The organism is Eubacteriaceae bacterium ES3, from assembly GCA_030586155.1.
In the GTDB taxonomy this organism is placed as follows: Bacteria; Bacillota; Clostridia; order Eubacteriales; family Eubacteriaceae; genus Acetobacterium.
Genome location: CP130741.1, coordinates 1,266,868 through 1,324,538, shown reverse-complemented (window position 1 = coordinate 1,324,538; position 57,671 = coordinate 1,266,868). Strand labels below are relative to the sequence as shown.

Below are 57,671 nucleotides of genomic sequence, written 5' to 3'. Positions count from 1 at the left end.
CAGTGATAGTATCGTTTATATGATTGGTCGTTTCAAGGTTAAGGTGAAATATTGATCCCATCGACCCCCGTACAACCTTCTCATTATAGAAATCTGCAGTCTTTAGGGTCGCAATAATTGAATCAAACCCGGCAGCATCTGCTGTACGGATAATCGTTCCGACATTATTGGGATCCTGAACATCTTCAAGAATAATATATCTCTTTCCTGGATTTGCTCCCGGCTTAAGTTTTTTAACCAGTGCCAATACCCCTTCAGGATTTTTCATTTCAGAAAAACTGTCAAAAAGTGAATGTTTAACCCAAACCACTTCACTATTTAGGCCTGCTTGACTTAGGTTCTTTATAATCTCGGTATCTTTAAGTCGCTCTGATAAAAAAACTTTCTCTATAACTGCTTTACTCTTTAAAGCTTCTAAAATAAGTTTTTTACCTTCGATAATGAAAAGATCCAACTCATCACGAACTCTTTTTTGTCTCAGTTTACCAATCAGTTTAAGTTGCTCATTCTGTCTGGAAGTTATTATATCATATTCTGTCAATTTTGGTTATCTTTCTTTGATAGTTTATTGAGTTCATTAATGGATTTACTCTCACCCATAACTATAATCTTATCCCCTGGCTTTATCATATCAGATGCTAAAGGGCTAGCGTTCAGAACATCAAAGGAGCGAATGGCTATAACATTTATTCCATATACAGCTCGTAAATCAAGTTGCTCTAAAGTTTTTCCTTCCCAAATGTGTAAAACATCTACTTCAACAATCATATGGTCAGTATCTAACTCCAGGATATCGATAAAACCGCCTGTAACCAGAGTATGGGCTACTCGTTCACCCATGTCGCGCTCTGGAGAAAAAACTTTCTTGACCCCAAGTTTCAGCAGAACTTTTTCATGCTGAGCATTATTTGCTTTTCCATAAATTTCCTGAATTCCCAGTTCCTGTGCATTAACAATACCCATTATGCTGCTATTAATATCTGAGGTAATAGAAACAACAACAGCGTCGACATTTTTTAAACCAATTGCTTTAAGGGCGTTAATGTCTGTTACGTCAGCTGTAACAGCATAAGTCACTTTATTGGCAATATTTTGGATCTTCTCCTCATCATTGTCCACTACAACAACGTTACATCCAAGTTCACTTAACGTTATGGCCAAAGCCTCGCCAAAGCGACCCAAACCCAGAACCGCAAACTGCTTCTCTTTCAATTAACCCTTCCTCCTCTAGCCAATCATGATGTTACCTTCTGGTAATTTAAATGATCCGACGTTTTCTCTAAGACGCTTTTCATTTCTAGAAATTGCATATGCCACTGTAAGCGGCCCTAATCTGCCAACAAACATCGTTACGATTAGTGCTAATTTCCCACTAATTGACAGATGCGGGGTGATTCCCATTGACAAACCGACTGTTCCTGATGCTGAAAGTACTTCAAAAATAATACTTTCAAATGATAATTCCGGCTCAGAGCATAATAACACAAATATCATCACAATGACAATAGCCAATGCTATTACAACCACTGATATAGCTCGCCTGATTGCAGGACCAGTAATTGTTCGTTTAAACGCCACCACATCTTTTTTACCATTAAGCACCGAAACCACTGTTAAAATTATAATTCCAATGGTGGTTGTCTTTACCCCACCACCAGTCGAACCTGGAGAAGCCCCGATAAACATCAACAGCATAGTTAAAAATAATGACGGCTTTGTTAAATTTGACATATCAATTGTATTAAATCCAGCAGTTCTCGGAGAAACTGATTGGAAAAATGAAGCAAGTATTTTTCCGCTAATCGATAGATTGCCCATTGTTCTGGGATTATTGAATTCAAATATAAAAAAGAATACAAAACCAATTAAAAATAGTATTCCAGTTATTACTAGAACGAGTTTGGCCTGCATCGTCATTTTACTAAATTTTCTAATATAGAACACATCACTGGTCACTGCAAAACCCAGACCCCCAAAGATAATCAGACCACCGATCACAAAATTTACAAGGGCATTATCTACATATTGTGTTAAACTTCTGAAATGTCCTATAAGATCAAATCCAGCATTACAAAATGCTGAAATTGCATGAAAAATACTGTAGGCTACTCCTTTAACTAATCCAAACTCTGGAATAAAAACCAGACTTAAAAATAAAGCTCCTATTAATTCAATGACAATTGAAGAAAAGAAAATATATTTTGTAAATTTAACAATCCCAGAAATTGAGTCCATGTTAATTGATGATTGGATTAATAAGCGGTCTTTGATCGTGATCCTTTTACCTGCAAGTACAAAAAACATTGTTGTCAGGGACATGAAACCCAATCCGCCAATCTGAATCAATGTTATAATTACAAATTTGCCAAAAACAGACCAGAATGTTCCCGTATCAACGACCACAAGACCGGTAACACAAACTGCTGAAGTTGCAGTGAATAAAGCATTTAAAAAACCGGGACTATGACCGCTGGCACTTGAAACAGGGAGAGCTAAAAGTATTGCTCCGATCAAAATAACTGCTGCAAAACCAAATATCAGGATTTCAGCAGGAGAGCGGTGCGTTAGGTAATTCTTTATTTGCAAAATCGTTTTATCATTCACAATAGTCTCCACATTCCAAATTTAAATATCATTCATATTTTATCACGCATAAAGAAAAATGCAACAGCTAATCTTAAAGCAAAAATATTCAACCAGCACACAGTTCCCTCACATGGAAAAAGACAACCGCTATAATATCAGTTTTACCTGACTAGATGCTGATTGCCTGTTTGTTTCGATTTCTTAATTCCTCATAAAAAAACTTCTCATAAAAAAGACTTCTACGAGAAGTTATAATGTAACTAATTAATATTTAAACCTTTTTTGGAAACATCAACCAGTGATTTAAATGCATCCATATCGTTCATTGCCAGATCAGCAAGAATCTTTCGATCGATCTCGACACCAGATTCTTTAAGTCCATACATAAATTTACTATAACTTAAACCATGCATTCTAGCCCCAGCATTAATACGGGTAATCCAGAGACGTCTAAAATTACGTTTCTTTTCTTTTCGTCCGACATAAGAAGATCGGAGTGCTCGCATAACTGCTTCATTGGCAGGTCTGTAAAGCTTACTTTTTGCACCATAATATCCCTTAGCAAGCTTCAGTATTTTTTTATGTTTTTTCTTGGCATTAACGCCTTTTTTAATTCTAGCCATTATAAATTCCTCCTATCTTCAAATTTATCGTTTAATCATCAATTTGACGACTTTTGCATCGCCTTTAGTTAAGTATGCTGCTTTTCTTAAATTTCGTTTGGTCTTACGTGATTTCTTATTAAGAATATGACGTTTATAAGCTTTCGCGCGTTTAATAACACCTGATTTCTTTATTTTAAAACGCTTTGCTGCACCGCGGTGTGTTTTCATTTTTGGCATAGTACTTCCTCCTCTCGCTCGCATAAATTTATAATAACCTACATCTAAAATTCACAGATATCATCCGATATTCCAGACGGTCAATTATCTATTTGTCTTTTTTGGGTGACAAAAACATAACCATGCTTCGTCCTTCCATCTTAGGGGCTTTTTCAATCACGCCAAATTCTGAGGCGCGTTCAGCAAAGTCCAATAACACATCTTTACCCCGATCTGTATATGCCATTTCTCTTCCTCTGAATCTAATTGATACTTTAACACGATTGCCTTGTTCCAGAAATTTCAAACAATTCTTTACTTTTACGTTAATATCATGTTCTTCCACTCGAACAGACATACGAATCTCTTTAATGACAACCGCCTTCTGATTCTTTTTCGCCTCTTTAGCTCGCTGTATCTCTTCATATCGGAATTTTCCATAATCAAGAATCTTGCAAACCGGAGGTTTGGCATTAGGGGAAACTTTAACTAAATCCAGATTTTTGTCATCTGAGAGACGCAACGCATCTTTAGTTGCCATCACACCGAGCATTTCACCGTTCTCATCGATAACACGAACTTCACGATCGCGGATTTCGTTATTAATTTCATGTTGAATTTCTTTGCTAATTGTAATTTACCTCCATAAAAAAATTGCAGATGGCGCACCCCATCTGCAATTGAAAATTTTGCTTCAATCAGATATTAACCTATTCCCAGAAGAAATCAGGTGAGAAGTGCACTTCTACTTTATTACTGATTTATTATAATACACTACTAGAGCGCTGTCAAGTCTTTAAGTTTAAATTTGATTAATCCAATTCAATTTCTTTTGTTTTAATTTTATCCAATAACTTTTCTTTTAAATCTTCAAGACTGATTTGAGTTACATCACTTGAATCTCTTACTCGCAGGGCTAGGTCCCCGCCTTCCATTTCTTTATCTCCAACTACCAGCATATACGGTGTTTTATGAATTTGAGCTTCACGGATACGATAACCTAATTTCTCACCACGATTGTCAATAGATGCCCTAATTCCCAATTGTATTAACTGGTCTGCAATATTTTGAGCAAAATCACTATGGGCATCGGCTACTGGAATAATCATAATCTGCACAGGCGAAAGCCAAACAGGGAATTTACCGGCAAAGTGTTCCACCAGAATGCCAAAGAATCTCTCGATACTTCCCAAAATTGTACGATGAACAATAACCGGTCGATGTTTTTCACCATCAGATCCGATATAGGTCAGATCAAACCGTTCAGGCATCTGAAAATCCAACTGAATCGTTCCGCACTGCCAGGTTCGTCCCAGGCTATCTTCAAGATGAAAGTCGATTTTTGGTCCATAGAATGCTCCATCCCCAGGATTAATCCGATAATCTATATTTTTTTTCTCAAGCGCATTACGTAGAGCATTTGTTGCTTTCTCCCAAACTTCATCAGAACCGATTGCTTTTTCAGGTTTTGTAGATAATTCAACTTTATAGCTAAAACCAAAGACATTATAAATATCATCTGCCAGCTCAATTACTTTAATGACTTCTGCCTCAATCTGATCTGGCATCATATAAATATGTGCATCATCCTGGGTGAAATTTCTTACTCGCATCAAACCATGAAGTGCCCCTGAGAGTTCATGACGATGCACCAATCCCAGCTCTGCCATTTTAATCGGCAATTCTCTATAGGAATGACCTGTTCGTTTATAGACAAGCATTGCTCCTGGACAATTCATAGGTTTGACTGCATACGAACTTTCATCAATTTCTGTAAAATACATATTTTCACGATAGTGATCCCAATGTCCGGATCTTTTCCACAATTCTGCATTTAAAATAATTGGGGTCCTTATCTCCTGATAGCCACGTTTCTGGTGTTCCTGACGCCAAAAATTTTCCAGCTCGTTTCTGATAATCATTCCCTTTGGATGAAAAAACGGAAATCCTGGTCCTTCATCCTGCAAAGAAAATAAATCCAGCTCTTTCCCAAGTTTTCGGTGGTCGCGTTTTTTAGCTTCTTCCAGCTTAGTCAAATAATCATCAAGCTCTGACTTTTTAGGGAATGTAATCCCATAAATTCGTTGAAGCATCTTATTTTTTTCATCTCCTCGCCAGTAAGCACCAGCGAGACTAAGCAGCTTAATCGCCTTAATTCCTTTTAGATCTTTAAGGTGAGGACCAGCGCAGAGATCTGTGAACTCACCTTGCTGATAAAAACTGATAACTGCATCTTCCGGCAGTTTTTCAATGAGTTCTTCCTTGTAAATCTCGCCTTCTTCTCTGACTTTCTTTAGCGCCTCATTACGAGGTAGTTCAAACCGTGTAATTTCAAGCCCTTCCTTGACTATTTCTTTCATTTTCTTTTCAATTTTTTCCATGATTTCAGGTGTGATAATTACATCTACATCGATATCATAATAAAAACCATTATCAATCGCTGGCCCGATAGCCAGTTTGGCTTCTGGATATAATCTTTTTACAGCTTGCGCCAATAAATGTGACCCAGTATGCCAAAATGCGTGTTTTCCGCCCTCATCTTCAAACTTCAGCAAATTCAAGTCTGAATCTTTACAAATTTTCTGACGTATATCTACCAATTCGCCATTTAATTCACCGGCTAAAGTATTCTTTGCCAGCCCCGGACTGATGTCATTAGCAACATCATATACTGAAACACCTTCATCATAGGATTTAACCGATCCATCTTTTAATGTAACATTAATCATTTTATACTCCTTAACGATTTAAAATAGTATTATTGGGACGTATAAAAGCAAAAAAACCCTTTGCAATTATGCAAAGGGACGATTTAACGCGGTTCCACCCAACTTGAATTGAAAAAATATTCCAATTCCACTTTAAACTGTATAACGGTCAGTGCCGGAAAACCTTATTTCATATTAGAATTCAGGTCTCTGCTCCAAGGTGGTTTTCGATCAGTGTATCAGGTAATTTCAGCTATTTTACCTGTCTCTGTCATATTTCTCTAATTTACTTATCCTTATCATTGCATTTATTTCACAGTAATTATAGACGATTATTTTGAAACAATCAATAGCTTTAAGCTCTTTTTATTATTTTATGCAATGGAAATTATCAGGTGTAAAAAGAATCATCACACTTTGCTCGGCTGAAACATCGTAAAGACTTTTATCCTTAAATAATTGCGCACAAAATAATGGTTCAAATTCCAGAATTTTAATCTGATTAAATATTTTTTTAGTCGCTAATCCTAAGAAAGATTTTAAATAATTTTGATTTTCCTCAGCCCTAATAAAATCAAAGACTTTTTGTTTTTCTAATTGTTTAACTTCTAAAAAATCAGGACACTTCATTTGATTGTTCCTCACAAAATCAAAAATCAACGCATTTTCAAATATTAGGAAGTCTTCAAACTCCTGTTCCCGAATAAATTCATAAATTAAACCATACAGTTTTTCCTTTGAAACTCCAATCTCAAAGAAACCATTCACTTTCCACCATTTAGAAAAATCATAAAAAAATATGAACGGGTCAAAGCGCTTGAAATTACTCAGAATAATCTTAAAGGTCGTTTCAAAATTGCCTGAATTATAATATCGATCAAGAAGGCTTTCCATATTTCTTAGCAAATATAATTCTTCTGCTTCTATATAGTCATTTTTTATAATTTCATAGGGAGGGAAGTCAGAAAAAATATAACCATGCTTAGCCGCGCTCTGTCTTATATTTGTCCCTTTTAGACCTTTCAAAAAACCAAGTTGTAGCATGTCTGGCTCCAGCTCAAAAACATCATTAAATGATTGCCGAAACTGAACAAATGATTCATGTGGCAATCCAGCAATAAGATCAAGATGTATGTGTATGTTTGAGCTATTTAAAAGTGCAGTAACTTGATCTTTAATTTGCTCTAACTTGATGGGACGGCCAATCGCATCCAAAGTTTTTTCATTGGTTGACTGCACACCTATTTCAAACTGGATTAATCCAGGAGGGGCTTTTTTTAGAATCTCTATCATTTCAAATGTTATAAGATTGCCTGTTACTTCAAAATGAAAATTTGGAAATAGTTTTTTTTCGTTCTGTAACTCATAGGCTCTTTCGATAATATATCTGAATATTTCTATCGAACGTTCAGGCTGACAATTAAATGTCCTGTCTACCAGTTTAACCTGCTTGACCTCAGCTGCAAAAAAAAGATCAATTTCTTTAAATACAAACGCCAAGTTTTTGATTCTTAACTTCTTATCTGCTGATGATAAGCAATAGGAGCAATTATATGGGCAGCCTCTCATTGTTTCATAGTATATAATACGATTCTTTAGAGATTCAAGCTCATTTGACGTGTACGGGAAAATAATCTCTTCGAAATTTTGTTTTTCACAGTCGTTTTCACAATGCTTTTGATTGCTTTTTGAAAAACAAAAACTCTTTTGATAAAATATCCTATCAGATATTATTTTTGTTCCTGAACGTAAACTAACTAGTAAATTCCTTAAAGCTGCTTCTGCTTCTCCTGCAATAATAATATCTAAATAACCGTATGTATCAAGTAGTTTAGCAGAATCAAAACTGACTTCTGGACCGCCAAGTAGGATTATTGCATCAGGTTTAGCTTTTTTTAGCACTTCAGCAACTTTATAAACTATTTCTATATTCCAGATATAACATGAAAAACCATAAATATATGTATCGATTTGCAGCAAACGTTCGATTATTCCGTGTAAAGAATCATTAATAGAAACTTCCATAGTTTCAATCTGAAAACCCATTACCGCTTCTCTTAAACATCGAACAGCAAGGTTAGTGTGCGGATATTTTGCATTGATTGCAATTAACGTTAAATCTTTCATTTCACCCCCAAAAAAGGTTGACAATAATTGCCAACCTTAAACTGTAAACAAGTTTCAAAATTTTCTCAACACGTGAAAGTTGCCGCTCCGCTGAGTAAAAAATATACTCTTAATCAATCAGACATTGAAACGGAAATATGTTACATCCCCATCTTTCATAATGTAGTCTTTTCCTTCAATTCTTGTAATTCCTAACTCTTTAGCTTTTACTTCCGAACCAGCTGCTACAAGTTGATCGAAATCCGTAATTTCTGCTCGAATGAAACCTCTTTCGATATCTGTGTGAATTTTACCTGCAGCTTGCGGCGCTTTTGTGCCATTAATTACCGTCCAGGCTCTAATTTCCTGGGGGCCAGCAGTTAAAAACGTAATCAGCCCCAACAGTTTATAACCCGCCGAAATAACCTTATCCAGACCTGATGCCTCAAGTCCCATATCAGCAAGAAATTCTTTCTTCTCTTCCTCGTCAAACTGTGCAATCTCTTCCTCAATTTTAGCAGAAATTTTAATTATTTCCTTGTGTTCACCTGAGTGGTTATCAAGTACTGTCGTTCTTAACCTCTTGACCATATCATTATCTTCGAGTAAATTGTCTTCAGCCACGTTTGCGATATACAATACCGGTTTAGTAGAGATCAACTGCAGACTTTCAATATACCCCCATTCTTCAGATGAATAATCTGATTCATTAGGCATTTTTCCTGCTTCCAGAACATGATGTAATTTTTCCATTAATACCATATTTGCTTTTTCTGTTGGATTTGCTTTAGCTAGTTTTTTTGTTTTTTCCATTCGACGTTCAAGCATTTCCATATCAGCAAATATCAGTTCAAGATTGATGGTTTCCAAATCGTCAATGGGGTCAATTTTTCCTTCAACATGAACGACATTATCATCTTCAAAACATCTAACGACATGAGCAATTGCATCCACTTCCCTAATATGCGATAAAAACTTGTTTCCAAGCCCTTCACCCTTACTGGCACCACGTACAAGTCCAGCGATGTCTACAAATTCAATAGATGTCGGGATAACTTTCTTCGAATTATACATTTTTTCTAGCACAGCAAGCCTAGAATCTGGCACTGCTACAATTCCTACATTAGGATCGATAGTGCAAAACGGATAATTGGCTGATTCTGCCCCTGCTTTTGTTAAAGCATTAAAAATCGTACTTTTACCAACGTTGGGCAAGCCAACAATTCCTATTTTCATGTTATACCTCTGTATTAATAATATTTTTTTCTATACGCTTTCTTATTCAAGGCTGCTTAAACCAGAAAGCGAATTTAATGACACCAGTGAAATCACTAAACTAACTGCCGCTGTTATAAGTTTTAAACCGATTACTGGAATAGCTGTTTTTTTATAAGATAAACCGTAAAACACACTGAGACCAATAATAGTCAAAATCATTTCCCAAATTGAAAAAACATTAAATATTCCACTTAAAAAATTAATCCAATCGAATTCATAAGCAGCTTCCAAACTGACCGGACCTTGGAAAATCAGATTAAAAACGGCGTGAATAACCATTGGAAAGCTAGAAATTCCTATCACATAAGTCGCCTTTTTAAAATCGCCTTCTCCATTCATTTTTTTCAAAACAAAATTAAGTATAGCACTTTTAAGCAGCCATCCTCCCGTCAACGAGAACACTGAGCCAATTATTCCAGAAGCAACAGAAATCATTTTGACCATCGATACCTGATCTTCTGGAAGATTTAACTGAGACACAGTATTTCCCGCAATTATTCCTGTTATAATACTAACAGAAATAATAATCAACACTGGAATCCAATATGTCAGTTTTTCTTTTTCCAACTGATTTCTAAAAAAACGAACCGGATGAATCAGTAAATTTAAATAGTTCATGGTTTCCCCTCTCATTCACTTCGTATTGCATCTAAGGAGCTTAAATTTGCCGCCTTAATTGCCGGGCGTACCCCTGATAACATGCCTACCAGAGCCGAAAATATCAGTGCGAAAATTACAAGTCCTGGCGTTATATAGGATATCGTAACTGATTCTCCAGCTAAAAACAAACCTGCAATCAGGTTAATTAAAACAGAAATTACAATACTAATAATCACGCCAATTCCGCCACCAATAAAACCAATCATTGTCGACTCCGCTATAAACATATCTCTAATATCATTGATTGATGCGCCTATTACTTTCATAATACCAATTTCACGGGTTCTTTCATAGATTGACATGGTCATCGTATTAACAATTCCAATGCAAGCTACCAGTAACGACACTCCACCAATTCCACCCAGTAAAATCTGTAGCATACCAAATACACTGCCCATCGAATCTAGAATCTGCTGCATTGAAAAAACGGTAAAATCCATCGTCTCAATTTCAGCTGTAACACCAGTTACTGCGTTTGAATCCTCTACTGTTACCAATACCTCTGAATAACCGCTCTTATCAAAATTTGTACGAATTCCAGTTTTCCATTCATTCATATCATTAACAAGCTGATCACTGGCAATAATAGAGTAATCCTCTGAGCCGCCAGTTGCTTCCAAAACGCCAGTTACCTTGACTTTTTCAGTCCTAACCTCTTCTTCGCCGATATCATTGATACGAGTAATTACCAGGTTAATTCTCTTTCCAATTAGGTCAGCAGGTTTTATTTCTGATGTTTCAATTGTAGTTGCTCCTGAAGAATAGGAGTAGGTGGATAAAACTTCCTGACCTAAAATAACTGATGTTTCGTCATTACTGTTAGGTTTTTTTCCTTCAATCGTGTTATAACGCATATCATCAAGTGCCTTATAATCTAGACCCATTAGTGAAACCGAATATTCCTCGCGTCCCGTCTCCATTGTGACATCATTTAAACTGATAACAGGGGTTACTGCTACGACACCATCAATTCTTTTAATATCTCCAAGCGCATCATCATTAAGTACTATTTTATCATTATCCTTTTTTCCGCCTGATAAGCCGGAAACACCCATAGAAGATAAGTCAGGATAGACCTGAAGCGTTGTAATTGAACCAATATTAGATAATTCTCCGACAATACTCTTTTGCGCCCCGCTGCCGATGGAAACCATCACTATAATTGAAGCGGTTCCAATAACAACCCCAATAATGGTCAGAATTGTTCTAAACTTCATTCTCCAGAGATTCTCCCAAGACAAAAGCAAAAGTTCCTGTTTATTCACAAGACCCTCCTTTATGCACCAATCCCAAACAATGCCTTTAAAAATCGGGTGATCGGATTTTCGCCAGCATCCTCGTTTGCCGATACTATTTCATCTTCAGGAACAAGGATAGTAACCTCACGTTCGATAATTCGCTCATTATTGAAGCTATCCAAATATTTTAACGTGATTTTAGCTGGGTAAGATCCTTGTGCGTCAGCAGATACTGTTGTTGAAAAATCGTCATAATCGTCTTTTTCAAATGTACCATAATACTGAAACTCTGTACCAAAAGTCAAGTTTTCTCCGCTTATGGCAAGCTGAACTCCTTTTACTGAATTAGCACCAAAGTTAGCAATCTCGACAGTTATTTCATTTTCATCAGCAGTGACTGTGTACATATCTGGTGAAATAATAGACATAGAATCAGCTTCGTTCAGAAATACACCGACAGTTCCAGTCGACTGATACTCTGTCTCCCCCCATGATTCGTAATCGATCATTAAATTCAAATTGTAGTTCTTTGCTTCTGCAGATGGCGCAGAAACCATCGGAATATCAATGGTCGCACTTTCACCAGAATCTATTTCTTCAACAAAAAACTGATTGCCATTACCAACTATAGAAAAAATTCCCAAATCCTCAGAACCGGCTATGGAAGCCGCATCAAGCGTTATATTATATGCGTTATACTCACCGTAATTTGTCAGCGTGACAGACATCACAAATTCTTTTCCCGGTGCAACAATTTCCGGTGAAAAAGACACCGAACTCACTTGCAACAGCGGTTGTTCTGGACCTGCCAACACTACCATTGGACTAAATAAAAACAATAATGCTAATAAACATAAGGAAAATTTCTTCTTCATACCCTCTCCATTTCCTAATTCACTGATTGATGGTGCGTTCAATCACACCATCTTTCATATGAATTACTTTCGTGCAGTATTGAGCAGCTTCAGGATCGTGCGTCACTATTACAAAAGTCTGTTTTGACTCCCGATTAAGCTTTGTAATCATCTCCATTATATCTTCACTTGTTTTGGAATCTAGATTTCCAGTCGGCTCATCGGCCAGAATAATTTCCGGAGTATTTACCAAAGCTCTGGCAATACTAACGCGTTGTTGCTGCCCTCCGGAAAGTTCATTAGGTTTATGGTCGAAACGGTCAGCAAGCCCAACAATTGACAAAGCTTCTTTCGCTCGACTGATCCGTTTATCTTTTTTTACACCCGCAAATGTCAGTGCCAATGCCACATTTTCAATAGCTGTCATCGTTGGAATTAAATTATAGGATTGAAAGATAAAACCAAGGTGCTCTCTTCTAAATAGACATAACTCATTCTCATTCATTTTGCTGATTTCAAATTCCCTTATTTGAACAAGTCCCGATGTTGGCGGCACCAGTCCTCCCAGAACGTTTAAAAAGGTGGATTTTCCGGATCCTGAAGGACCAAGAAGTGCCACCATTTCACCTTGTTCAATATCCAGATTAATCCCTTTAAGTATATGAATCGGTTTTTTTCCCAATACAAAATCTTTTCGCAAATCTTCGATATGTATAAACACCGCTTCACCCTCCAGATTATTACAATTTAACGAGCCACTATTCCTTCTTTCCATAAACTGTCAAGATCATAAGTTTCTCTTTCACTTTGATGGAAAATATGAACGATCACATCATAATAATCCATTAAAATCCAACGCGACTCGCGCGCTCCTTCAATTCCTTTCGGAAAAATCTCAAGTTCTTTTGTTTCAAATTCGATATTATCAGCAATCGCTTTAACTTGCCGCTCAGAGCTACCACTAGCGATAACAAAATAATTGGCAACACTTGTTTTTTCAGAGACGTTGAGAATATCGATATCAAAACCATTTTTCGCCTCAATCCATTCTCCAATTTTTTTTGCAAATTCTTCTGCAGTAATAAAAATCACTCCTTTCATTCATTTTTTTATTTTTCAAAAAACAGGGTACCAATTTCATCTTAATCGTAATAAAAAATCATTTCTAGCTAAAACTGTCCGTTTGTGAATCAGTTGACCTTTTTCGAGAAGATAACGTAAGGAATGAGTTAAGGCTTCAAGTACAGCCGCATCTAAGTCAAAAGCAGCCAGGTCTCTTAACTCAGACACTCCGTCAAAATCTCGGCCAGGTTCAATATAGTCTGCCAGATAAATAATTTTTTCCAATTGAGTCATATTTTTTCGCCCTGTAGTATGGTATCTAATCGCATTGAGAACAGTTTGATCTCTTATCCCATAATCTCTATGAGCAATCACAGCACCAACCGGACCATGAAGAAGACTTGACTCATGCTTTGATACCCGATCAATTTTAATTCCATATTCTTTTGCTAGACCGATTAATTCGTCTCTCGAAATATTTCTTGCGCAATCATGCAGTAAGGCTGCCTGAATGATTTGTTCCATTGGCTCATGATATCTGACCGCCAATTGTTTTGAAACTTCCAATACACCAAGAGTATGATTGAAACGTTTAGGTGTTAACTGTGTAGTAAGTTTTTCTTTTAATGTTAATTCATTCATTTTTGTTCACATATTCCATTTCCGGCAAGTACAGACTATTCTCTATAATATATTCTCTTACTGCCTCCGGCAATAGATAGCGTATTGAATACCCATTCTTAATTCGGGCTCGAATATCTGATGAAGCAATATCCATTTGTGTAGTATACAGCTTATGAATATCTGCATCATAAATATCGCAGAGTTCCTCAATTCTATCATCTAATTTGCTGTGTGAGTAACCCGGCCTAAAGGTCGTAATGAAAATAACTGACTTCAGTAATTCATCTGCGCCCTTCCATCTTGTAATTTCAAACATAAGATCTGCGCCCGTAATAAAATAGAATATACAATCGGGATAATCCTCTTTCAGAACATTTATAGTATCAATTGTATAAGTAATACCGCTTTGATCAATTTCATGAGTCATCACATCAAAATAAAAATTATCCGCAATAGCCAATTCAACCATTTTTAGCCGGTGTTCTCTGGGAATTTCATCTTGTGTTAATTTAAATGGGTTATTTCCAGTTGGTATAAATAAGACTTGATCTAACTGAAACTGATCTCTTGCCGATTCTGCCAACAGTAAATGACCCATATGAATCGGATTGAAACTACCGCCCAATAATCCAATTTTTCTCTTATTATCCATAATTACACCTTAACAAATCAGATATCTAACGCTTATTCAATTTTCCTGACGATTTTTTTTTGACACGCTTTATCGGTTTTACATTTTTGCTGGGTACTTCAATTCGCGTTTTTAAAAGATTCTTTTTATAAAGCACAAATTTATTTCCAATTATACAAACAAGTTCCGCTTTGATCGCCTCAGCAAGTTCGCTGCCAGCCTGACCGGCATCAACCAACGCATTTCTCTGTACTTTTCCCTTAACCAGTTCTCTGGCAATCACAGCCTCTCTGGTCTGTTTAATTAGTGTTGGCGTAATTCCATCTTTTCCAACATAAATAATATCAGGCTGATCAGCTGCCAGTTTTCTCAAATAATTTCTTTGTTTGCTCGTTAACATTTTTTCAACTTTCCTGTTAATTATTATAACATACTTCTTTATAACTTTACAAAATCCTATCGATAGTACTCAAACTCTATTTCATTGAGTCTGACTATATCTTCATCTTGAATGCCCATCTTTTCAAGTTCAGAAAAAACACCTTTCTCTTTTAAAACGCGCTGAAAATAACCTACTGAATCTAAATCATCGAAATTGACAGAATTAATCAATCTTTCCAGGAAATCAGCAACGACTACGAATACGTCTCCGTCCATCTCAACCCGGAATGATTTTTGCTCAAATTCAGCCTGAAAGACCTTTTCTTCTTCTACGCCTATATCAAAAATCGGTTCAACTTCCCCAATCTCGTCAAGCAGGACTACCATTCGGTCCAACAGTTCATCGAGTCCTGAACGAGTGGCAGCCGAGATAACAAAAACTTCATAGCCTCTTTTAACCAGTTCGGCTTTTGTTTCTTCAATAATTGTACTGTCGTTTGTTATATCTGATTTGTTCAAAGCGACGATCTGACATCGATTAGATAGTCGTTCATTATATTTTTTTAATTCCCCATTAATAATATCAAAATCTACTAGCGGTTCTCTTCCTTCTGATCCAGACACATCAAGAATATGCAACAACAGCTTTGTTCGCTCGACATGTCTTAAAAACCGGTCACCCAAACCTGTACCAACATGGGCTCCTTCTATCAAACCGGGAATATCTGCAATTACAAAAGGTTCTGCATTTTTCCACTCTACAACCCCAAGATTAGGAATAATAGTAGTAAAATGGTAATTGGCAATTTTGGGTTTTGCTTTCGTAATAACTGACAAGAGAGTTGATTTTCCCACATTTGGAAAACCGACCAACCCCACATCAGCCAAAAGTTTTAGTTCAAGAATCAGTGTTTTTTCCTGTCCTTTAATTCCACCTTGAGCAAACCGTGGAGCTTGACGCGTTGATGTTGCATAATTCATATTGCCACGACCACCACGACCGCCTTCAGCCACTACAAAACTCTGACCATCTTCAGATAGATCGCAGATGATTTGACCTGTCTCCTTATTTTTAACCATCGTCCCAACAGGAACTTTAATAATTAAATCTCCGCCGTCTTTACCTGAACTTCTGCCACCAGTTCCATTTCCACCATTTTCCGCTTTTTGTTTCCTTTTGTACTTAAACTCCATTAATGTCCGATGACCATTATCTGCCATGAATACAATATTACCACCTCGGCCACCATTTCCACCATCTGGTCCACCGTTTGGCACATATTTTTCTCTACGGAAACTCATCCCTCCATGACCGCCATCTCCAGCTTTGACATAAATTTCAGCTTGATCTATAAACATTTTATCCTCACTTTTCAGGAATATAATACTCCATTTAATTTAGTTCTTCGTTATTCAGTGCTATCCTATACTATATTCCCGTCTTGTAAAAAATAAAACCTCTTAGCTGTTAAACGAACATAAGAGGTTTTATCAAACATATTATTTATAAGTTGAAAACTAAATCGCTTCTCTAGGGTAAATACTGACCTGCTTTTTATCACGGCCTTTTCGTTCAAATCGAACAACGCCATCTTCTAAAGCAAATAAAGTATCATCTCCACCTTTTCCAACATTTAGTCCTGGATGAATTTTAGTTCCTCGTTGTCTCACCAGAATATTTCCAGCCAGAACAAACTGACCATCACCTCTTTTAACACCTAGTCGCTTTGACTCACTGTCACGACCATTTCTTGAACTACCTACTCCTTTTTTATGAGCAAATAGTTGAAGGTTCATTTTTATCATGATTTTCACCTCCTAATTATCAATTTCTTCAATTCTAAGATAACTTCCGTATACTTCTTCAACACCTTTGATTCCAAGAATAAAAGTATCAAGAAGTAACTGTGTTTCTCTCGTTAGTATTTCATTATCAGTTTCAGGTATAGTAAAAGAAACAGCGCCCTCATCTATCTTTTCGTTGAGATCTTTTCGCCCAACGATTTCAGTTAATCCGTTAAGAATACTGATGGTTAAGACTGATACAGCTGCACAGACAATATCCTCCCCGGCATCAGCAAATCCGGCATGTCCTAAAACTGTGATTTTGCAAATAAGCTGATTACTTCTAATGATCTTAATATGTGTCATTAGGCTTCAATACTTGTAATTTTAACCTTCATATAAGGCTGACGATGACCTTGTTTACGACGATAATCTTTTTTAGATTTGTATTTGTAAACAATCACCTTAGGACCTTTTGCTACTTCAAGAAGCTCAGCTTTAACTACTGCATTTTCTACTACTGGTGCACCTACAACCATTTCACCATCTTTATTGACAGCTAAAACATCTGTAAATGAAATTTCTTTAACATCAGCTTCTTCAAAATTAATTTTTTCAATCTGGATCACATCATCTTTTTGAACACGATACTGTTTTCCACCTGTTTTAATAATAGCGTACATAATTCCACCTCCTCTTACCAAACTCGCCACAAAAGGTGCTTACGACTTAAAACCTTCTATGCGCGGTACATAACATTAGAATGTTACCACGTTGATGTTATCTTGTCAATGATTTTATTTTCTAGTTCTATGAATGATCTTTTTTATTTTTGGTATAATAATCATATCATAAAATAGGTAATTGCGAAATGAAAACAAAAATGAAAAAAATGAGAAAGTAGAGCATGAAGAGAGCTGATTAAAAAAGTATGACAAAAAAAGCAGGAAGCGTTGCAAAAAAAAGGCGCAAAAATAAAAGCCTGAGAAAAGCCTGAAAAAAACTTTATTTTAGCAGTTAGGCAATCAGTTTTTTAAGACTGCGGATGTATTGAAGCTGATGAATGTTGTCAGCAAGAATGACAGTAATCAGCTGGGTAATGCCAGCCAGGAGCAGATCCGCGCGAAGCGTCCGAGCATTTCTTGTTTTGCGACCGGCAACACAGAAAGAATCTTTGAAATGATTGAGTGACTGTTCAACAACACCGCGAATTTTATAGATTTGCTGCCACTCGTCAGTACCCCGAAGCGTACCTGGGTAAGCTCTAAGGTTTTTTTCAGGGTAAACATAGAACATCCGGCCACAGGAAGAAGGTGTGCAGGGTTTTTCGCAGAAACACTGACGTTTGGATTTACCGGATTGCTGCCTGACCCATCGGGTTTTGGGACAGGTAAATTTAAAGCGGACGAGACCATTTTTACGCCTGGTTTTACCTTCCGGTTTCATGGGAAGTGAAGGGTTGTCCGGACAACAGGGGATACCATGCTCATTAACCGGGCAATCGGAATAAGAAAGGGAGCCCCGCGAATTGAGGGGAATGAAGGCTTTTTCAAACTTTAAATCAGTCAGCAGCGAGTGATAAATGACTGAGCTGTCAAAAGCGGCATCACCAATAAAAAGTTTGGGAACAATCAGCGGATGCTTTTTAAAAAAGTCGGAAAGAACAGGAATAAGTGCTTTGGTATCATGGAGCGACTTGTCCTCGTCGGGAGAATCAGACTTTTTCTCAACAGCAATATCAGGATGATCAACCAGAAAGTTGGCATCATAAAAAGAGATATCCCGGACAATGCCAAGGCCGTTGGTGATCATGCCGAATTTATAGACATAACAGAAATGACCGTTGATATAAAGCTGTTTAATAGAAGAATTGGCTTTAGCGTGGGTGGGCATGGCGCCATAGGCGGCCTTGTAGGGATCATAGGAATCATTCAGCTGATGGGTTTTCTTGAAAGCTTTGAGCTGTTTGATGATTTTATTGGCAAATTTGGGATTATTTTCAGTAACATAGGCTTCAATTCCCGAAGTATCAAAGATGGTCATCATGGCCTTATGAGCATCGATCTTTTGGCAGATTGGTTCAGTTACATCAACAAGTTGATGAAAAAACGATTGTAAGTCCGGAAGATAATCTTGCTTGAAGCGAGTCAGCTGGGATGCGTGGGGAACTCTGCTGAAACCGCAGAAATCCCTTAATTCGCTGGAAAACTTGAGAAAAGTGATCAGCAGGGTGTCAGTGGGAATGGAAAAAATTCGCTGCAGAATGAATGCCCAAAGAATGGAACAAAGCTCAAAATCACGGTGTCGCCCATTACAAGCATAGTAATGACTGTAAAAAGAATGTGGAACCAGAGCATGAAGGTCAAGTTTTTCTTCCAGCAGTGAAAGAAAGTGATGTTTGTCCTGTTCAAAAAAATGAGTGCAATCAGCATAAATTTCAGCAAACGAAAGCTGTTTTTGTGGTAAAATATCCATATATAACTCCTTTCAGGATGATGGATTGTTGTGGTTGTAACTCAATTTTATCATAATCTGGTGAGGAGTTATATTTTTTTATGTTAAAAATATCCCGCTATTATGCGGGTTATGGCATTTCGCAAATGCCTAATATCATAAAATATCAGGAGGTAGAAATTTGAACACTCGCAAAAGCAAAGCCCTGTTCTTTATCGGTTTGATCGTTTTTTTTTCTTTCATAGCACTATTAATATACAATTTCTATCCCATCTCAATACAGAAACAGCAAAATGCTAGCCTGATCGCAATAGCAACGCAAAATCAAAACTCTAAAAGTGATGAGCGAATCGACTTTGAATCACTAAAAGCACAAAATCCTGATACTACTGGCTGGATAAAAATTGGAGGAACTCCCATTAACTACCCGGTCATGCAGTCTACAGATAATGATTTCTATTTACATCACAATTTTTATAAAGAAGATAGTATTCCCGCTTCAATTTTTCTAGATTATCTGTGTGATGGGATAAATACCAGAAATTATGTTCTATATGGCCATTATATGTCAGATGAATCGATGTTTGGTTCACTCTGGAATTATCAGAATCCAGAGTATCTTGCGGACCATCCTGTCATCGAATTCGATATGCCTGGACAAAAGAAAGACTGGGAAATATTTTCCGTCTACACTATTCCCGCTAATTATGACTATCGGCAACCAGAGTTTGTTGATGATAACGACTTTTTTCAATATGTCAGTCGGCTAAAAAACAACTCCACATATATGATCGATGTTGAACCAAAACCAACTGATACCATTTTAACGCTATCAACCTGCATTTATACTTTTGACGATGCCCGTTTAGTTGTTCAGGCAAGAATGATAAATTAAAAGGAACCGAACTAATTCGGTTCCTTTTAAAACTAATTATCACTAACTGAAACACCTGAATCTCGAATTCCTGACTTTTCCAAAGGAAGGACATTTTCCTGAAAATCAAAGCATGACTCTGCGATTACTTTATTTAAAACAATCAAAGAAATTAAGTTTGGAATCGCCATTAGACCATTCATTGTATCAGAAATATTCCAGACAATATCTAATGTTGTCGTTGCACCGATAAAAGCAACGATACAGAAAAGAAATCTATAGGCTCGAATCACCTTGTGGTTATCAACAATAAACTCCAGAGCCTTTTCACCATAATATTCCCAACCTAAAATCGTTGAAAAAGCAAACAGCATAATTCCAAATGTAACTAGCCAGCCACCGACTGGACCTAATGCTGACTGGAAAGCCTGAATTGTCAAGTCGGCTCCCATAACAACTTCCCCAGCAGCATCAAGAGATCCTAATACACCTGACGAGGCGATTGCAAGGCCAGTCACGGTACAAACTACTAAAGTATCAAAGAATGTACCTGTCATATTGATATAACCCTGACGTGACGGATGGTCTGTTTTAGCTGCCGCAGCTGCAATCGGTGCCGAACCAAGACCGGCCTCATTGGAAAAGACTCCTCGGGCAACTCCCCATCGCATTGCAGATAACATACTTGCAATAATAGTTCCACCAATTCCACCACTAACAGCTTGAAAAGAAAAGGCCATTGAGAAAATCTGAGCTACTCCAGATGGTAAATTCTCTATATTCAGAATAATAACTAAAATCCCAGCTGCAAAATAAAATACAGCCATAAAAGGTACAATCACCCCGCAAACACGACCAATGCTTTTGATTCCACCCATTAAAACGATTAATGCAAGGACCGTGATAATAGCCCCAACAATCCAAGGCGCAACACCAAATGTGTTGTTAACAGCTCCCGCTATAGAATTAGCCTGAGTCATATTCCCTATTCCAAAAGATGCCATTACTGCAAAAAACGCAAAGGAATACGCCAGCACCGATCCCAGAGCTTTGTTTTTGAAGCCGTACTTCATCGCATACATTGGACCACCTGACATTTCACCATCTTCATTCACATGACGATACTTAACAGCCAGAACACTTTCAGCATATTTAGTTGATAAACCAAACAATGCACTAATCCACATCCAGACAAGAGCACCTGGCCCCCCTAAAACCATCGCAGTTGCAACCCCAACAATATTACCAGTTCCAATTGTGGCTGCTAACGCTGTCATTAAAGATTGAAACGGTGTAATGTCACCCTTCGATTTGGGTGATTTATCCTTCTTGAATACAGATTTAATCGCGAAACCAAGGTTTCTCCAAGGCAAAAATTTTAGACGAATTGTCAAAAATATTCCCGTTCCCATCAATAGAGCCAGCATTACAGGACCCCATACAAAATTATTGACCGTTGAAATCAATTCCGAAAAGTTCATTACTTCCTCCAATAACCGATTTTATAATAACGTTGGTATTCTATCATGTCTAATTTTATTTCGCAATATGAAAATATTGCATATTAAAATTCCTAATAAGAATTTTTTAACCTTACCTAATTATTTATCAAATGGATAAATACTGTTATTCCCAAATTCGCTTATACTTATCTGCAATATTTCAAGTCTACATAAAAATACATTTGAGGTATTCTCCCTGATAATATTCCCCTCTCTTATACATTGGGTAACTATATACAAAGCTGGCTCATTAAGAACTCTAAATTTAGATTAGCGTTCTTAATGAAACCAGCTCTGTATCTGTTTATTTAAATATTAAAAGCAATCATTTTCTAAAATTAAATCTTTTCGATGAATCAAAATAGTTGGATCAATCAAAAAAACAGGACTTTCATTTTCGTTAAAACTTGTTAATATCAATTCCGGCTTTACTGTTTTCTGATCATCATATAGAACATCAATACCAATTTTAACGAGTTTATCTGTCACCTCTTCAATAGTGATATTTTCAATAAAAGGTCTGATATTTTGAATAACTTTTTTACCCCGCTTATTGCGTTTTTCAATTTCAATAGAATCACGGTTGAGAAGGTGTTTAACCATATCTTCCAGCTCTTTTCTCTCTATATCTCCAGCCAGCTTAACCTCAACGCCATAACTGCTTTTTCTAAGTAATGCTGATAGTGACTTTTGTTTTTCATCGCAAATCCAGGCACTAACTACTTCTAACCCTGAGGGAAGACTATCGTTTAAAAGCCTTACAAAATCTTTAATTTCTATATTCGATTTAGACACAACTTCACCATATTCACAGTCACTGGTTAAACCTACAGACATCGCTAGTGCAAAAGACATTTTCGGATGGGGATTAAAACCATTCGAATATGCAACTTCAATACCCGCTCGACGAAATGCCCGGGCAAACAACCGTTGCTGATCCAAATGTGATAGAAAACGCAGTCGCTCATCTCTTTTAAACTGATATTCAATTCTAAGCATTGCATTTCCATCCTTTCTTGAATGAAAGAATCCCACAATCTGAACACTTTTCTCGACAATATTGGGTTTTCAGAGCCTTTATTGAACGCTGATACTCTTCAACTAAAAATGTTTTTGTCACACCGGTATCAATAAAATCCCATGGCAGCTTTTCGTCAAATGTTCTCTGACGAAGTGCATAAAAGTTTGGATCTACACCAGCTTCTTCAAAGGATTCCGTCCACTTTTCAAAATCAAAGTGTTCATGCCAGCCATCAAATCGACAACCTTTTTCATGCGCAAGTTTCAATACTTTCCCAAGTCTTCGGTCACCTCTAGCAAATACTGCTTCTAAAAAACTAACTTTACTGTCATGCCAATTATATGATATTTTACGATCTTTTATAGAATTTTTGAGATGCTTCTGTTTATTTACAAACTCTTCCTGCGGATTTTGTCCAAACCATTGAAATGGGGTAAATGGTTTAGGAACAAAACAAGATGTACTGAGAACAAGTTTAAGCGATTTATTCCGCTTCTCTTTTTCTATTCCATAGTAACATTCCACAACCTTTTGCCCTAAATCGGCAATCCCCTCAATATCTTCTAATGTTTCTCCTGGTAAGCCAATCATAAAATACAGTTTAATGTGACCCCATCCTTTAGAAAATGCAGTCTCAACTGTCTCAATCAGATTTTCTTCAGTTACTCCTTTATTGATAACATCACGCATTCTTTGAGTTCCCGCCTCAGGAGCCAAGGTAATACCGGTTTTTCTGACCTTTTGAATTTCTTCAAGCATTGAAACACTCAGAGAATCAATACGTAGCGAGGGAAGCGAGATTCCAATCTTCTGATTCTCATAATCTGTTACAAGATCATGGATTAGATTTTCAATCTCGCTGTAGTCGCCAGAACTTAGTGAGGATAGAGATACCTCATCATAGCCTGTATTAATAATCAGCTTGTTTATCGATTCCCTGATCTTATCCGGAGATTTTTCTCTGGTTGGACGATAAATCATCCCAGCCTGACAAAAACGGCAACCTCTGCCACATCCGCGAAATATTTCCATAGTAATCCGATCATGAACGGTTTCTGTATAAGAAACAAGCATTTTTTCCGGATAATATACATTATCCAGATCCTCTACAAAACGCTTTTTAACAGTCGTAGGCACACCAGCTTCAATCGGAAAAAAATCTTCAATTTGACCATTTTCTGCATCATAAGTCACCTGATAGAAAGCCGGCACGTAGATACCGGACAATTGTGCCGCAGATTTCAAAAATTCTTTCCGACTTGTTCCTGATACTTTCCATGAATGATATAAATCCATTAACTCAAGAATGATTTCTTCCCCTTCACCCAATACAAACATATCAATGAAATCTGCCAAAGGTTCGGGATTATATGCACAGGGCCCCCCAGCAATCACAAAAGGATCTTCGATAGTACGTTCGACAGCTAAAAGCGGAATATTTCCCAGCTCAAGAATGTTTAAAATATTTGAATAACTCATTTCGTATTGCAGCGTAAAGCCCAGAAAATCAAATCTTTTTAAAGGCGTTTGCGATTCAAGACTAAACAGAGAGAGATTATTTTCACGTAACAGTAACTCCATATCTGTTCCTGGCGAAAAAACGCGCTCACACCAGATATCATTTCTTTCATTCAGAAGCCCATAAATTATTTTAAGGCCTAAGTGAGACATTCCCACTTCATAAAGATCAGGAAAACAGAAAGCAAAACGTGTAATATCTGTTGTATCTTCTTTATGTACTGCATTAATTTCATTACCCTGATATGTAATGGGTTTTACCACCTTTGGTAATATTTCTCTATTAATAATTTTTTTTGTATCCATATATTCCTCATTTGATTATTTTAATCATCATATCTTGAACGATATAATCTGCTTCTTTTCATTCTATCACAGTTTTGCAAAATTTTATTTACTCAACCTATTTCATTATCATGTAACCTTAGTTCTCTGTCAAACAAGATAAAAATTTAGTAATGCGCCTTATAGAAAATTATAACGAAACTTCCATGCCGCAATTTCGATTAAAAAACTACCGGTTCCAAGTATTCCGGTAGCAGATTTTAATTTCTTTAAATGATTGGAATGGCTTCTCAATATATAAAAGTCTCTTTATAAACTGAATCGAAGATTCTGGTATATTTAGATTGTAAAATGCATCGTTTTTCGGGCTAAAAAAAACATCACAACAACTTAATAAACGAATAATAACATCTCCTAAAGCCCAAAAATCAGTTTCAAAGTAGATGGAATGGCCTTTAATTTTTCGGGCACTCCCAAAATCAATTAAAAAAAGTCTTTCTGCATCCCATATCAAATTTGCTAGCTGAATATCGCGATGACGAACATTTTCACACTCAAGATATGTAAGCAGGTCAATTAAAGTTTCTGTTATACAGTTAACCTGCTTAGATGATAAATTAAGTCCCTTTTCTTCAATATCACTTAAACAAATTCCTGACTTTTTCTCCATGACCAGACCCAGAATCCCATCCCGTTCAAACATCTCTACAAATCTGGGAATCCCTGCGTGATTTAATTGTTTTAGCAATCTACCTTCATGCAGCACTTTTTGTTTTCGCCTTTTAACTTCGTTTTGCTTATAGATTTTTAAACAATAATCATGATTATTATTTCTCACTTTATAACATTTTCCAAAACGTCCAGTTCCGATAATTGAGAGGTTTTCATAGCCATAATAAGCTAAAATACCCGTTACGCCATTACCATTCAATTTCATCAACTGGCAAAGGTGTCGCATTGAGATAGCTTTTTTCCACTTTTCCATTTTTCATCAGAATCACCTTATCAGCCATTGGGGTAATTGCCGAATTATGGGTAATTAAAATCACTGTCATTTTTTCACTTCGACAGGTGTCCTGAAGTAACTTTAAGATATTTTTACCTGTATTGTAATCAAGCGCACCTGTCGGTTCATCGCATAAAAGCAACTTAGGCCTTTTTGCAAGTGCTCTGGCAATCGCAACACGCTGCTGTTCTCCTCCCGATAACTGTGCCGGGAAGTTTGCCATTCGTTCTGTTAGACCTACATTGATTAATGCTTCCTTAGCATCCATGGGATCTTTACAGATCTGAGTCGCTAACTCAACATTTTCCACCGCTGTAAGATTGGGAATTAAATTATAAAACTGAAAAACAAAACCTGTATCATAGCGCCGATATTCTGCCAGTTCCCGTCTACTGAGACGGGCGACATTTTTATCATCAACGATAACTTCACCTTCATCACAGTTATCCATCCCACCTAAAATATTTAACACCGTAGTTTTACCAGCTCCACTGGGACCAACTACAATAGCAAATTCGCCTTTATCAACATGAAAAGTAATCCCATTCGCGGCATTAATAGTCACTTCCCCCATATGATATTGTTTTATAACGTCTTTAAATTCAACAAAATGACTCATGATTACCTCTTTTAAACGCTTTTTTATCAGTATATCCTTTCACTCATTAGGCGTCAAGCTGATGCTCTTTGTTTAAAGATTCTATAAGTTTTCAAGTGCTGAAATTGTCTTTTCTTTGACAAAGAAAACTGAAACCAGACCAATAAAAAGAATGACCATGTGAAAGGTAAATGCGGTCTGAAACCCGCTGATAGCATAGTCTTCAGGTATCCACATTCCCCAAAGTTGTGCAATTATACTAGCTCCAACACCCCACATCATAAAGTTTGCTGTTCCCATTGCCGTCCCAACAAATTTTGCCGGCAAAATGGTACGAAGAAGTGAAAACCCTGTGGAAATGGTATAAAATTCTGCCAAACCCATCAAGATGAATATTGCAAAAACAGCTGTTTGATTTAAAACTGGAGCAAAAAAAGCCAGTATTCCAGTTCCTGCCATTAAAATTGTGCCCCCCAGCATTACAGCTTTACGAGGTGACGTTTTCTTGACCATCGTACCGGCAAAAAACGATCCGGTTACTGACGCAACGGCTGCCAGTAATAGTACATTAGCCGATGTATTAGCATCATATCCCAATCCTTGAATTAAGAAAACACCACCCCAGTTAGAAAAAATATTTTGAACTGTTGCAGTTGCTGCCATCATGAATAAAACAAGCATCCAATATTGGCTTTGTACTACTAATTTTCCCAACCCTTTAAAAGGGTTAGCACCATCCTGAATTTTATCTTCCTTTTTATCTCTGATTAGTATCCATGCTGCTAATCCAATTACAAATGAAATCAGGGCAAACACAAAGTAAGTGTTTCTCCAGCCAATTGATGCCATAAGAAGAGCAAGCGGGGTTGCTGCAACAATTCCTCCTGCTCGACCAAAAGCCATAAGATAACCATTCATGGCCGAGAAACGTTCTGGCGCTTCCCATTCTGCGATTACTTTACAAGCAGCTATATATACTGGTGCAATTCCAGCTGCAATTAATGCCCGCCCAATCAGAATCATTGCATAATTACTGCCAGTTGCCAGAAACAGTGTACCCACTGCTGCCCCAATATACAAAAACGCAATTAGTTTTCGGCTTCCAAATTTGTCAATCAAAATTCCTGCCGGCAAATTTGCAAAAGCATAGCAATAAGTAAAAATTGCTCCAAACCATCCTATTTGAGTCGGTGTAAAACCCAATTCCTCAATGAGAACTGGAGCTGACATACTTCCTGCATAACGATGAAAGTTTACAAAAAAATAAGCAATAAAAATAATTACATACATTGAAACCTTGCTTTGTTTCAACTTTTGATCTTCAGTTATCAAATCACCCTCCAAAAATACATTTTTTCTATTGTATCAGGATTATTATAATTAAACAATCGTTTTGTATCTATTTTCTTACTGGACACATATTTGCAAAAAGTTTAAAATACTCTTATTGAATTCTTGGAAAGGAACACAGTATGATTACAAAATTAATTGCCGGACCACTGATTGGCGGAATAATCGGATTTATCACCAACGGTATTGCAATACGAATGCTTTTTCGGCCGCTTGAAGCCGTATATCTTTTTGGCTTTCAAGTCCCTTTTACACCTGGTTTAATCCCTAAAGAAAAACCGAATATTGCCAGATCATTGGGACAAGTTGTCGCCAAACATCTATTGAATGAAGAGACACTCAAAAGAGGGCTTACTTCGGAAGAATTAGACGAAAAAATTTTAACTTCTGTTGATCATTTTTTAAATGCACATCAGAACTCTGATAAAACTATTAAAGATCTAATCCTTTCATTTGTAGGCACTGAACGGGGCCTGGCAATCCTGGAAAAAACAGAAGTGAAAATTGTTGCTGTCACCTATCAAAAAATGCAAAGGATGGAATTAGGTCCGATGATTTCTGAACTGGCGATGGAATCTATTTCTCAAGATCTTAACAATTCTATGTTCTCAATGTTTATTTCAGATAGTTTAATTGATTCTGTTCAGAAAAAAATGTCGTCAATCATTGATTCACTTGTTAATGAACGTGGCGAAGAAGTCATTCAAACGATCGTTGAAAAAGAAACTGACGAATGGCTGAACTTAAAAATTAACGATTTAATTACGCATCATCAGGATAAGATACCCGAATACAAACAAACATTATTGGATACTTATCACCAAATTATCGAAAAACACAGTCGTTCTCTGGTTCAGGCGCTAAATCTCGGAAAACTGGTTGAAGAACAAATTATTGCATTTGATGTTTTAAGCTTTGAAAAATTACTGTTGGAAATTATGAACAAAGAATTAAAGGCCATTATTTTACTGGGAGGATTACTAGGTGCTGTTATGGGTCTTGTAATGAGCTTTCTGTAATATACTCATAATTATTACTATCAATAAAATTATTTAGAAACAAATCTATCGTAATCAGAGAATTAAAAGAATTAGGAGGAAAAATGAAAGACAAATTAGATTTTTCAAATCTTGGTTTTAACTATATTAAAACCGATTATCGTTATATTTCACAATGGCGTGATGGAAAATGGGATTCCGGACAACTTACAGAGGATCACATGCTTCACATTGGTGAAGCTTCCCCTTGTCTCCATTACGGACAGCAGTGCTTTGAAGGTTTAAAGGCCTATTCCACCAAAGAGGGTGGTGTCCAATTTTTTAGGATTCATTAAAATGCCAAACGCTTACAATCTTCCTGTCGCCGTCTGCTGATGCCAGAAATTCCTGTAGACAAATTTATTGATGCCTGCAAATCCGTGGTTAGATCTAATCTTGAATATCTACCACCTTATGGATCAGGCGGAGCATTATATATCCGTCCTCTAGTAATTGGGGTTGGTAATAGTATTGCTGTGAAACCAGCCGACGAATATATCTTTACAGTTTTTTGTATGCCAGTTGGCCCCTACTTTAAAGATGGTCTTTCCCCGGTAAATTTTATGGTTTCTGAATATGATCGGGCAGCAGCTAATGGTACTGGTCAGCAAAAAGTAGGCGGTAATTATGCTGCCTCCATGATAGCTCATGAAATAGCGGTAAAAGAAGGTTTTGCAGACTGTATCTATTTAGACCCCATAACCCATACAAAAATAGAAGAAGTAGGTGCAGCCAATTTTTTTGGAATCACTGACGATAACCAGTTCATAACACCTGTTTCTTCTTCTATACTGCCTAGCATCACTAAATATTCACTTTTGTACCTGGCAGAACATTATCTTTCGATGGAGGTGCTTGAAGAAGACGTCTATATTGATCAACTCAATAGATTTTCTGAGGCTGGTGCCTGTGGAACAGCCGCAGTAATAACACCAATCGGAGGGATTTTTTATCAAAATCATCTGCATGTTTTTCATAGTGAAACAGAAGTAGGCCCGATTATAAAAAAACTTTATCTTACCCTAACTGAAATTCAGACTGGCGATCTTGAGGCACCTGTGGGTTGGATTGAACCAATTTAAAATAGAGTTTAACTTTTTTAAAGGATAGTGTATAATAAATAACACTAATGAATCTAAGTAGGAGTCTTATGAATACACAACTTTATTTTTTGATCAAGCGACTCTGTGATCTTGAACTCGAATTTTCCGGGTTAACCGAAGAAGAAAAGGAAATTGTTGTTTCCGCTGCAGAGCAAAAGGTCGGTACACTGTCATCTATACTAGATGCACTTGAGGACTTTTGCATTAATACATTCATTGATGATGATGAATAGGAAGGTATTATATGAAAATCGCTTCATTTGTTACAGCTATTATTGGTACCGCACTAGGTGCTGCGGCCTTAGCGTTAAGTATTATTGCACTGGCTAGAACTTCAAATCATTAATTTCCGACTAAGATGCTGAAAAAGAAAACCGATATACTTTCTTTTTCAGCATTTTTTTTATCTTACTAAATGGATTTGAAATATTCAGAATACTTCAAAAATTATATATATATATATGGTGCGTTTCCTTAAGAACACCGATATTGCTTTTTTCTAATGATAGTCTTATACTTAGAGTATCCGTTTATCCGTTAATTCTTGAGATTCTATTCAATTAGTCTAGAAAGGATTTCCATGTTAAAAGTTAACTACTTCGGAGATATTTTACTTTTTACAATCATCTGGATTCTATTAAATGGGAAATTTAATTTTTTACTCTTGGTGTCAGGTATTATTATTTCAATTTTAGCACTCTATTTTACTAATAAAGTGCTTCTTGGCAAATCCTATTCCGAATATTATCATTTACCTTTAATACCTATTTTTCAATATCTTATATATCTGATATTTCAGATTTTCAAATCTGGATTTACCTCTATTCCAAAGGTCCTTAAAGGAAATTGCCGGGTTAAAATAGTAGACTACCATACTTCACTTGATAGCAACTTGGCAATCTCACTACTTGCAAATGCTATTACGCTAACCCCTGGCACTGTTACTATTGATAAAAACGGAAATTGTTTAAGTATCCTTTGTTTCGCTGATGAAAACATCATCGATAATCCAGGGTCAGAAAGTACTTTTTCCAGATATGAAAAAATTCTCGGGGACATATAATCATGAATTTTCTTGAAATTACTCTTGCCGGTATTGCAGTATACACTATATTCAGCATTATCAGAGTTTTGGCCGGTCCCACTATTTGGGATCGCTTATTATGTCTAAATGTAATTTCAGCCAAAATTATTATGGCTATCGTTCTCTTTTCCGTTCTGACCAATCAAGAATTTCTGCTTGATATAGCCCTTGTTTACGCATTCTTAGGTTTTCTTGGAACAGTTCTGATTTCACGTTTTATTGAAAAAAGAGGTCATTTATGATTATCACTTGGATCGGCAAACTTTTTATCCTGTTTTCTATGTTTTTTATGCTGATTGGAATTATTGGTTTATTCCGTTTCAAGGATTTCTTTCTACGGATACTTATCACAGCAAAAATTGAAACAGTTGGAATGCTCTCAATGATGACTGGACTCATGTTTATTTCCGGTCTTAATTTTACGTCTCTGAAAATCTTTTTAATTTGTCTGGTTCTTATTTTCACCAACCCTTTAGCTTCTCACGCCATAGCCCGTTCTGCCAGAATCAGTGGCTACATCAGTCCCCAGGAGACAAAAAATGATTGAAAAAATTTTTTTAGTAGGTATGTTTGTGCTTGCAATTTTTGCCATTAACACTCCACACCTGCGCCGCTCCATAATATATCTTGGTATTTTTTCATTAATCAGCTCACTTGTTTATTTACTTCACGGCGCACCTGATGTTGCTATCGCTGAAGCTGTAATCGGAAGTACTATCACTACTGTTTTATTTCTGGTAGCCCTTAATAAATCACGTGTCTTTGTAATATACTATGGTAACATCGATTTCAATTCTGACATCTCTAAACTAACCATTAAAACCAGGGGGCAACTCCTTAAAAACATAGAAAAATTCCTGATTGATCAAGAATTTGAACCCCAACTAATACTAACAACTAAATCCTACGATAGTATTCTGGAAACAGAAGCCTTTGACCTTCTAATCTATCAGGACAATCATCAGCTTCTGATAACCGGACCGGACGAATACCATATGGATGCTATTGAGACTTTTCTAAAGAGCGACCATTATCAAGACCTTCAAATTTGTTTCGGGAGGTGTACTGAATATGAAGAATTCCATTCGTAGACTAATTCTTTTTATAGCTTGTTTAAGTATGTCGCTCATTATTATTTTCATTCAAAAACCTGGAGCAACTCTATCTGAAAAACCAGTCGCTTTATATTATCTGACGCATTTTAAAAGTGATTCCGGAGCATTAAATGCAGTCACCTCAATCTACCTTAATTACCGGGTATTTGACACATTACTTGAGACATTGATTCTCTTAATCTGTGTTATTGCAGTAATTCATTTTTCCTGGAGAAAGGATTCCGATGAATAAAATTAATGAACGATCCGAAATCATTTCAACTATGACCGGGTTCTTTTATCCTTATGTTTTACTTTTGGGGTTTTATATTATTCTAAACGGACACTTATCTCCAGGTGGTGGTTTTCAAGGTGGCGCCATTCTAGCATCCGTTTTTATAAGCCGTTATCTCGTAGAACCTGATAAATTTATCCGGATTCAAATACTTCAGACTGCAGAAAAAATACTTTTCTGCGCCATTATTTTCTTTGCAGTCTTAATTGGAATCTCACATCTAATGATATTTGGACATTTCTCTCAAATTTCCTATTTAATCATTATGAATGTGCTAATTGGTATTAAAGTATGTTGCGGATTGACTATTATTTTTTTTAGATATGTTTTTTATGAAGGAGGAATTTAGTGGAACATGTAAATGGCGAAAACATTGCTATCCTGCTTTTTTTTATCGGAATCTATGGAATGCTTGCAAGGCGAAACATTATTAAATCAATTATTTCACTTGGCATTATGGAGGTAGCAATTATTTTGTATTTTATCTCTTCTACCAGTCCAGCAGGTGCTTTGCCACCAATCGGTGATGCACTCGACTTGTCGGTAGTCGCAGACCCTCTTCCCCACGCTCTGATGATCACAAATATTGTCATCGGTATTGGCGTCACTGCAGTTGCATTAACCATGTATATCCATTTGTACCATCAATTTGGCACCAGCAATTGGATTAAGGTTAAAAGAAAAAGGAATAAAAATGATTAGTTTATATTGGTTCGTCCTCTTTCCCATCATCATCGGAGTTTGCGGGCTTCTTACATCTAATAAAATTGCAAATATTTTAACCACAACAGGTCAATTTCTGGCTTCAATTTTTTCACTTGCGCTTTTCCTGACCGTTCATCAAAATGGTAGAATTTTAGAAACTATTGGCAACTGGCAAATGTATATTGGTATTGGACTACAGGCTGATAATCTTTCCAGTCTTTTTGTTTTAGTTACAGGACTGCTTTTTCTGGTCTTTATACTTTTTTCTTTGAAAAGTTCTTACTCCGATAAACTCTTTAATTTCCTTATTCTATCGGTTGAAGGACTGATTAATTGTGTTTTTCTGGCAAGCGATCTTTTTACTATTTTTATCTCCCTTGAAGTAAGCACGATTATTGTCAGTATTCTCATTATGTATAAAAAAGATAAACGTGCTATCTATGACGGCATGATGTATCTTCTTATCAATATTTGTGCAATGTCCTTTTTCTTATTTGGACTTGGTATGCTTTATAAACAAACCGGTTATTTGGATTTGGGAGCTTGCAAAACCCAAATACTATCTATTGACAGAGCCGATATTTTCATTCTTCCCTACGCATTTATGCTTACAGCCATCAGCCTCAAATCTGCCTTAATGCCTTTATTTAGCTGGCTACCAAAAGCCCATGGAACACCCGGGGCACCTGCAGTTGTCTCAGCTTTGTTGTCAGGACTTTTCGTTAAATCCGGAATTTATCTTTTTATCCGTCTTCAAATACTTTTCAACCCCGTAATCCAGCCAGAAAACCTTTTTCTAGTGCTTGGTTTTGCAACTGCCATGCTCGGTATTATTTTCACTTTAAAACAAACTGATATCAAGCTGATCCTGGCTTATTCCACTGTCGCTCAAATTGGTCTGATTATGATAGGTTTAAATTTTTCTAGCGAACAAGCCTTTTATGGCAGTGTTCTTCATATCATTAATCATGCGATTTTTAAAGCTGGTTTATTTCTGGCCTCAGGCCTAATAATTGAAGAATATAAAACTCGTGATATCCGAAAAATTAGCGGTGTTTTATCTAGAATGCCTGGAACGGGAACAGCATTAATTCTTCTGATCCTGGGAATTAGTGGCGCGCCGTTCTTTAACGGAAGTATTTCTAAGTATTTTATTTCTACAGGTGCTGTTTCTCCAATTACTAAATATGGATTGGATATTATAAATTTTGGAACTATCTTTATTTTTGTATTGTTTTCCAAAATTCTACTTGGAAAGCCCACATATACTATGCCCACAAAACAAAATTCCTTGAAAAATAGCCTGGTATTATTCTTAGGAATCATCTGTCTGGCTGGAGGTATATGGGGGCTTGATCTAATCAATTTTCTTTTTCATCAAAACTACATTATTTCAGTAAAATCCTATACAATTAAATCCATAACTTTTATATTTTCAGTTCTGGCAGGAATTATCCTATTAAATGTAATAAAACCCAGATTAAATTCTACAACCTGGGATTTTATTAAAAAATTTGAATTTGATTTGAGCTTTAACGCCGTTTGCCTCTCAATCTTTTTATATTTTTCTGCTCTATTACTCTATCTTTTTCTAACTGTTTAACATGACTCAATAAAACCTATCTTTTCGAGAACTTCTTTGAATTTAACTAAATCAATGGGTTTGTTAGAATAGGCATCGCATCCGTTGTCAAAAGCAGACTGAACAATATCCTGTTCTCCCAAAACTGTTGTCATAATTATTTTTGTCTTATTTTCTTTTATATTGTACTGATTTTCAAGATCACGGATAGTTTTTAACACTTTTATACCATCTACTCTAGGCATCATAATATCCAGGCATATTAAAGAATAAAAATCCTGTTCTTTAATGGAAAGTATGTACGCATCAATAGCTTCTAATCCGTCGACAACCAAATCGCAATCTCCATACGGTTTTAAAAACTTGCTTAAAAATTTACGGCTGACCACATCATCCTCTGCGATTAATATATTCTTCATGCATATTTACTTCCTTATATTCATCTGAACTTAATAATTTCCAACTTTCACAGATTCTTTTAAAAAGCTCCACAACCTCAACCAGCCTTTTTTTTCGAATCACCAATTCCATTTTAAATGTCAAACTTTTCAATTCCTGAGCATCCATTTTTTCAAACATTGCCTTTAACTGATGTGCAATAATTTCAAGGACAATGTAATTTTCTTGTTCAAACAAATTCTCAATCTGGGTTAAACAGGCATTTACTTCTTCGCAATCAGACTTAGTCAAAGATATTTCTTTTGTCGTTAATTCTGAATAGCTATGTCCCCCTTCGTTTAAATTCTCATCATCATTATCCAGATATTGGCTCAAAAGATGAAACAATTGATTCCTTTCTACCGGTTTAGATGCATAATCATTCATACCACTCTTTTTAAAAATGAGTTGATCCCCTTCTAATGCAAATGCGGTCAATGCAATTATTGGCGTTGAAGTGTTTTTTGAAGATTCCTGATCTTTATTCTTATTGCGAATTATTTTAGTTGCTTCGATACCATCCATTATTGGCATCTGAACATCCATCAAAATCAAATCATACTTTCGATGATATGCTTTTTCTATCCCCTCTCTTCCATTACGTGCAGTATCTACTTGTATTCCAAAACTGGAAAGCATTTTTTCTATTACAATCTGATTGACCCGATCATCTTCTACCAGTAAGACCAGGTAATTCTCCAAACTCATTTGCGGATTCTGCTTGAATTTAATTTTGTGTCCAATCTGAGTGCTTTGCAAAGGGATTTTAATATGAAAGCGACTCCCCTGACTGGGAACACTATCAAATCGGATGCTTCCATCCATCATGTCCAACAACTTCTGAGTAATAACCAGTCCCAGTCCAGTACCTCCATACTGACGCGTATATGAACCATCAATCTGGGTAAAACTTTTAAAAAGCAATTCAAAATTCTCCGGCTCAATCCCTATACCTGTATCTTCAACCGTTACATTCAAAATGATTACGCTTTCTCTAGCATATTCTTCATTAACTACAATTGTAACTCCGCCTTTTTCAGTAAATTTTATAGCATTTGAAATCAAATTATTCAAAATCTGCTTAATGCGATTGGGATCGCCATGTAAAGCCGGCTGAGGTAATGAACGATAATGAATCTTCAATTCAAGATTTTTTTCAGTTGCATGTATTTTATGGGTTTTAACTGTAGTTTCCAATAACTCTATCAGGTCAAAATCCTGATTTTCAATCATTAATCTACCAGCTTCAACCTTTGAAAAATCGAGAACATCATTAATAATTCCAATAAGTGAATAAATACATTCTTTTGCTGTCAGCAGGTTGTCCCTTTGCTCTTCCGATAATGATTCCATCATTGTCAAATCGATCATACCCATAATTCCATTCAATGGTGTTCTAATTTCATGACTCATGTTTGCAAGAAACTCGCTTTTAGCACGATTTGCAGTTTCAGACCGCTCCATCGCATGTTTTAATTTTAGCTCAGTTCTTTTCTTGGAATCTATATCCGTCACCAATAAGGCTATATATCCGGGTTCTGGACTGTAAATCGAATATTCTATCCATCGATTCAAACCCTCTAAGTAATATTCTATAAGGTTGCGTTCTTGACCAGTAGTCAGGGTATTATTAAAAAAGTGAAGTGCTTTGCATTTATCGGACTCAGACAAAAAACTCATTTCTGTCAACCGCTTTCCAATCATCTGATTCTTTTTTACATCAAATATTTCTTCTGACGCAAAATTTAATTCTCTAATTTCGGCATCCAGTAATATGTTATGCTCATCATAGATACCTTTAAAATAGCAAAAACTGCTGACTAACGAGTCAAAGAGCAACTGATACTTTCGACGACTGTTTAAAAGATTACGCTCTGCAACTCTTGTATCATTTACATCAAGAAATAACCCTACAATACCGCAGTAACAATTCCGCTCGTCATAGTAGGGATGACCCACTCCGATAAAATACCTCTCATCTCCCTTATGAGATAGTTTTAAATTTATCTTGAAAGGTGCTTCATTAATAATCGAATTAAAAAGTTTATTTCTGAACTTGTGATAATCTTCTTTATTCATACGCTCTTTTAAACTGGAAATGAAGGAACCCTCATCAATCGGAAAAACAGACTTAAAAGTCAGGTTTATAAAATCACACTGAAATTGTCTATCTAAGCGGTAAACCATAACTGGTAGAGAATCCAGCAGTCTTAGACTTTCAGCACGAGCACTTTTTAAATCCTCCTGATACTTAATTCGTTTGGTAATATCTTCAATCGTAACAATATAATCTATATCATATTTAAATTCTAGTCTGGTAAGATTTAAACTCAAGATTATTGTAGAAATAAGTCCATTTCTTCTGATATCCATTTCAACACGTTGGTTTTCAATAATTTCTTTTTCGTTGATTATCTCTGTGAAAGCCTTTCTTGCATTACAATTTGTGCAATTAGCTGATGCGCCACACCCCTCTGCTTCACTATTAACACAAGCAATCACATCACCAAATTTACTTCCCTTTTCAGGTTTCTTAGATAAATTGAATATTTTAAGAAAGGACTGATTGACATCAATTATTTCACACTTTTTATCAATGCTTATCATTCCATTAGGTAGAATATCAAATATTTTTAAAAGTTTTAGCCGCTCACGATCAACTTCTTTTTTCTTGACCACGATTTGAGTGATTTCACGAAAAACAATTATATATCCGTAGAATTCACCTTCATCTGATTGAAGAAATGAACTGCGAGCCGAAACATAATGTTTTCCCCCATTTTTATCCAAAAAATAGGCACCTCTGGGCAAGCTAAAATTTTTTTCAAAATTCTTTTCCGGAAAAAGAATTACTGGCTTATCCAGCTCATTAAAAATTTGTATTTCATCAAAAATCAGTCGCTTATTTAACACGTCATATGATTTTCCTAAAATATTAACAGCCTCATTATTAACAAAATCAATTAAACCGTCTCTATTCGCTGTTAGAATTGCATCACCTGCGCTTTTTAGGGCAGAAATCAGCCAGTCCCGGTTTTTATCGCCAAGCTGCCTCACTGTATTTTTCATCGCTTACCTCTAATCACTATGCATCTTATATTAAATGACTACTAACAACCTACAATTTCTCAATAATAGATTTACAAGTCTCGCCTGCGATTTATAAGTTCACTACACTTTATGGACATATTTTCAATAAATAAACAAAACCACTACTGATTCATAAATTTTTATCTGTAGTGGTTAATATATTACTAATTTTCAATTAATTATATTGTGCATTTCTACAACAAATTTTCCTTTTTAAAAGCTATAAATTCGTCATAAGTTGACAATCTATCGGTAATTCCTTCTTCATTGAGCTCAATAATTCTATTTGCCACTGTCTGCATAAACTGGTGATCGTGACTGGCAAAAAGAATAATTCCCTTAAAATCAATTAATCCATTATTAACCGCCGTGATCGATTCAAGATCAAGGTGATTAGTAGGCTGATCCAATACTAGAACATTTGACCCGTACATCATCATTCTTGACAACATACACCGAACTTTCTCACCACCAGATAAAACCTGTACTTCTTTATAAATATCATCTCCAGAAAAAAGCATTCTGCCTAAAAATCCTCGTATATAGGTTTCTGTTATTTCTTCGGTGTATTGCTGCAACCACTGACAAATATTTAAGCTGCATCCATTGAAATATGACGAGTTATCTTTAGGGAAATATGATTGACTCGTACTAACCCCCCACTTGAATTGACCTTCATCTGGTTCGATTTCTTCCATCAGTATTTTAAATAAGGTAGTCATTGCCAGTTCATTATCTCCAACAAATGCGATTTTATCACCTTTATTTACCCTAAAACTAACATTATTGAGGACTTTAACCCCATCGATTGTTTTTGACAGACCTTCAACTGAAAGAATTTCTTTTCCTGGTTCCCGATCGATATTAAATCCAACCCAGGGATATTTTCTTGAAGAAGCCGGCATTTCTTCTACACTCAGTTTATCAATCAATTTCTTTCGTGATGTCGCCTGTTTTGATTTAGACTTATTGGCTGAAAAACGAGCAATAAAATTTTGCAGTTCTTTTATCTTATCTTCGTTTTTCTTGTTTTGATCTTTAATCATTCTTTGGACTAATTGGCTGGATTCATACCAGAAATCATAGTTACCCACATAGACTTTTATTTTAGCAAAATCGATATCAACAATATGCGTACATACATCATTTAAAAAATATCGGTCATGTGAAACAACGATCACAGTACCTTCATAATCCATTAAAAATTCTTCCAGCCAATCAACCGCCTGGATGTCTAAATGATTTGTCGGTTCATCGAGTAACAGGATTTCAGGCTTTCCAAATAAAGCTTGGGCTAATAATACTTTTACTTTTTCATTCCCGTTTAATCCGCCCATCTGCAAATCTAGAATTTCTTTATCAAGCCCTAATCCCTGAAGCATTCTTGAGGCATCAGATTCGGCTTCCCATCCACCCATATCTGCAAATTCACCTTCTAGTTCACCGGCTTTTATACCATCTTCATCAGAAAAATCCTCTTTCATATAAATAGCATCTTTTTCTTTCATTACCTGATATAAACGGGCATTACCCATAATAATTGTATCAAGTACAGTATAATCGTCGAATGCATAATGGTCCTGTTTCAGGACAGACATTCTTAGGTGATCTGGATAACTGACACTTCCGGTACTTGGCTCCAGTTCGCCTGACAGAATTTTTAAAAATGTTGATTTTCCGGCACCATTTGCACCAATTACACCATAACAATTTCCAGGTGTGAACTTTATATTGACATTTGAAAATAAGTTTGTTCCACTAAAATTAAGACTTAAATCAGATACTGTGATCATTAACTTCCTCCATAGATTGTAAACATAAAAGAAAGGCCTTTAACAGTTTATCTGTAAAGAACCTTACCTTCATATAGATTATAGCTTAAATAAAGCAAAAAATCCAGACATTAACAAGTAAAATTTATTATAGAGCATTTATTGCTTTATTCTTTTAAGTTTTTTTTATGTTTAATTTTCTAAAATTAGGGCATATATAACACGAGGTGATGAATATGAAAGTTGAATACAATAAGCTTGTTCGGGATAAAATCCCACAAATTATTAAAGAAAGCGGTCGTACCTGTGAATATAAGGTATTGGGAGATTCTGAAATCAAAGATGCTCTAAAGGAAAAACTCATTGAAAAGGCACAAATTTTTTCGAATAAGCCATCTGAAGATGAATTGTCAGATATTTATGAGCTCTTGCATGCCATTGTTGAAACTTACGATTATGAACCGCTTCATATTGACTACTTAAAACTGCAAAATAAAGAAAACAAAGGAACTTATTCTAATCGCGTTTATCTTATCTCAGTTGATGACGGACAATAATTTTTCCTATCGACCAGCTTTTCATGGCGCTTATGACGATGATGTTAAATGTCAGCCATGAATTTTGCTGGTTTTTTAGTATGTAAAGGCATTCTCAAAATGATTAATAATCTGTTCACTATTTTCAAAATATATCTCAATTACATCAAATCGAAAACCGAACATATCTAAACTCTTTTCTTTTATATACCATAGCGCTGTTTTTAAAATTTTTTTCTGTTTATTTCTGGTTACCGCTTCTCGGGGATATCCAAAATCAAGATTATCTCTATATTTTACTTCAATAAAGATAATTGTCTCATTATCTAGAGCAATCAAATCTATTTCTCCGGTCTTTTTCAAATAGTTACTTTCTAAGATTTGATAGCCCTTATTTATCAAGTACTGCGCTGCCAGAGCTTCTCCCTGATTACCCTTTTTCCGGTTGTATGTCTTCAACTGATTCTCCTTAAACAATATTCTTGACAAATGATTCTCGATGAATTGGGGTTAGTCCATATTTTCTGATTGCCTCAATATGTTGAGCAGTTCCATATCCCATATTTTTATCAAAACCATACTCAGGATACTTTTCATGATATTCTTCCATCAATTTATCTCTGAAAACTTTAGCAACAATACTTGCACAAGCGATTACATAAACAGAGGAATCCCCTTTAATAATTCCTTTTTGAGGAATATCAGTGTCTAGTGTTACTGCATCTATCAGAAGTAATTCCGGTTTTTTGCTTAAATTGCCTACTGCCAGTAACATTGCCGTCTTAGTGGCGTTCAAAATATTAACTGTATCTATCACTTCTGGATCGGCAATCCCAATGCCAAAATCCAAACACTCATCCATAATAATCTTATTTAATTCCTCCCGCCTTTTTTTTGACAAACATTTGGAATCATTGACATTCATAATCCTTGATTCTGCGGGCATTATAATCGCACATGTAACTACCGGACCGGCCAGTGGCCCTCTGCCAACTTCATCAATTCCAGCTATACTTGTTACTCCCTGAGCGTTTAACTTTGTTTCAAGTTCTTTTAATTTATCGATTCGATTGAGTTCAATCTCGAGCCTTTCCTTTTGCTTTGATAGACTCAGCCCTAGCTTATTTACCGAAACTCTAGAATCAGCACTTAGAGCATTGATTACTCTTTCATATTCTTCAACGGGTATATTTTTTATTAATTCTTTTATTTCGCCTACTTTGTAACTTTTAAAATCCATAAACGTCTCCTTATATCGGGGTATTAAAAAAGCGAAGAAACGTTATGCATCTTCGCTGTTTTCTTCAGGTAACTCTAAAGTAATTCTGCCAATTTTTCCATTTTTGAAATCATTAAGAATCTGATTACAGGTACGTTCATAATCAAAGTCTCCACCCTTCAGTAAGAATCCCCGACTTTTAGCAATCCCATCAAAAACTTCATATAGTGGCCCCTGGTTTAAAGAAACTTTATAAAGAGACTCAATCTGAGCGGGGTAATACATTACAAGATATTGGAGAAGATCAGCAGCTAGATTCTGCTTTTCAAAAATTGTATCCTTAATCGATCCCAACCAGGCTAGATGAATTCCAACCATTTGATCTTCAAATTTTGGCCAAAGAATTCCAGGTGTATCCAATAAAAGAATATCCTCTTCAGTCTTTAACCATTGTTGACCTTTTGTTACACCCGGTTTATTTCCTATCTGCGTTTTTCTTTTTCCAATCAGACTGTTAATAACAGTTGATTTTCCAACATTGGGGATCCCGCAAATTAGACATTTAACTACTGGCTTATTTTTGGAATTTAACGCATGTATTTTTTTTAAAAGAAGGTTCTTCTGATTCCGGTCAAAAGCATCGTAAAGCATAACCGAATCGGCCATTTTTTTATCTAAAAAATAAGCTTGCCATTTTTCGCTTACATCCGGATCAGCAAGGTCCGCCTTATTAAGCAGCAATAAGTGTTTTTTATGCGCTGTATATTGATTAATGTCAGGATTTTTACTGGACAGTGGAAGGCGAGCATCCACAACTTCCACCACTACATCAATAAGCTTTAGCTTTTCTCTAATTTCCCGATTGGCCTTTGCCATATGGCCAGGATACCACTGGATAATATCATTATTCTTAATTGTCATTCGACAAACCCAATCTTATTAAAAGGCCATAGCCTAAAAAATACTTTCCCATCAATGTCATCCTCATCCACAAAACCCAGAGACTGATAACGGCTATCAGAACTATTTGCACGGTTATCTCCCATAACAAAATACTTGCCTTCTGGAACCGTCACTTCTGAAAAATCTTCATAGGGGTCAGTATTGATGTAATCCTCCTCAAGTGGTTCTCCATTTAGATAGACAACCATATCTTTAATTGCAATTGTGTCTCCACCTTTAGCAATCACTCTTTTAACATATTCGATACTATCCGTATAGCTTAGAATCACAATATCTTCATAATCAGGTTCGCCAATCAGATAACCGATTTTATTGACGATCAGGCGATCCCCTTCTTCTAGTGTCGGAAACATAGAAGAACCCTGAACCATAACAAAATCGAATAAAAACATTTTAATAATAAATGCCAGAATTATCGCAATTAGTGCTGACTGCACCCATTCTCTGATTTCCATTTTACTGTTTTTTTCTTCGCTCATTTATATCACCTCTAAAAGAACTTTAGCCAAAAAAAGAGGCCTGATAGCCTCTGAATTACGCTCTTTTTTCTTTAACTTTAGCCGCTTTACCAACACGATCGCGCAGATAATTAAGTTTAGCTCTTCTTACCTTACCGCGTCGAACAACATCGACTTTTTCAATTTTAGGTGAGTGCATCAGGAAAGTTCTTTCAACACCAACACCATAAGAAATTTTTCTGACAGTAAAAGTCTGGCTAATTCCGCCATTTTGTTTCTTTAAAACTACACCTTCAAAAATCTGAATTCGTTCAGTTTTACCTTCTACGATTTTCACATGAACTTTAACTGTATCCCCTACATTAAACTGGGGAGCCTGCTCCTTCATGTTTTCCTGTTCAATTTTCTTAATGATATCCATTTATTTCTCCTTAAATCGATTTTCGATGTTCTTATACTCTTGTACATTGGACCATCACTTTTTAACATACTAATAAATTATACCTTCTAGTTCTTTATTTAGCAAGCTTTTTTTTATATTTTTGATAGAGATCCGGTCTGACCTTTTTAGTTTTTTCTATAGCTTTACCTAACCGCCACTTTTTAATCTCAGCATGATGTCCAGATAACAGAATCTCAGGTACATCAAGCCCCTCAAACTGCCTCGGCTTTGTATATTGGGGATATTCCAGCAGACCCGATTCAAATGATTCTTCTTCAAGACTATCAGCATTCCCCAAAAAGTCCTTTAGGTGTCTGGAAACAGCATCAGCAATCGTTATTGCCGGAAGTTCTCCACCTGTCAAAACATAATCACCCAAAGAGAATTGCAAATCCACATACTGATCGACAACTCTTTGATCAATCCCTTCGTAGTGTCCACAAATAAAAATAAGTGCCTGATTATCAGCCAGTTCCTGACTGTCCTTCTGCTGAAAAGGCTTCCCTCCTGGAGTAGGATAAATAACTGGAATTCTTTCATATGCTTCAATACTCTTTAACGCTGCGGCAATTGGCGGTGCAGCCATCACCATTCCTGCTCCCCCGCCATAAGGTGTATCGTCAACTTTTAAATGTTTATTACCGGAAAAATCACGAATATTAATTACTTCAATTTCAACAATCCCTTTTTCAATAGCCTTCTTCATCATACCTGATGAAAAATATGTTTCAAAAATTTCAGGAAAAAGCGTTAAAAAATAGTATTTCATATTTCCAGAATTTCCTTTGGTATATTTGCTTCGATCCGATTGTTTGCAAAATCAAAATTCACGAAATATATCTTCCTTGCCGGAACACAGTATTCCCGTTTGTTTCCTTTGATCATATAAACATCGACTCCTCCGGTCTGCAAAATATCTGTAAGTTTCCCCAGAAATTCCTGTTCATTGAATACTTCCATCCCCTTGAGATCTTCGACAAAATATTCGTCTTCGTTTAACTCTACAGCCTGATCACGATTAATCATAATTTCCATTCCAATCAGTAGTTCCGCTGCATTCCTATTTGTCACCCCATTGAGATTCAACAATACGGAGTTTTTGTGAAGACGACACGAATCTATCACAAATTCTTTTCTAGACTTCTGATTTAAAAGAGTGACCTTTTTAAGCGCATAAAAACGTTCATGGTCATCAGTTAGCGGCAGTACCTTCACTTCCCCTTTTATCCCATGAACACCTGAAACACGGCCAATTACCATGGTATCTTTACTCATTTTCCTACTCCTCTAAAACTTACATAAAAAAAAGAGCTGTTTGCACAGCCCATGTCTTACTTACTGAATAATTTCCAGCATGACACGTTTATCTTCTTTAGTGGCGGCGGCTTTAATGACGGTTCGAATTGCTTTGGCAATGCGCCCCTGTTTTCCTATCACCTTACCCATGTCATCATTTGCGACTTTTAGTTCTAAAGTAATCGACTGTTCACCTTCTACTTCCGTCACAGATACTTCCTCGGGATGATCAACCAGAGACTTTGCAATAATTTCTACAAGTTCTTTCATCATAACCTCCTGTTCCTACTCGATAACGCTTTCTTGTTTCAGTAAATATTTTACAGTATCTGTTGGTTTAGCACCATTTGCCAACCATGATTTCGCCTTTTCAGCATCAACTTTTACAATATTTGGTTCAACACATGGATTGTAGTAACCAATTTCCTCGATGAATTTTCCATCACGAGGTGCTCGTGAATCAGCGACAACGATTCTATAAAAAGGTTTTTTCTTTTTACCCATTCTCTTTAATCTGATTTTTACTGCCATTTTATTTCCCCCTTTCTATAACTTTATCTGATGACATAAGTCCTCGATAACTTTTACATAAATGGTAATTTGAACCGTCCCTTTTTGGAAACATTTGGATTTGACATCTGTTTCATCAACTTGCGTGACTGTTCAAAACCCTTTAAAAGACGATTGACGTCCGAGACACTAGTCCCACTGCCTGAAGCGATTCGCTTGCGTCGACTCGCATTAATAATACCAGGTTTACGTCGTTCTTCTTTAGTCATGGACAGAATAATCGCTTCTGTCTGCTTGGTACTGGCTCCGGATAAATCCAGGCCTTTTAGCGCTTTTTTATTGGCGCCCGGCATCATTTCAAGTAAAGAGTTTAATGATCCCATTTCTTCTATCTGATGAATCTGATCCAGAAAATCATTCAGATCAAATTCCTGATTCTTAATTTTTTCTTCAAGTTGTTTGGCTTTTTCCTCATCAATCATGTTCTGTGCTTTATCGATGAACGATAAAACATCGCCCATTCCCAAAATACGAGAAGCCATCCGATCAGGATAAAAAAGTTCTATATCTGTTAATTTTTCCCCGGTTCCAATATATTTTACAGGTTTCTCAACTGTATAGGTTATGGAAAGTGCTGCACCACCTCGGGTATCTCCGTCCAGTTTGGTTAGAATTACACCGCTTATATCTAACAGCCGGTTAAATTCGTTAGCTACATTGACCGATTCCTGACCAGTCATCCCGTCAACCGTTAATAAAATCTCAGTCGGCTTGACTGCTTCTTTAATTTCGACCAATTCGTTCATTAATAGTTCATCTATTTGTAACCGACCAGCCGTATCAAAGATCACCAGGTCATAAAAACCATCTTCGGCTTTTTTAAGCCCATTTCTGGCTATCGATACCGCATCTTTATTATCATGCTCAGAGTAAACATCAATCTTTAATTCTTCACCCAGTATTTCCAGCTGCCTTATCGCAGCAGGTCTGTAAACATCACAGGCCACTAATAATGGCTTGAATTTTTTCTCTTTTCTTAAGAGATTTGCAAGCTTACCGGCTGTTGTAGTTTTACCAGCACCCTGAAGACCAACCATCATAAAAATATTGCGTCTTCCGTCAACAAAATCCATTCTCTCGATTTCGCCACCCAAAAGCACTGTCATTTCATCTTTAACTATTTTTATGAACTGCTGACCTGGCGTTAAACTATTTAAAACTTCAGCACCAACAGCTCGTTCGCTGATGTTTTTGGTAAATTGTTTAACAACCTTAAAGTTAACATCTGCCTCAAGCAGAGCCATCTTAATTTCACGATTTATTTCCTTAATATCTTTCTCACTCAGTTTGCCCTTTTTTTTCATTTGTGAAAAAATATTTTGGAATTTTTCGCTTAATCCTTCAAATATCATGATTCCCTCTAGCTTTCTTCGTTAATTCTGTTTAACTGATCGATCATTCTCAAAAATTGATCCTGATGATCCGAAAACTTTTCCAGTCCTGTCAATTCTCTGATTTCTGCCTGAATTTCATTAATTATCTTCTGACTCTTTAAAAACCGTCTAACCAAGCCTAATTTTTTCTCATAGGTTTCCATCATGGATTTTGTTCGCTTAATAACGTCAAATATCCCTTGTCGAGTCACAGACATAACTTCTGCAATTTCTGCCAGACTAAAATCTTCATAATAGTAATATTCAAGAATCTGCTTTTGCTTGTCAGTCAGGAGTTCTCCATAAAAATCAAATAGGTATTGTTCTTCAACTTTTTTTTCCATCTTTACCCGCAAACTGTCGTAAAGGAAATCTACTTGACGACTTTGTTATTATAATGTGCCTGACATAAAATGTCAAGTATTATTCAAAAAGCATATCCACAAATTTTTTAGCATCAAAGTCAATCAGGTCATCTGATTTTTCACCGATGCCTACATATTCGATAGGAATCTGCATTTCATCAATCAAAGAAATCGCAATCCCCCCTTTAGCAGTTCCATCTAATTTTGTCAAAACTATACCACTGACGTCGACAGCATCTTTAAATACTTTTGCCTGATTAAGAGCATTCTGGCCCGTTGTTGCATCAAGAACCATCAAATTATGGATTTTAAAGCCTTCCCCTTCGCGCTTGACCACGCGACTGATTTTTTGAAGCTCATTCATCAAATTGACCTTATTATGAAGTCTACCTGCGGTATCACAAATTAATATATCAGCATTTCTCGCTCTGGCAGCTCCAATAGCATCAAATACAACTGCACTTGGATCCGCACCCGTTGTGCTTTTAATCAGGTCTACACCAATTCTTTTAGACCATTCATCAATCTGCTCCACCGCTGCCGCTCGAAAGGTGTCTCCAGCAGCTATCACAACCTTTTTCCCTTCACTTTTATAGCGGCTGGCCAGCTTTGCTATTGTCGTAGTTTTCCCTACACCGTTAACTCCTACAACCAGCATAATTCTCGGAAACTCAGGTTCTTCTGTCGGTACATCCACCATTTCTATCAGAATTTCTTTTAAGAATTCCATTACTTCTTCTTTACTTTTTGAATGAGTCTCTTTAATCTTATCCCTTAGCTGTTCTGATATTTTCATCGATGATTCAGCACCCAGATCTGATAAAATAAGAGTTTCTTCCAGCTCATCAAAAAAATCATCATCGAAGCTTCCCATGTACAAAACATTTTCAATTTTTTCTTTAAAATCGTCCTTTGTTTTAACCAGACGATTGCGCATTTTTTCAAATAAACTTAGTTCCATTATAACCTCCATTTAGATATAATCAGTTAACCGAACTGAAACGAGTTGTGATACTCCTTCTTTAGACATGGATACCCCATATAAATCATCGCAGACTTCCAGTGTTTTTCGTCGATGAGTAATCGTAATAAACTGATTATCATTTGACAAAGTTTTTAGATAATTAATATATCGAAATATATTATGGTCATCAAGCGCTGCATCAATCTCATCGATGACACAAAACGGCGATGGATTAATTTCCAAAAATGAAAACAACAAGGCAATTGCAACCATAGATTTTTCTCCACCAGATAAAAGTGAAATATGACGAAGTCTTTTTCCTGGGGGCTGAGCGACCAGTTCAATCCCTCCTTCTAAAACACCCGAGGGGTCTGTAAACTCCAGGTAAGCACGTCCCCCTTCAAAAAGAATATTGAATATTTTTGAAAAACTATCCTGGAGCTTGATGAAATTAATCTTAAACTGTTCTGTCATGGCTTCATAAAGATCACTGATAATATCAAGTAATTCCTTTTTGCCCAATTCTAAATCTTCTATCTGCTGCTTCAGATAGCTATATCTTGATAGGATTTCTTCATATTCTTTTACCGCATCAAGATTTATATTACCCATTGCGTTTATCTGTTTTCCAATAGCTCGCTGTCGCTCCTCTGAAATTTCATATTTCTCGAAGTCTTCACTGTTTTGAAGTGCAATTACTGCATCTTCGACCATAATTAAATTCATCTCGTAATTATTCTGAATCACTTCCTCAAGATGTGCCAGTTTTATTTCAAATCCGTTCAGAGATGTTTTTAGCTGATTCTTTTTTTCATTGTTTACAATCAGCTGATGGTTACTTTCTTTAATCTTTTCCTGGATTGTAGCCAGTTGTTCATTATTCGTGCGGTATAACTCTTCATTTGCAGTAAGCGCTACCGTCAGTTTTTCAATCTCGGTGTGACCTACTTTTTCTTGCTGTAAAAGGCTTTCAATCTTTTCCGAAAGCATCTGCTGATGACTATTTAAATCATAAATTTCTTTCGATACTTGGGTGATTCTTAAATTTGTTTGCTCAAGCTGTTGAGATAATATCCTTTTTTCATTCAAATCAGAGTTTATCTCTCCCTGCTTCTCAGTTTCTTTCATTTGCAGTCCATATAATTCTGACTTTTTCTCTTCGATTCTTCCTCTTAAAGTATTTAACTGCTCATCCGAAACCGGTTTTCTGGAGATCTCTTTTGCCTGCTCATATCTTTCTTCAATTGCCGAAAGTTCTTCAAGAAGTTCAATCCGCTTTACTTCAATTGCAATCTCATTTTTTTTCAGGTCTATTATACCTGCATCTCTTTCAGAAATCAGTGCTTTGAAATTCTCGACAACCTGATTTTTTTCCCAAGACGCTTGTTTTAACTCTTTTATCCTAGTTTCAATATCAGTAATCTGCGAAGTATACGCTTCTAACTGCTGCTTTAACTGACCTTCCAATTTTATACATTTTGTCAAGCGCTCCTGATTCTTACCCATATCCTTTTCAAGATTCTCAATTTCAATCTTTTTCGAGAGCGGCGATTGTTTAGACTCCTTATTTTGCCCGCCAACAATTGCTCCGCCTGGATAAAATATTTCACCTTCCAGTGTAACAACAGTAAAACGTCCATTAAACTTTTTTGAAACACTTTTACCATCTTCGAAATTACTGACAACCACAGTTCGACCTAAAAGACTCTCAATACAAAGACCAAATTTTTCATCAGTCTCAACCAGATCCGATGCAAATCCTTCTACACCTGAATGCCTCAAAATCTCATATTTCGTATTCTGATCAATCGCCGAAACCCGCAAATTATCAAGGGGTAAAAAAGTAGCTCTGCCAAGACGCTGTCTCTTCAATAAATCTATACATTCTCGGGCAGCCGAAACAGTAGAAACAACAATGTTCTGGCTTTTAGCCCCTAAACTGACTTCAATAGCCTGTAAATATTTTTGTTCAGTTCTGAGCAGTTCCCCAACCGGTCCAAAAACAGCTTCACTTAACGATCCCAGTAATTTATCAGAAGTCATCAGTTTTCTGATAGCGGGAAAATAATCCTGATAGTTCTTCTGGATATTTTTTAGATACTCAACTTTTGAACCATCAACTTTTAAATGGTTTGTTAAAACCTGAATTGTATCGGCGCACTTTTTATACCGGGATTGCTCATCAGTTTTTCTTTTTATTATTTCATTCAATTCCTCGGCCTGGCAATTTATCTGTTCAGACACCTCTTCTGTCTCTGCTCTAGTTTTCTCCAGCGCCCCGTTGAAATTGTCTAATTCGTCCTGATACTTAGATGCAGTTTCATGAATAAACTTAACTTGTGCTGATAGATCCTGTAGTTGAGTTCTTAATCTGATTCGATACTCTACTAACTCTTCTTCTGTTTTTTGTGTTGCTTGAAGATGTTCCTGCTGCATGAAAACATTTTTCTTTTCTGATACTTCCTCCTCAAGAAGCTCTTTTAATAGCATATCCAATACTTTTTTCTGTGCAGAGAGCTCCTTTAGGGTATTGGTACCATCTTCTAATTCTGCCGCTTTCTCGTCAATCCGAGAAGAAATACTCAATACTTCCTTTTCCAATAAATCCTTTTCATGCTTTAAACGATCTGCATTTTGCTTACTAGCTTCCAGTTGGCTGCTTGACTGAATGATTTCTCGGGCAATACGCTCTTTTCCACCCTCAAGCTTACTCATTTCGTCCCTGTCCTGCTCGAGATTTTTAAAAAGTTCGCGATTTTCGACTGTCCGCTCCTGATAAACCTGATCGATTCTTTCAATTTCAGCTTCATTTTCAAGACAACTTTGATTCTGTTTGTCATATTGGTTCTGAACCACTTTTAATTCTTCACTAATCTGGTTGATTTGATGATTAAAAATCACCAGATCCTGAATTTTTAATTCAGCCTTCAGTGCTTTATATATTTGAGCTTTCTCAGACTGTTTTTTTAACGGAACTAACTGTTTTTCGATCTCCTGGAATATGTCCATTAGACGGTCTATATGTGTTTGAGTCTGATCGAGCTTTTTTTCAGCTTCATTCTTTTTTGTTTTATATGAAACAATTCCAACTGCTTCTTCAAATATACTACGAAGTTCTCCTGGAGTACTTGTAATAATACTTTCAATTCCACCCTGACTGATCAACGAATATCCATTCTTTCCCAGTCCGGTATCCATGAAAATAAGATGAATATCTTTGAGTTTACAATGCTTTTTATTAATCGCGTATTCACTTTCTCCACTCCTGAAAAGTTTCCGGGAAACGGCAACTTCCTGAGGATAGCCAGTTATGGCTTCATCAGTATTGTCCAATACTAAAACCACCTCTGCATAACCAGATGGTGGTTTCTTTTCCGTCCCTGAAAAAATGACATCTTCCATTTTTTTTCCGCGTAGAGATTTGATGCTTTGTTCACCCAGCACCCACCTGATCGCATCGGTAATATTACTTTTTCCACTTCCATTCGGCCCTACAATTGCCGAAATCCCTTTTGAAAACTCCAGTGAAACCGGATCTGCGAATGATTTAAATCCTGAAATTTTCAATTTTTTTAAGAACAAATCCACACCTCATTAGAATTACTTGCGAATAACCTTAAGATAATTTTTTGCCGCATCCTGTTCGCCTTCTTTTTTGCTTTTACCCATTCCATTGCTGACACAATCTCCATTCAAAAACAAATCAATAAAAAATGTTTTATTATGTTCTGGTCCTTCTGATTTACTCAGCGTATAAACAATGACATTGTCATTATTCTTTTGTACAAATTCCTGTAGCTCAGTTTTATAATCTTTTACCAATGAACCTTTTAATGCCAGCTTTATGTTATTATCCAGAATTTTTAAAACAACTTCTCTGGTCTGTTCAAAACCACTATCAAGAAAAACTGCTCCAATTAATGCTTCAAATGCATTGGCCAGATTCGATTTTCTACGCCTTCCACCGGTCACAATTTCGCCTTTTCCCAACAACATATGTTCCCCGATCTCCAGCTGTATCGCCGCCTTAGAAAGGGACTCGGCACATACAATATTGGAACGGATTTTCGTCATCTTACCCTCCGATAATTTGTGAGTAGAATATAAATACTCACTGATAATCAGTTCCAGCACTGCATCCCCCAAGAATTCAAGCCGTTCATTATTTGTTGTGTTGCCAGAATGAGAGCTATGCGTTAAAGCAATTTTTAGAAGTTCTCTTTTTTTGAAACAATATCCGATTTTATCTTCAATAGTCACAATTTTCTCCCCCTTAATCAAAAAACGTCGCCGTGAGAAACACCTTCGTGTCATCTTATCCGACGACGTTGCCATTATCCGATTGCATTAAGAATGTCTTCAATTGTTTGAATATCTTCAAGATGCTCTTCTTCGATTTTCGTCCCAAATTCTTCTTCAAATGCCATAATTAATTCTACAACATCTAAAGAATCGGCTTCTAAATCCTCTACTAAAGACGTTTCCATTGTTAAGTCTTCAGTTTCCACACCCAGTTGCTCAGAAATAATCGCTGTCACTTTTAAAAACTTCTCGTCCATTTCACACCTCCACTTCGCTGGAATTTTCCGAAATTTTGTGAAGTATATCATTTTCCAAAAAGGATATACTTTGTTTAATCGCATTTTTAATCGCATAGGCATTACTACTCCCATGCGCTTTAATGATACCACCCTTTACACCCAGAAAAGGCGCTCCACCATACTCTGTATAATCGAATTGCTTTTTAAATGTTTTTAAGTTGTTCTTTATCAGTAATCCACCAATTTTTCCGGATGTATTACTCATTACTGCTTTTTTTACACCATCTAGAAGAAAAGAAGCAATACCTTCAGTAAGCTTCAGAACTATATTTCCAGTGAAACCGTCACAAACCAAAATATCAGCTTGAGATTCCAGAATATCGCGGGCTTCAATATTCCCGATAAAATTGAGCTCTGAGGCATCCAGTAATTCATAGGCAGATTTCACCAGTGTGTTTCCTTTTTTAGCTTCTGTTCCAATGTTAACAAGACCAACTGACGGATTCTTTTTCCCTAATACATTTTCGAAATAAATCGTTCCCAGTTGTGCAAATTGAAGCAGGTACTCAGGCTTACAGTCTGCATTTGCACCTGTATCTATTAATAAAGAAACACCATTTTCTTTTGGCAGCATGGAAGCCAACGCCGGTCTCTTAATTCCTTTGATACGGCCAAGCTTTAAAAGGCCTCCAGATAAAAGAGCTCCTGTGCTTCCTGCTGAAATAAGAACCGATTGGTCACGCTTTTTCATCTCTTCCAAAGCAACTACTAATGAAGAATCAGTTTTTTTGCGAATTGCCATTGCTGGCTCCTCAGTATTTTCGATCACAGTTTCAGCATGAATAATTTCAATTTTATCAGTCGGGTAATCATACTTTTGTAATTCATTTCGGATAATCTCCTGATTTCCGACCAGCGTTAAACTGACATTATATTCTTTGATTGCATCAATTGAACCTTTTATTATTTCTCCTGGGGCATGATCGCCACCCATCGCATCTAAAAATATATTCAATATAACACCTTCCTTGTTCGAACTATCTTAAATAACATTTTAAAAAACATATTAAGTATACTGGAAATTCATATCCTTATTCTAGAAATTATTCCAATATAGAGAAAAAAACAGAGACAAGGCTCTGTTTATTCATCAAAACTAATGACGCTCACGTCTTTGTATGTTCCGCAAGACTTGCAGACACGGTGTGGTACTTTAATCTCTCCACATTTTGGACAAGTACTCATTCCTGGAATACTTAATTTATAATGTGTTCTTCTTTTATCTCGACGTGCTTTCGAAACCTTTCTTTTTGGTACAGCCATTACTATCACCTCCTACGATATAGTCAGTTCATTTACAATAACGTTTTTAATGCTGCCAGACGTGGATCTATATCCCCATCATTCTCGCAATCGCATTGTTCATGATTTAAATTATTGCCACATTTTGGACACAACCCCCTGCAATCTTCCCGACATAAAATCCGAAACGGTTCATTTATATAAATGCATTCTTCAACAACGGGTATAAGATCCAATTCTGTTGCATCATCGTCAATCGAAACCGTATCAGCGTAATCATAAAAACAAGGAACCGGGGTTGGCTCCAGACAACGCGCACAGGGAAAAACCATAGTCATCTCAATAGTCATGGTAATTTCAAAACTACGTTTTGATAGTTTCTTAACTGTTCCTTTAACTACGGCACCATTTTCATCTAATTTTCCCTCAACGTCCTTCAACTCATCATTGTGAACAATAAATTCAAAAGGGAAAGATTTTTCCTGTAATAGCTTATTGATTTCAATTTTCATATTCTCACTCCAAACGGGCAATCATCATTATATAGACGATTCCCCGTTTTGTCAAGTGAAAGTCTTTACATTATTTTACCAATTCTAAAGTATCTCTGGCAATCATTAATTCTTCGTTAGTTGGAACAACCATAACTGTTGTTTTTGAATCCGTAGCAGAAATAACCATTGCTTTTCCTCGCTGGCTGTTAGCAGCTACATCCAGTTTAATTCCCAGATAACTTAAGCGATCACAAATTGCTTTTCGAGAAGAAACTGAGTTTTCACCCAAGCCAGCTGTGAAGATAATTCCATCGACACCGTCCATTGCTGCAACATAGGCCCCAATTGTTGTTACAACACGATAGTGGAAAATATCCAGCGCTAGTTGTGCCCGCTTGTTTCCATCATCTGCAGCTGCTTCAACATCTCTAAAATCTGAGCTAACGCCTGAAACCCCAAGAACTCCAGATTTCTTATTCATAATATCGTCAACTTCTTTAACTGTATAGCCTTTGTTAACAAGAAACGGAATAATCGCAGGATCAATATCACCACAACGTGTTCCCATTTCCAGACCAGCTAAAGGAGTTAAACCCATTGAAGTTTCTACTGATTTACCACCATTTATAGCACAAAGACTGGCACCATTACCCAAATGACATGAAATCAGTTTCAAGTTCTCGATTTTTTCACCCATTAACTCAGCAGCAGCACGACTTACAAATTTATGTGATGTACCATGGAATCCATACTTTCGGATTTTATGTTCTTCATATAATTCATAAGGTAGTGGATACATAAAAGCTTCAGCAGGCAATGTCTGATGAAACGCTGTATCAAACACACCAACCATCGGTACATTAGGAAGCAGCTCCTGACAAGCTCTGATTCCAATCAGATTTGCAGGATTGTGAAGCGGGGCTAGTTCAGAACATTCTTCCATTTTTTCAATTACTTCAGCATTAATTACGACTGAATCACAAAATGTTTCAGCACCATGAACAGTTCGGTGACCAACAGCAGAAATTTCTTCTAATTCTTTAATCACTCCATGAGCTGGACTAACCAGAGCACTCATCAAAATATTCAGTGCATCTTTGTGGGTTTCCATTGGCTGTTCAAATTTTACTTTGTCTTTTCCTGTTGCTTCATGAGTTAATACAGAACCAGCGATCCCAATTCTTTCAGCAAGTCCTTTAGCCATCACTTTTTCAGTTGACATATCTAGCAACTGATACTTAAGCGATGAACTACCACAATTAATAACAAGTACATTCATTGTTATTCTCTCCTTTAGTTTTTATTGATTAGATACCATACGTTCTATATAATAACAGTAAAGCAAAAAATAGTCTAATAAATTTTTGTCATTTTATGAGAGTAATCAATATTTTATTGCCAGCTTTCAATTTGGAGATCTTAATGAAAATACTTGGAATTGTATCTGAATATAACCCCTTTCATTTGGGACATTATTATCAGCTTCAGGAGTCACGAAAAATAACCGGTGCTGATGGAGTTATCGCTATTATGAGTGGCAGCATTACACAACGCGGCGAATTTTCTCTTTTTAACAAATGGGAAAGAGCACGTCTGGCCCTTGAATCAGGCATCGATCTTGTAATCGAACTACCAGTCATATACTCTGGACAATCTGCTGAAACCTTTGCTACAGGGGCTATCCATCTTTTGGAATCGAGTGGAGTCTGCACTCATTTAAGCTTTGGCTCTGAATCCGGTAATTTGAATGACCTACTGACGTTGTCCGATCTGCTTGCGCATGAGACGCATAATTTTAAAATAAAACTGAAGTCTTTTCTTGATCTGGGTTATTCATTTGCAAAAGCCCGCGAGCTTTCCGTTGAACAGTTACTGGGATTACACTATTCTGAACATCTTAAAAAGCCAAATAATATCCTGGCCATTGAATATCTTAAAGCACTTAAACGCTCTAACAGCAAGATACAACCTGTTACCATACAACGAAGAGGTGCAGATTATCATAGCCTGGAGGATTCAAGTATTTTAAGTGCAACAGGGGTGCGGAAAATAATTTCGGACTATCAGTCTCATCAAAATCTTGACACAATTCTAAATGCGCTTGACAAAAAACTTCCTTATCAAACCGATTTACTAATTCCAATGATTGAAAACATTAATTTTTCAGGGAATCAGAAACTGCTTGACCTGCTGAGATACACGATCTTAGGTGAAAGTGTCAGTTCCCTTAGACAATTTCCATATGTGTCAGAAGGGCTTGAGCATAAGATTAGAGATGCCATTAAAATAGCCCCCTCACTTAATGATTTGATTAATGATGTCGTTTCAAAACGAATCCCCCAAACCAGAGTTCAGAGAATTTTCACCAATCGTCTTATGAATTTAACAAAATCTGATTTAGCTAATCTTAAGAATACAAAACCATATTTGCGTGTTCTTGGTTTTAACCGGACTGGACAAGTCATTTTAAAAAGTATCAAACAAAAAGAGCAGGCACCACTAATAAATAATCTGCGCAAAGAAATTAATCGTTTAACGGTATCACAAAAATCAATGCTTCACTTTGATATCTGTTCAACAGATTTACAAAACTTGCTCTTTGAAAAAAAATACTGTTTTCACCGTGATTTTTTCACCAATCCACTGCAATTATAAAACTTTATTTTATTTACTACCTAATGCTATAATAATTGATATATTTAGTTTCGAATCTATGTCCCTGAATTTTAGAACCAAAATTATCTATAAAGGAGTCGAGATGAAAGATCAGGATGATAAGACTTATAAAAACCCTGTTGCCTATCCCCCTGTGGTCCAGTTATGGGGATAAAGCGCCGTAATGTCGCTAGTTACAAAGGCATCCCCTATGCGCAACCCCCGGTACTGGAGCGTCGTTTCAAGGCTCCCGAACCGCATCCGCCCTGGCAGGAATTACGACCCTGCTTTGAAGCAGGCAACAGTTCTATACAAATGGGCGGTATTACCATTGACAGCCCTTCATCATATCGAATGGATGGGAAAAGTGAAGACTGCCTCTATTTAAATATCTGGACACCAGCTCAATCAGAAACTGATCAGCTGCCTGTTTATGTTTTTATTCACGGTGGCGCTTTTGCTACCGGTTCAGGATCTGAAATCATGTATGATGGTCATCTGCTTTCTCAGCAGGGCATTATAGTCGTTACCATCAACTACCGCTTAGGAGCTCTTGGTTTTCTGGCAACCCATGGACTGTACGAAGAATCCGGATTTGCTGGAAATTATGGAATTCTTGATCAAATTCAAGCTTTAAAATGGGTACAGGAAAATATTTCTTCTTTTGGAGGAGATCCCCAAAAGGTAACTGTCGGCGGACAATCAGCAGGTGCCTATAGTGTCACTGCGTTGCTGCTCTCTAAAGCCGCTACTGGACTCTTTCATCAAGCCATTGTTGAAAGTGGCTCTATTTTTTCTATTTCAGCATTTGCAAGACTTAACCGGGGCAATTTAAAAAAATCTCTCGATAATGGCACGCTCCTTCTAAAAACTCTTGGAATCCAGGATAACATCAATGATCTCCCGGCACTAAGAAAGGTACCCGACGATCTGCTGGCAGCCTGTTCGATG

General features: G+C 36.5%; 64 protein-coding genes, 1 pseudogene and 1 other annotated feature (2 of these 66 only partly in view). Of the genes and pseudogenes, 15 read left to right on the top strand and 50 right to left on the bottom strand.

Features of this window, described 5'->3' with window-relative positions:
- The 22 genes from Q5O24_06065 to Q5O24_05960 form a co-directional block, all read right to left on the bottom strand.
- A protein-coding gene (locus tag Q5O24_06065; GenBank protein WKY48880.1) for an RNA methyltransferase crosses the window boundary here: on the bottom strand, positions 1 to 541 show its 5' portion. The gene continues 236 nt to the left of window position 1, outside the view; 541 of the gene's 777 nt are visible here — the first part of the coding sequence; its start codon is at positions 539 to 541; its stop codon lies off the left edge, out of view.
- Positions 538 to 1,212, bottom strand: a complete 675-nt coding sequence (locus Q5O24_06060) for a TrkA family potassium uptake protein (GenBank protein ID WKY48879.1) — start codon at positions 1,210 to 1,212, stop codon at positions 538 to 540. Before Q5O24_06060 ends, Q5O24_06065 begins: the two co-directional genes overlap by 4 nt.
- A gap of 15 nt (positions 1,213 to 1,227) precedes the next feature.
- A complete protein-coding gene (locus Q5O24_06055; GenBank protein ID WKY48878.1) occupies positions 1,228 to 2,604 on the bottom strand; it encodes a TrkH family potassium uptake protein in 1,377 nt (458 codons plus the stop codon).
- 242 nt (positions 2,605 to 2,846) lie between these two features.
- Positions 2,847 to 3,209, bottom strand: coding sequence for a 50S ribosomal protein L20 (rplT, locus tag Q5O24_06050; protein WKY48877.1), 363 nt, complete (start codon positions 3,207 to 3,209; stop codon positions 2,847 to 2,849).
- Positions 3,210 to 3,233: 24 nt separating this feature from the next.
- Positions 3,234 to 3,428 (bottom strand): 50S ribosomal protein L35, encoded by a 195-nt coding sequence (rpmI, locus tag Q5O24_06045; protein ID WKY48876.1) that lies wholly within the window; start codon positions 3,426 to 3,428, stop codon positions 3,234 to 3,236.
- An 88-nt stretch (positions 3,429 to 3,516) separates the two neighbouring features.
- Positions 3,517 to 4,044, bottom strand: a complete 528-nt coding sequence (gene infC, locus Q5O24_06040) for a translation initiation factor IF-3 (GenBank protein WKY49219.1) — start codon at positions 4,042 to 4,044, stop codon at positions 3,517 to 3,519.
- 175 nt (positions 4,045 to 4,219) lie between these two features.
- Entirely contained in the window at positions 4,220 to 6,136 is a 1,917-nt protein-coding gene (thrS, locus tag Q5O24_06035; protein ID WKY48875.1) for a threonine--tRNA ligase, read from the bottom strand.
- Between the two features lie 71 nt (positions 6,137 to 6,207).
- Positions 6,208 to 6,427 (bottom strand) — a binding site (T-box leader).
- Positions 6,428 to 6,484: 57 nt separating this feature from the next.
- Positions 6,485 to 8,242, bottom strand: coding sequence for a DUF4080 domain-containing protein (locus Q5O24_06030; protein ID WKY48874.1), 1,758 nt, complete (start codon positions 8,240 to 8,242; stop codon positions 6,485 to 6,487).
- A gap of 117 nt (positions 8,243 to 8,359) precedes the next feature.
- The gene (ychF, locus tag Q5O24_06025) at positions 8,360 to 9,457 is read right to left on the bottom strand and encodes a redox-regulated ATPase YchF (protein ID WKY48873.1); all 1,098 of its coding nucleotides are present in this window, start codon (positions 9,455 to 9,457) and stop codon (positions 8,360 to 8,362) included.
- Between the two features lie 42 nt (positions 9,458 to 9,499).
- Positions 9,500 to 10,117: a Yip1 family protein gene (locus Q5O24_06020; GenBank protein ID WKY48872.1), complete on the bottom strand. Its 618-nt coding sequence runs from the start codon at positions 10,115 to 10,117 to the stop codon at positions 9,500 to 9,502.
- An 11-nt stretch (positions 10,118 to 10,128) separates the two neighbouring features.
- The gene (locus Q5O24_06015) at positions 10,129 to 11,424 is read right to left on the bottom strand and encodes an ABC transporter permease (GenBank protein ID WKY48871.1); all 1,296 of its coding nucleotides are present in this window, start codon (positions 11,422 to 11,424) and stop codon (positions 10,129 to 10,131) included.
- Between the two features lie 11 nt (positions 11,425 to 11,435).
- On the bottom strand, positions 11,436 to 12,272 hold the full coding sequence (locus tag Q5O24_06010) for a hypothetical protein (GenBank protein ID WKY48870.1): 837 nt from the start codon (positions 12,270 to 12,272) through the stop codon (positions 11,436 to 11,438).
- Positions 12,273 to 12,291: 19 nt separating this feature from the next.
- Complete coding sequence (locus Q5O24_06005) at positions 12,292 to 13,026, bottom strand: ABC transporter ATP-binding protein (protein WKY48869.1); 735 nt, start codon at positions 13,024 to 13,026, stop codon at positions 12,292 to 12,294.
- Entirely contained in the window at positions 12,999 to 13,352 is a 354-nt protein-coding gene (gene rsfS, locus Q5O24_06000) for a ribosome silencing factor (protein WKY48868.1), read from the bottom strand. Before rsfS ends, Q5O24_06005 begins: the two co-directional genes overlap by 28 nt.
- A gap of 36 nt (positions 13,353 to 13,388) precedes the next feature.
- Positions 13,389 to 13,955, bottom strand: coding sequence for a bis(5'-nucleosyl)-tetraphosphatase (symmetrical) YqeK (gene yqeK / locus Q5O24_05995; GenBank protein WKY48867.1), 567 nt, complete (start codon positions 13,953 to 13,955; stop codon positions 13,389 to 13,391).
- The gene (nadD, locus tag Q5O24_05990; GenBank protein ID WKY48866.1) at positions 13,948 to 14,589 is read right to left on the bottom strand and encodes a nicotinate-nucleotide adenylyltransferase; all 642 of its coding nucleotides are present in this window, start codon (positions 14,587 to 14,589) and stop codon (positions 13,948 to 13,950) included. Before nadD ends, yqeK begins: the two co-directional genes overlap by 8 nt.
- Before the next feature lie 25 nt (positions 14,590 to 14,614).
- Positions 14,615 to 14,968: a YhbY family RNA-binding protein gene (locus tag Q5O24_05985; protein ID WKY48865.1), complete on the bottom strand. Its 354-nt coding sequence runs from the start codon at positions 14,966 to 14,968 to the stop codon at positions 14,615 to 14,617.
- Between the two features lie 56 nt (positions 14,969 to 15,024).
- Positions 15,025 to 16,308 carry a GTPase ObgE gene (gene obgE, locus Q5O24_05980; protein WKY48864.1) on the bottom strand — a complete coding sequence of 428 codons (1,284 nt, stop codon included), beginning with the start codon at positions 16,306 to 16,308 and terminating at the stop codon, positions 15,025 to 15,027.
- A 159-nt stretch (positions 16,309 to 16,467) separates the two neighbouring features.
- A complete protein-coding gene (gene rpmA / locus Q5O24_05975; protein WKY48863.1) occupies positions 16,468 to 16,755 on the bottom strand; it encodes a 50S ribosomal protein L27 in 288 nt (95 codons plus the stop codon).
- 12 nt (positions 16,756 to 16,767) lie between these two features.
- The gene (locus tag Q5O24_05970) at positions 16,768 to 17,100 is read right to left on the bottom strand and encodes a ribosomal-processing cysteine protease Prp (GenBank protein ID WKY48862.1); all 333 of its coding nucleotides are present in this window, start codon (positions 17,098 to 17,100) and stop codon (positions 16,768 to 16,770) included.
- The gene (rplU, locus tag Q5O24_05965; GenBank protein WKY48861.1) at positions 17,100 to 17,417 is read right to left on the bottom strand and encodes a 50S ribosomal protein L21; all 318 of its coding nucleotides are present in this window, start codon (positions 17,415 to 17,417) and stop codon (positions 17,100 to 17,102) included. The genes Q5O24_05970 and rplU overlap by 1 nt, the downstream gene beginning before the upstream one ends.
- 334 nt (positions 17,418 to 17,751) lie before the next feature.
- Entirely contained in the window at positions 17,752 to 19,203 is a 1,452-nt protein-coding gene (locus Q5O24_05960; GenBank protein ID WKY49218.1) for a transposase, read from the bottom strand.
- Between the two features lie 166 nt (positions 19,204 to 19,369).
- On the opposite strand from Q5O24_05960, the gene srtB reads away from it, so the two are divergent.
- Positions 19,370 to 20,083 carry a class B sortase gene (gene srtB, locus Q5O24_05955; GenBank protein WKY48860.1) on the top strand — a complete coding sequence of 238 codons (714 nt, stop codon included), beginning with the start codon at positions 19,370 to 19,372 and terminating at the stop codon, positions 20,081 to 20,083.
- Positions 20,084 to 20,115: 32 nt separating this feature from the next.
- Here the strand turns inward: srtB and Q5O24_05950 are convergent, their stop codons facing one another.
- The 6 genes from Q5O24_05950 to Q5O24_05925 form a co-directional block, all read right to left on the bottom strand.
- Positions 20,116 to 21,543: a sodium:alanine symporter family protein gene (locus tag Q5O24_05950; protein WKY48859.1), complete on the bottom strand. Its 1,428-nt coding sequence runs from the start codon at positions 21,541 to 21,543 to the stop codon at positions 20,116 to 20,118.
- A 336-nt stretch (positions 21,544 to 21,879) separates the two neighbouring features.
- The gene (locus tag Q5O24_05945) at positions 21,880 to 22,563 is read right to left on the bottom strand and encodes a TIGR03936 family radical SAM-associated protein (protein WKY48858.1); all 684 of its coding nucleotides are present in this window, start codon (positions 22,561 to 22,563) and stop codon (positions 21,880 to 21,882) included.
- Positions 22,556 to 24,409 carry a TIGR03960 family B12-binding radical SAM protein gene (locus Q5O24_05940; GenBank protein ID WKY48857.1) on the bottom strand — a complete coding sequence of 618 codons (1,854 nt, stop codon included), beginning with the start codon at positions 24,407 to 24,409 and terminating at the stop codon, positions 22,556 to 22,558. Before Q5O24_05940 ends, Q5O24_05945 begins: the two co-directional genes overlap by 8 nt.
- 208 nt (positions 24,410 to 24,617) lie before the next feature.
- Positions 24,618 to 25,373 (bottom strand): protein kinase, encoded by a 756-nt coding sequence (locus Q5O24_05935; protein ID WKY48856.1) that lies wholly within the window; start codon positions 25,371 to 25,373, stop codon positions 24,618 to 24,620.
- Positions 25,309 to 26,013, bottom strand: a complete 705-nt coding sequence (locus Q5O24_05930) for an ABC transporter ATP-binding protein (protein ID WKY48855.1) — start codon at positions 26,011 to 26,013, stop codon at positions 25,309 to 25,311. The genes Q5O24_05935 and Q5O24_05930 overlap by 65 nt, the downstream gene beginning before the upstream one ends.
- Positions 26,014 to 26,094: 81 nt before the next feature.
- Positions 26,095 to 27,324: an MFS transporter gene (locus Q5O24_05925; protein ID WKY48854.1), complete on the bottom strand. Its 1,230-nt coding sequence runs from the start codon at positions 27,322 to 27,324 to the stop codon at positions 26,095 to 26,097.
- A 140-nt stretch (positions 27,325 to 27,464) separates the two neighbouring features.
- On the opposite strand from Q5O24_05925, the gene Q5O24_05920 reads away from it, so the two are divergent.
- The 11 genes and pseudogenes from Q5O24_05920 to Q5O24_05870 all read left to right on the top strand — a co-directional run bounded on the left by Q5O24_05920 (position 27,465) and on the right by Q5O24_05870 (position 34,263).
- Complete coding sequence (locus Q5O24_05920; protein ID WKY48853.1) at positions 27,465 to 28,361, top strand: DUF445 family protein; 897 nt, start codon at positions 27,465 to 27,467, stop codon at positions 28,359 to 28,361.
- 83 nt (positions 28,362 to 28,444) lie between these two features.
- Positions 28,445 to 29,461: pseudogene (locus Q5O24_05915) on the top strand (branched-chain amino acid aminotransferase).
- A 68-nt stretch (positions 29,462 to 29,529) separates the two neighbouring features.
- Entirely contained in the window at positions 29,530 to 29,715 is a 186-nt protein-coding gene (locus Q5O24_05910) for a hypothetical protein (GenBank protein WKY48852.1), read from the top strand.
- A 347-nt stretch (positions 29,716 to 30,062) separates the two neighbouring features.
- Positions 30,063 to 30,545, top strand: a complete 483-nt coding sequence (locus tag Q5O24_05905; GenBank protein ID WKY48851.1) for a Na+/H+ antiporter subunit E — start codon at positions 30,063 to 30,065, stop codon at positions 30,543 to 30,545.
- A 2-nt stretch (positions 30,546 to 30,547) separates the two neighbouring features.
- The gene (locus tag Q5O24_05900; protein WKY48850.1) at positions 30,548 to 30,808 is read left to right on the top strand and encodes a monovalent cation/H+ antiporter complex subunit F; all 261 of its coding nucleotides are present in this window, start codon (positions 30,548 to 30,550) and stop codon (positions 30,806 to 30,808) included.
- Complete coding sequence (gene mnhG / locus Q5O24_05895; protein WKY48849.1) at positions 30,805 to 31,113, top strand: monovalent cation/H(+) antiporter subunit G; 309 nt, start codon at positions 30,805 to 30,807, stop codon at positions 31,111 to 31,113. Before Q5O24_05900 ends, mnhG begins: the two co-directional genes overlap by 4 nt.
- Positions 31,106 to 31,657 (top strand): DUF4040 domain-containing protein, encoded by a 552-nt coding sequence (locus Q5O24_05890; GenBank protein ID WKY48848.1) that lies wholly within the window; start codon positions 31,106 to 31,108, stop codon positions 31,655 to 31,657. The genes mnhG and Q5O24_05890 overlap by 8 nt, the downstream gene beginning before the upstream one ends.
- Positions 31,638 to 31,913 (top strand): hypothetical protein, encoded by a 276-nt coding sequence (locus tag Q5O24_05885; protein ID WKY48847.1) that lies wholly within the window; start codon positions 31,638 to 31,640, stop codon positions 31,911 to 31,913. The genes Q5O24_05890 and Q5O24_05885 overlap by 20 nt, the downstream gene beginning before the upstream one ends.
- The gene (locus Q5O24_05880) at positions 31,906 to 32,304 is read left to right on the top strand and encodes an MnhB domain-containing protein (GenBank protein WKY48846.1); all 399 of its coding nucleotides are present in this window, start codon (positions 31,906 to 31,908) and stop codon (positions 32,302 to 32,304) included. The genes Q5O24_05885 and Q5O24_05880 overlap by 8 nt, the downstream gene beginning before the upstream one ends.
- Positions 32,304 to 32,657 carry a cation:proton antiporter subunit C gene (locus Q5O24_05875; protein WKY48845.1) on the top strand — a complete coding sequence of 118 codons (354 nt, stop codon included), beginning with the start codon at positions 32,304 to 32,306 and terminating at the stop codon, positions 32,655 to 32,657. The genes Q5O24_05880 and Q5O24_05875 overlap by 1 nt, the downstream gene beginning before the upstream one ends.
- A 178-nt stretch (positions 32,658 to 32,835) precedes the next feature.
- On the top strand, positions 32,836 to 34,263 hold the full coding sequence (locus Q5O24_05870; GenBank protein ID WKY49217.1) for a proton-conducting transporter membrane subunit: 1,428 nt from the start codon (positions 32,836 to 32,838) through the stop codon (positions 34,261 to 34,263).
- Here Q5O24_05870 and Q5O24_05865 read toward each other — a convergent pair.
- From Q5O24_05865 to Q5O24_05855, 3 genes are all read right to left on the bottom strand, one after another.
- Positions 34,260 to 34,661, bottom strand: coding sequence for a response regulator (locus tag Q5O24_05865; protein ID WKY48844.1), 402 nt, complete (start codon positions 34,659 to 34,661; stop codon positions 34,260 to 34,262). The two genes, Q5O24_05870 and Q5O24_05865, sit on opposite strands and share 4 nt — an antisense overlap.
- Positions 34,633 to 37,749 carry an ATP-binding protein gene (locus Q5O24_05860; protein WKY48843.1) on the bottom strand — a complete coding sequence of 1,039 codons (3,117 nt, stop codon included), beginning with the start codon at positions 37,747 to 37,749 and terminating at the stop codon, positions 34,633 to 34,635. The genes Q5O24_05865 and Q5O24_05860 overlap by 29 nt, the downstream gene beginning before the upstream one ends.
- A gap of 215 nt (positions 37,750 to 37,964) precedes the next feature.
- Positions 37,965 to 39,563 (bottom strand): ABC-F family ATP-binding cassette domain-containing protein, encoded by a 1,599-nt coding sequence (locus Q5O24_05855; GenBank protein WKY48842.1) that lies wholly within the window; start codon positions 39,561 to 39,563, stop codon positions 37,965 to 37,967.
- Positions 39,564 to 39,778: 215 nt separating this feature from the next.
- On the opposite strand from Q5O24_05855, the gene Q5O24_05850 reads away from it, so the two are divergent.
- On the top strand, positions 39,779 to 40,099 hold the full coding sequence (locus Q5O24_05850; GenBank protein WKY48841.1) for a nucleoside triphosphate pyrophosphohydrolase: 321 nt from the start codon (positions 39,779 to 39,781) through the stop codon (positions 40,097 to 40,099).
- A gap of 75 nt (positions 40,100 to 40,174) precedes the next feature.
- On the opposite strand, the gene Q5O24_05845 is transcribed toward Q5O24_05850, so the two are convergent.
- From Q5O24_05845 to Q5O24_05755, 19 genes are all read right to left on the bottom strand, one after another.
- Positions 40,175 to 40,537: a YraN family protein gene (locus Q5O24_05845; GenBank protein WKY48840.1), complete on the bottom strand. Its 363-nt coding sequence runs from the start codon at positions 40,535 to 40,537 to the stop codon at positions 40,175 to 40,177.
- Positions 40,538 to 40,547: 10 nt separating this feature from the next.
- Complete coding sequence (locus Q5O24_05840; protein WKY48839.1) at positions 40,548 to 41,318, bottom strand: ribonuclease HII; 771 nt, start codon at positions 41,316 to 41,318, stop codon at positions 40,548 to 40,550.
- A gap of 42 nt (positions 41,319 to 41,360) precedes the next feature.
- Positions 41,361 to 42,218: a ribosome biogenesis GTPase YlqF gene (gene ylqF / locus Q5O24_05835; GenBank protein WKY48838.1), complete on the bottom strand. Its 858-nt coding sequence runs from the start codon at positions 42,216 to 42,218 to the stop codon at positions 41,361 to 41,363.
- A complete protein-coding gene (lepB, locus tag Q5O24_05830) occupies positions 42,215 to 42,739 on the bottom strand; it encodes a signal peptidase I (GenBank protein WKY48837.1) in 525 nt (174 codons plus the stop codon). Before lepB ends, ylqF begins: the two co-directional genes overlap by 4 nt.
- 55 nt (positions 42,740 to 42,794) lie before the next feature.
- Positions 42,795 to 43,139 carry a 50S ribosomal protein L19 gene (rplS, locus tag Q5O24_05825; GenBank protein WKY48836.1) on the bottom strand — a complete coding sequence of 115 codons (345 nt, stop codon included), beginning with the start codon at positions 43,137 to 43,139 and terminating at the stop codon, positions 42,795 to 42,797.
- A 94-nt stretch (positions 43,140 to 43,233) separates the two neighbouring features.
- Positions 43,234 to 43,929 carry a tRNA (guanosine(37)-N1)-methyltransferase TrmD gene (trmD, locus tag Q5O24_05820; GenBank protein WKY48835.1) on the bottom strand — a complete coding sequence of 232 codons (696 nt, stop codon included), beginning with the start codon at positions 43,927 to 43,929 and terminating at the stop codon, positions 43,234 to 43,236.
- The gene (rimM, locus tag Q5O24_05815) at positions 43,926 to 44,435 is read right to left on the bottom strand and encodes a ribosome maturation factor RimM (GenBank protein WKY48834.1); all 510 of its coding nucleotides are present in this window, start codon (positions 44,433 to 44,435) and stop codon (positions 43,926 to 43,928) included. Before rimM ends, trmD begins: the two co-directional genes overlap by 4 nt.
- Positions 44,436 to 44,495: 60 nt before the next feature.
- Positions 44,496 to 44,726, bottom strand: coding sequence for a KH domain-containing protein (locus tag Q5O24_05810; protein ID WKY48833.1), 231 nt, complete (start codon positions 44,724 to 44,726; stop codon positions 44,496 to 44,498).
- 15 nt (positions 44,727 to 44,741) lie between these two features.
- Positions 44,742 to 44,987 (bottom strand): 30S ribosomal protein S16, encoded by a 246-nt coding sequence (gene rpsP / locus Q5O24_05805; GenBank protein ID WKY48832.1) that lies wholly within the window; start codon positions 44,985 to 44,987, stop codon positions 44,742 to 44,744.
- Between the two features lie 53 nt (positions 44,988 to 45,040).
- Entirely contained in the window at positions 45,041 to 46,378 is a 1,338-nt protein-coding gene (gene ffh, locus Q5O24_05800; protein WKY48831.1) for a signal recognition particle protein, read from the bottom strand.
- Between the two features lie 8 nt (positions 46,379 to 46,386).
- The gene (locus Q5O24_05795; GenBank protein ID WKY48830.1) at positions 46,387 to 46,743 is read right to left on the bottom strand and encodes a putative DNA-binding protein; all 357 of its coding nucleotides are present in this window, start codon (positions 46,741 to 46,743) and stop codon (positions 46,387 to 46,389) included.
- 79 nt (positions 46,744 to 46,822) lie between these two features.
- Positions 46,823 to 47,725, bottom strand: coding sequence for a signal recognition particle-docking protein FtsY (gene ftsY / locus Q5O24_05790; GenBank protein WKY48829.1), 903 nt, complete (start codon positions 47,723 to 47,725; stop codon positions 46,823 to 46,825).
- Positions 47,726 to 47,737: 12 nt separating this feature from the next.
- Entirely contained in the window at positions 47,738 to 51,295 is a 3,558-nt protein-coding gene (gene smc / locus Q5O24_05785; protein WKY48828.1) for a chromosome segregation protein SMC, read from the bottom strand.
- 33 nt (positions 51,296 to 51,328) lie between these two features.
- On the bottom strand, positions 51,329 to 51,988 hold the full coding sequence (gene rnc / locus Q5O24_05780; protein ID WKY48827.1) for a ribonuclease III: 660 nt from the start codon (positions 51,986 to 51,988) through the stop codon (positions 51,329 to 51,331).
- Between the two features lie 74 nt (positions 51,989 to 52,062).
- The gene (gene acpP, locus Q5O24_05775; protein ID WKY48826.1) at positions 52,063 to 52,287 is read right to left on the bottom strand and encodes an acyl carrier protein; all 225 of its coding nucleotides are present in this window, start codon (positions 52,285 to 52,287) and stop codon (positions 52,063 to 52,065) included.
- 1 nt (position 52,288) lies between these two features.
- Positions 52,289 to 53,284: a phosphate acyltransferase PlsX gene (gene plsX / locus Q5O24_05770; GenBank protein WKY48825.1), complete on the bottom strand. Its 996-nt coding sequence runs from the start codon at positions 53,282 to 53,284 to the stop codon at positions 52,289 to 52,291.
- Between the two features lie 128 nt (positions 53,285 to 53,412).
- Complete coding sequence (rpmF, locus tag Q5O24_05765; GenBank protein WKY48824.1) at positions 53,413 to 53,592, bottom strand: 50S ribosomal protein L32; 180 nt, start codon at positions 53,590 to 53,592, stop codon at positions 53,413 to 53,415.
- Positions 53,593 to 53,624: 32 nt separating this feature from the next.
- Positions 53,625 to 54,083, bottom strand: a complete 459-nt coding sequence (locus Q5O24_05760) for a DUF177 domain-containing protein (protein WKY48823.1) — start codon at positions 54,081 to 54,083, stop codon at positions 53,625 to 53,627.
- 70 nt (positions 54,084 to 54,153) lie between these two features.
- Positions 54,154 to 55,344, bottom strand: a complete 1,191-nt coding sequence (locus Q5O24_05755; GenBank protein WKY48822.1) for an acetate kinase — start codon at positions 55,342 to 55,344, stop codon at positions 54,154 to 54,156.
- 143 nt (positions 55,345 to 55,487) lie between these two features.
- Here Q5O24_05755 and Q5O24_05750 point away from each other — a divergent pair, with 143 nt between their 5' ends.
- A complete protein-coding gene (locus Q5O24_05750; GenBank protein WKY48821.1) occupies positions 55,488 to 56,720 on the top strand; it encodes a nucleotidyltransferase in 1,233 nt (410 codons plus the stop codon).
- Positions 56,721 to 56,885: 165 nt separating this feature from the next.
- On the top strand, positions 56,886 to 57,671 hold the 5' portion of the coding sequence (locus tag Q5O24_05745; GenBank protein ID WKY48820.1) for a carboxylesterase family protein. It continues 696 nt past the right edge of the window; only the first 786 of its 1,482 coding nucleotides appear in the window; it begins with the start codon at positions 56,886 to 56,888; its stop codon lies off the right edge, out of view.

Excerpts from the sequence above, each read along its gene's own strand:
- rplT (WKY48877.1), bottom strand. The coding sequence starts at position 3,209 with ATGGCTAGAATTAAAAAAGGCGTTAATGCCAAGAAAAAACATAAAAAA.
- rpmI (WKY48876.1), bottom strand. The coding sequence starts at position 3,428 with ATGCCAAAAATGAAAACACACCGCGGTGCAGCAAAGCGTTTTAAAATA.
- thrS (WKY48875.1), bottom strand. The coding sequence starts at position 6,136 with ATGATTAATGTTACATTAAAAGATGGATCGGTTAAATCCTATGATGAA.
- Q5O24_06030 (WKY48874.1), bottom strand. The coding sequence starts at position 8,242 with ATGAAAGATTTAACGTTAATTGCAATCAATGCAAAATATCCGCACACT.
- ychF (WKY48873.1), bottom strand. The coding sequence starts at position 9,457 with ATGAAAATAGGAATTGTTGGCTTGCCCAACGTTGGTAAAAGTACGATT.
- Q5O24_06020 (WKY48872.1), bottom strand. The coding sequence starts at position 10,117 with ATGAACTATTTAAATTTACTGATTCATCCGGTTCGTTTTTTTAGAAAT.
- Q5O24_06010 (WKY48870.1), bottom strand. The coding sequence starts at position 12,272 with ATGAAGAAGAAATTTTCCTTATGTTTATTAGCATTATTGTTTTTATTT.
- Q5O24_06005 (WKY48869.1), bottom strand. The coding sequence starts at position 13,026 with ATGGAAAGAAGGAATAGTGGCTCGTTAAATTGTAATAATCTGGAGGGT.
- rsfS (WKY48868.1), bottom strand. The coding sequence starts at position 13,352 with ATGAAAGGAGTGATTTTTATTACTGCAGAAGAATTTGCAAAAAAAATT.
- yqeK (WKY48867.1), bottom strand. The coding sequence starts at position 13,955 with ATGAATGAATTAACATTAAAAGAAAAACTTACTACACAGTTAACACCT.
- nadD (WKY48866.1), bottom strand. The coding sequence starts at position 14,589 with ATGGATAATAAGAGAAAAATTGGATTATTGGGCGGTAGTTTCAATCCG.
- Q5O24_05985 (WKY48865.1), bottom strand. The coding sequence starts at position 14,968 with ATGTTAACGAGCAAACAAAGAAATTATTTGAGAAAACTGGCAGCTGAT.
- obgE (WKY48864.1), bottom strand. The coding sequence starts at position 16,308 with ATGTTTATAGATCAAGCTGAAATTTATGTCAAAGCTGGAGATGGCGGT.
- rpmA (WKY48863.1), bottom strand. The coding sequence starts at position 16,755 with ATGATAAAAATGAACCTTCAACTATTTGCTCATAAAAAAGGAGTAGGT.
- Q5O24_05970 (WKY48862.1), bottom strand. The coding sequence starts at position 17,100 with ATGACACATATTAAGATCATTAGAAGTAATCAGCTTATTTGCAAAATC.
- rplU (WKY48861.1), bottom strand. The coding sequence starts at position 17,417 with ATGTACGCTATTATTAAAACAGGTGGAAAACAGTATCGTGTTCAAAAA.
- Q5O24_05950 (WKY48859.1), bottom strand. The coding sequence starts at position 21,543 with ATGAACTTTTCGGAATTGATTTCAACGGTCAATAATTTTGTATGGGGT.
- Q5O24_05945 (WKY48858.1), bottom strand. The coding sequence starts at position 22,563 with ATGCTTAGAATTGAATATCAGTTTAAAAGAGATGAGCGACTGCGTTTT.
- Q5O24_05940 (WKY48857.1), bottom strand. The coding sequence starts at position 24,409 with ATGGATACAAAAAAAATTATTAATAGAGAAATATTACCAAAGGTGGTA.
- Q5O24_05935 (WKY48856.1), bottom strand. The coding sequence starts at position 25,373 with ATGGAAAAGTGGAAAAAAGCTATCTCAATGCGACACCTTTGCCAGTTG.
- Q5O24_05930 (WKY48855.1), bottom strand. The coding sequence starts at position 26,013 with ATGAGTCATTTTGTTGAATTTAAAGACGTTATAAAACAATATCATATG.
- Q5O24_05920 (WKY48853.1), top strand. The coding sequence starts at position 27,465 with ATGATTACAAAATTAATTGCCGGACCACTGATTGGCGGAATAATCGGA.
- Q5O24_05910 (WKY48852.1), top strand. The coding sequence starts at position 29,530 with ATGAATACACAACTTTATTTTTTGATCAAGCGACTCTGTGATCTTGAA.
- Q5O24_05905 (WKY48851.1), top strand. The coding sequence starts at position 30,063 with ATGTTAAAAGTTAACTACTTCGGAGATATTTTACTTTTTACAATCATC.
- Q5O24_05900 (WKY48850.1), top strand. The coding sequence starts at position 30,548 with ATGAATTTTCTTGAAATTACTCTTGCCGGTATTGCAGTATACACTATA.
- mnhG (WKY48849.1), top strand. The coding sequence starts at position 30,805 with ATGATTATCACTTGGATCGGCAAACTTTTTATCCTGTTTTCTATGTTT.
- Q5O24_05890 (WKY48848.1), top strand. The coding sequence starts at position 31,106 with ATGATTGAAAAAATTTTTTTAGTAGGTATGTTTGTGCTTGCAATTTTT.
- Q5O24_05885 (WKY48847.1), top strand. The coding sequence starts at position 31,638 with ATGAAGAATTCCATTCGTAGACTAATTCTTTTTATAGCTTGTTTAAGT.
- Q5O24_05880 (WKY48846.1), top strand. The coding sequence starts at position 31,906 with ATGAATAAAATTAATGAACGATCCGAAATCATTTCAACTATGACCGGG.
- Q5O24_05870 (WKY49217.1), top strand. The coding sequence starts at position 32,836 with ATGTATATTGGTATTGGACTACAGGCTGATAATCTTTCCAGTCTTTTT.
- Q5O24_05865 (WKY48844.1), bottom strand. The coding sequence starts at position 34,661 with ATGAAGAATATATTAATCGCAGAGGATGATGTGGTCAGCCGTAAATTT.
- Q5O24_05860 (WKY48843.1), bottom strand. The coding sequence starts at position 37,749 with ATGAAAAATACAGTGAGGCAGCTTGGCGATAAAAACCGGGACTGGCTG.
- Q5O24_05855 (WKY48842.1), bottom strand. The coding sequence starts at position 39,563 with ATGATCACAGTATCTGATTTAAGTCTTAATTTTAGTGGAACAAACTTA.
- Q5O24_05850 (WKY48841.1), top strand. The coding sequence starts at position 39,779 with ATGAAAGTTGAATACAATAAGCTTGTTCGGGATAAAATCCCACAAATT.
- Q5O24_05840 (WKY48839.1), bottom strand. The coding sequence starts at position 41,318 with ATGGATTTTAAAAGTTACAAAGTAGGCGAAATAAAAGAATTAATAAAA.
- ylqF (WKY48838.1), bottom strand. The coding sequence starts at position 42,218 with ATGACAATTAAGAATAATGATATTATCCAGTGGTATCCTGGCCATATG.
- lepB (WKY48837.1), bottom strand. The coding sequence starts at position 42,739 with ATGAGCGAAGAAAAAAACAGTAAAATGGAAATCAGAGAATGGGTGCAG.
- rplS (WKY48836.1), bottom strand. The coding sequence starts at position 43,139 with ATGGATATCATTAAGAAAATTGAACAGGAAAACATGAAGGAGCAGGCT.
- trmD (WKY48835.1), bottom strand. The coding sequence starts at position 43,929 with ATGAAATACTATTTTTTAACGCTTTTTCCTGAAATTTTTGAAACATAT.
- rimM (WKY48834.1), bottom strand. The coding sequence starts at position 44,435 with ATGAGTAAAGATACCATGGTAATTGGCCGTGTTTCAGGTGTTCATGGG.
- Q5O24_05810 (WKY48833.1), bottom strand. The coding sequence starts at position 44,726 with ATGAAAGAACTTGTAGAAATTATTGCAAAGTCTCTGGTTGATCATCCC.
- rpsP (WKY48832.1), bottom strand. The coding sequence starts at position 44,987 with ATGGCAGTAAAAATCAGATTAAAGAGAATGGGTAAAAAGAAAAAACCT.
- ffh (WKY48831.1), bottom strand. The coding sequence starts at position 46,378 with ATGATATTTGAAGGATTAAGCGAAAAATTCCAAAATATTTTTTCACAA.
- Q5O24_05795 (WKY48830.1), bottom strand. The coding sequence starts at position 46,743 with ATGGAAAAAAAAGTTGAAGAACAATACCTATTTGATTTTTATGGAGAA.
- ftsY (WKY48829.1), bottom strand. The coding sequence starts at position 47,725 with ATGGAACTAAGTTTATTTGAAAAAATGCGCAATCGTCTGGTTAAAACA.
- acpP (WKY48826.1), bottom strand. The coding sequence starts at position 52,287 with ATGGACGAGAAGTTTTTAAAAGTGACAGCGATTATTTCTGAGCAACTG.
- rpmF (WKY48824.1), bottom strand. The coding sequence starts at position 53,592 with ATGGCTGTACCAAAAAGAAAGGTTTCGAAAGCACGTCGAGATAAAAGA.
- Q5O24_05760 (WKY48823.1), bottom strand. The coding sequence starts at position 54,083 with ATGAAAATTGAAATCAATAAGCTATTACAGGAAAAATCTTTCCCTTTT.
- Q5O24_05755 (WKY48822.1), bottom strand. The coding sequence starts at position 55,344 with ATGAATGTACTTGTTATTAATTGTGGTAGTTCATCGCTTAAGTATCAG.
- Q5O24_05750 (WKY48821.1), top strand. The coding sequence starts at position 55,488 with ATGAAAATACTTGGAATTGTATCTGAATATAACCCCTTTCATTTGGGA.